Genomic DNA, 41635 nt, shown 5'->3' on the forward strand with positions numbered 1-41635 from the left:
TCCTCCCTGTGATCCAAAACCATCCGAACCGCGCGGGCGCGCACCTCGGGACTAAACGGCGGAGTTCTCTTCGTCATGGCTCCAGTCTCTCAAGAGTTGGAGCCTCCGACAAACTCGGGGCGGTTCAGAATGGGCGGAATTGCTGCGGTACGGCCCTGGCGGCACGGTCGAATTCGACCGTCCGGCCGAGCCATCCTTAGCGATCGACCCACCTTATACCGGACTCCTGTCGGGCACGCGGCCAGTCTATGGCTACACCGTCACGGATGCGACAGGGACGGTGCTGGATCGCTCCGACGCCAACGCTCCCGCCGGACGACCTGGACCAGCAGACCCGGAACCCGTTCTTTCAATAGGACCGACGCTCGACGGCACCGGACCCGTCATGATCGCCGAACTCTTTGTGCCGGAGTTTGAGGTATGGCTCCGGCTGGCGCGGTCGCGGTCGGATGTCACCGCTTTGACCAACACGTTCTTTGCCCAATCTCTCGAAGAGCTGGGGTGGGCGGCGCTGGCAATGCTCGTCGTCATGGTGCTCACTGCCGTGGGCATTGTTCGCTTCAGTCTGCTCGGACTCCGGCGAGTGGCGGCGCAGGCCGAACGGATCACCTTTGACAATCTGGGGCATCAGCGGCTTTCGGGCTCATCGGCACCTGCGGAGGTTCAGCCGTTGATTGCCGCCGTCAACCATGCCTTGGACAGCATAAGGACCGGTGCCGTTGCTCAACGCGATTTCTCCATCCATGCCGCCCATGAACTGAGGACGCCGCTTGCCGACCTCAAGCTACGGCTGGAAAGCCTTGCATCTGCTCCCGACCGGGACGCGGCAATGCAGGACATCGATGCAATGGCCCGTCTCATCGAGCAGTTGCTGCACATTGCCAGGTTGGATGGCAGTACGGTCTTCTCCCTACAATCGCTCCACCTCGGCGAGACAGTTGCCCAAGTCCTGCAGGAGGCGGCCCCGCGGCTGGTGTCCGCCGGATGGTTGATTGAGGCGGACGGCCTGAACTTACCCGTCCAAGTAATCGGCGACCCGACGCTGATCGCCATAATCATGCGAAATCTCGTGGATAATGTCCGTAAACATATACCGACTGGCAGCAGTATAAAGGTCTCCATTTCCGACGATGGCACGCTTCTGTTTGCCGATACGGGTCCGGGATTGCCACGAGGGTTTCCCTGTTCAAACTTTGCACGGTTTGTCCGGGGTAATGACGATGCTCGTTCCGGAAGCGGACTGGGACTTTCGATTTGTGAAACCGCCATGCGGCGCATGAGTGGAACCTTCAGCCGAGAACCCACGGTGAGCGGCGCAGCATTTCGAATGACCTTCAAGTTGGACCGACCGTCCTGAAATCGGACGAACATATTGAACCCATAGGCCAGACAGCCACCCACCCGATGGCGACGACGACTTCGTCGAGGGCTCGGGAAGGAACTGCCAAGCCACGCAGTTCACGTCAGGCAACCGAGTGAGAATGAACGCTCAAAACTATGGATCGGGCGACGACACGGCAGCGATGCGCGGCGGTGCATCGGCCATGACCGGGCGGTGGCCTCGACAGCACAGATAAACTTCGTCCTCGGTGGCGGCCTCGATCCGAAAGCCGGCACTGCGGAGCATCGCTTCCATGCCGGCCCGGTTGGGCACCCACCAATTGGTCGGATCAGCCGCGTAATTGTGCTCGATGAACGTCATCCGCGGGAACCCATCGTCCTCGAACGGCGCCGTGTCCTCGAATTCGTAATTCGCCTGGACGGGGCTGACCTGCCGCTTGCCGCGCAGCATCGATTGGAAGAGGAGGTCGCTCTCCGCCACGTGCTCGTAGATGAGGTCCAGCGCCAGCAGCGGATGTCGCAGGTGATAGAGGACACCCATGAAGATGACGAAATCGAACTTCTGGCCGAGTTGACCGACGTCGTAGACCGACAATTGCTCGAACTCGATAGTCAGACCGGCAATGTCCGCTGCCAGCCGCGCCTGCGCCAGATACCGGGGATCGGAGTCGATGCCGACGACGAGGTCGGCGCCGCGACGTTTCATTTCGAGTGAATAGAAACCGGCATTGCAGCCGATATCGAGGACCCTGCGTCCGCGCATGTCCAACGGAACGAGATGGCGAAAACCATTCCACTTGAAGGTCGGATAGTCTCCCAGGAAATGCTCGGGAGCCGTCTTGATGCCATCCAGTTCCATGTTGTGGAACCACGGCGCCAGCGCCTGGATCCGGCTTTCGACGTTGTCTTGCACCATGTCTCTGCTCATGCCGATAGCTTTTTGAAGCCGCTTTGGCGCGGGCCGTCGCCGCTTCGGTAACTCAAGTGAGGTTCGTCTCTGCGAAGGAGTAGGCGGTCCTGCTGCTCGGACGAGTCCCGCTCCGTTCGTGGTTGTCGTTGCGCTGCGCGTTGGCGAACCACGCGATCGTCGGCTCCAGTCCCTCGACGAGGGTGACGTTCGGTTCCCAGCCCAGCAGCGACCGCGCCAGCGAAATGTCCGGCCGGCGACGCTGGGGATCGTCCTGCGGCAGAGGGAGATGGACAATCGGCGATCGGGAACCGGTCAGCCTGACGACCACGTCCGCCAGTTCCCTGATGGTGAACTCGCCCGGATTGCCGAGATTGACCGGCTGCGCCGGATTGGGCGCCACTTCCATCAGCGCGACGATGCCGGCGATGAGGTCCGACACATAGCAGAAGGAGCGCGTCTGTTCGCCCGTTCCGTAGAGCGTCAGCGCCTCGCCTGCCAAGGCCTGGCAGATGAGATTGGAGACGATGCGCCCGTCGTCCGGCTGCATGCGCGGGCCATAGGTGTTGAAGATCCGGACCACGCGGGCGTCCACCCGCCCGGCACGGAGGTAGTCGAAGGTCAGCGTCTCGGCGGCGCGCTTGCCCTCGTCGTAGCAGGCACGCGGGCCGGTCGGGTTGACGTTGCCCCAATAGGCCTCGGTCTGCGGGTGCTGCAGCGGATCCCCATAGACCTCACTGGTGGATGCTTGGACAAGCCGTGCGCCGCAGCGCTCGGCGATTTCCAGGATATTGTTCGTGCCGACCACGCAGGTCATCATCGTATGAACGGGATCGGCCTGATATCGCGGCGGCGATGCCGCGCATGCCAGGTTGTAGATCTCGTCCACCTCCAGCGACGCCGGCAGCGCTTCGCATATGTCCCGTTCGATGAAGGTGAAACGGTTGCTGGCGCCGAAGCGCGAAAGATTGGCCGTCGATCCCGTCTGCAAGTTGTCCACACAGGTGACGCGGTGCCCGCGGCCGAGCAACAGTTCACACAGATGCGAACCGAGGAACCCGGCACCCCCGGTGACTAGAACGCGCTTCAGGTCGCTGCGCGGCGAGCCCGGAAACTGCTTTCCACCCCGGGGTTCGCTTTCCGCCTGCCGTGCCTGGATGCTGGTGCTATCCAATTCCACCTCCGTCATGCCGCGCCCGCTCGGGCCGTGGATCGTGAGGGGGCCGCCAGTCCATCGAGGGCGGCGAGCAGTTCCGCCGCTCGTGCCGTCCCCGTATGCTTCTCCAGAACGATCTTCCGCGCCGCCTGTGCCATTTCGCCGGCGCGCTTCTCGTCCGCGTCGGCCAGAAGCGCGACCACGTCCTCTGGACTGCGGGCGATCACGATCGCCTTGCCGTTCGGAAGAAGCTCGGTGAGGCCCTGCCAGTCATCACTGACGATCGGCGTTCCGACAGCCGCCGCCTCGAACAGGCGCACGCTCGGCGACCAGCCCGCGGCGATCATGTCGGCCCGCGTGACGTTCAGCGTGAATCGCTGCCGGGAATAGAAATCCGCATGGTCCGCAGGGGGCAGATGGTCGATCCGCTCGACATTGCCGGGCCACACGATGGCGGACGGATACTGCGGGCCCGCGACGACGAAACGCTTGTGCGGAAGACGGCGCGCCGGCTCGATCAGCAGCCGCTCGAGGGTCGGCTGGCGGTCGGGGCTGTAAGTGCCGAGATAGCCAAGGTCCCAGCTCGTCGCCGCACCCGTGTTGCGGTAGCGCTCCGGCTCCACCGAGCAGTACAGCGCGAGCGCACGGGCGGCGCCGAACTGGTTTTCCAGCCGCGACAGGGTCGGTCCGCCGGTGAAGGAGAAATAGGTATGGAAGCCGGGTATCTGCGCGGCGGCGAGATATTCCTCGTCTCCCTGTTCCAGCCTGGCGAGCGTCACGGGGGTGTCGATGTCGTAGAAGCTGACGCGGCCGGGCGCGATCTGGAACAGCGTGTCTATGACTGCCACGCCGTCCGGGACATAGGAGCCGACCAGCACCGCGCCGGCGCGGGCGAGGTCGTCGCCGTAACGGGCGGCGAGTTCCTCGACCTCGTCGTAGAATTCCAGCGTGCAGAAATCCGGGTCCGGCAGATCGCGGTGAGACGCGTACCAGGGTTTTTCCCGCTCCAGAAAGAGGACGCGGCTCCCGAGCGCGTCGAGACCCTTCAGGAGAGAGCGAAAGGTTGTGGCATGGCCGTTGCCCCAGGAAGAGGAGAGGGTGAGGCCCACCACGACGATGTCGAAGGGCGGCCTCACGCGCTTGCCCTTTCGCGTTTGGCCCCCGCATGACGATGCAGCAGCGCGTCCACGAGGACGGCGCGCTGCTCGTAGGTGTGGTCTTTCAGGACGTGGGCGAGCGCGGCCCGGCCGATGCGTGCCGCCCGCTCATCGTCGAGCCCGGCCATCAGGTCGACCACATCGCGGCCGTCCCGCGCGACCAGCACTTCTTCGCCCGGCTTCAGGAAAAGGTCGATGCCCGGCCATTCGTCGGTGATCAGGCAGGCTCCTGCACCGGCCGCCTCGAAGACGCGTGTCGGCGGCGAAAAGCCGGTCTCCGCCATGGAGGCGCGGTTGATGTTGAGGACCGCCTTCGGCGTGACGTTGAAGGCATTGTGGTCGCGCGTTCCGACGTGGCCGATATGGCGGACGTTTTCCGGCAGGGGCCGGTCGCCCCAGCCCGAACCGCCCAGAAGGAACGTGGCGTCAGGCAGGCGCGCCGCCGGCTCGAGGAAGAACTGCTCGACGCGGGCCTCCCGGTCAGGCAGGCGATTGCCGAGGAAGCCGAGCGCCGCCGCGAAGCGCTGGTCGGCCGCGACGGGATGGTGGGTGGACGGATCGAGCGCGTTGTAGATCGGGACACATTCGGCCGCACCGAGACGGCGGTAGGCTTCCGCCACCGGGTCGCCGCCGCCATAGGTCAGCACCGCGTCCAGCCGAAGCAGCGCCGCGTGGCCGGGATGGCCGGGATCGGCGTGCAACTCGGCCAGCGTCGCGGGCGCGTCGACGTCCCAGAAGATCTTCACCGCCTGCGGTTGCGCCGCGTCGAGGACAGCGCCGAGCAGCCAGTCATCGGCGTAGCCGACGCCGCTCGCCTTCACCACCACGTCCGCGTCGGCGGCTTCGGCGACCGCAGCGCCTGCGGCTTGCGGCGTCGCCGCGTAGACGACGACCCTGCACCAGTCCGGCGGATCGATATCGCGGTTCTCTTGCCGGCCATAGGCGTCAGGCTCGTAGAAGGTGATGTCGTGGCCATGCGCCGCCAGAGCCCGCAGCAGCCCGCGGTAGTAGGTGGCGGCGCCGTTCCAGTAGGATGACAGAATGCTGGAACCGTAAAACGCGATCTTCACTGCGCGGCCTCCCTTGCGATGTCCTGCGTCCCGTCGAGGCTGGAGAGGATTGCGAAAAATTCGTCCACCCGGTGCCGGCAGGTATGCCGCGCGCGGATGGTCTCGAGGCCGGAAGCGACAAGCGAGGCGGCCAAATCGGGATCGTTCAGCACGTCGCGGATTCGCGACTTCATCTCGGCGCCGTCGGCTGCCACGAGATAGTCGCTGCCGGTGCGGAAGAGATCCTCCTCGTCGCGCCACGGCGCCGAGATCAGCGGGATGCCGCAGGCCAGCGCCTCGAAGACGCGGATCGTCGGGATGCCCGGCAGCGCCTCGACATAGGGCCGGCGCGGAATGTGCATGGTGAAGCGATGGCTGGCGAAGGCCGCCGGAACGTCGGCGTTGGCGATCCAGCCGCGATAGTCGAGCCCGGCTTCCCTCAGCGCCTCGATGCCCTCGGCGGGATACCGAACCCCATGGACGACGCCGGAAAGGCCGAGCGTGCGCGCCGGCTCGATCAGGAACTCGCCGATCTCCTTCGTCCGCTCGCCGTCGCCCCAGTTGCCGATCCAGACCAGGTCGCCGGTCGGCTCGGCCGGCAGCGGCCGGAACAGGCGATCGTCTGCCGCCTCGTGCCAGGTGAAGACGCGGCGGCCCCAGCCGTCGGCTTGATAGCGCCGTCGCAGCGTCTCGCCGAAGGCCAGGACGGCGTCGTAGTCCTCCAGCGCCATCCCCGCGATGGCTTGGTGGTCCGAAACCGCCCGGTGATGGGTGTCGTGGAAGAGCAGCGCGAAGCGGCCGCCATCGCGGCGCAGGCGCCCGATCTCGGCGACGAGCGCCGGGTCGGTCCATTCGTGCACCACCACGACATCGGCTTCGGCAAGCGCGGTCGCATGATCGAAGCCGGGCCCGTAGGTCCGACTGGTGAGCTCGGGAAAGTCGCGCCCGAAGCGTTCGACATTGGCCTCGCCCTGCTGCTCGGCGAGATTGGTGCGGCTCCAGCTGTCCTCCGGCTCGAGCGCCTCGGCGTCGTGCCCCCGCGCCACCAGTTCACGCATGATGCCCCGCAGGAAATGGGCGTTCCCATGGTTCCAGTCGGAGACGAGAGAGTGGGTGTAGAAAACGAAACGCATCGGTTCAGCTCGCATGCAACGGTTCGGCGGCGGCGTACGCCGGGCGAGGGGGCGATAGGCCGCCTGCAGCGCACGCATCTGCTGCTTCGGGGTGAACTGCGCCGCCCGGCCGCGCCCCGCCGTGGCGAGTGCGGTACGGCGCTCCTGGTCGGCGATCAGCGCTTCCACCGCGTCGGCGAATGCGGAGGGATCGCGGGGATCGGCAAAAAGCGCCGCGTCCCGCCAGAGTTCGCGATAGGTCGGAATATCGGCCATCACCAAAGCCGCCCCGGCCTCGGCGGCTTCCAGCGCGGCAAGCCCGAACGGTTCGTAGAGCGATGGCGAGACGAAGATGGCGGCGCGCGCCATCAGCCGCCGCACCTCGTCGCCGGGCAAGGGGCCTAGTTCCTCGGCGCGGGAAAAGCGGAAGCTCTGGCCGTTGCCGCCATGGCAGGCGCCGGCGGCGCGGACGGGCCATGAGACGCGCTCGGCGAACTGGTCGAGCACGACGGCATTCTTGCCCTCGTCCCACCAGCGCGCTGCCGCGAGCACGAAGGGCTCCCGCATTGCCTGCGGCTGCCCGCACAGGCCCTCGACGGCGTTGGGCACGATCGCCAGATTTCCGGCCGTGCCGTAGACGCGGGTCAACGCCTCGGCATGCGCCTGTGTCGGTGCGAGGACGCGGTCGGCCCGTCGTAGGCCCTCGCGATTCATGTCGAACAGCCAACGCCATTCGTCTGGTAACGCCTCGCGCCGCAGCGCGTCCCACCAGGTGGGGACACAGGAGTGCGACACGACCACGATCGGCAGATCGGTTCGTATCCCGCAGGCCTGGCTGGGCAGGTTCAGGTGGAGAAGATCCACCGCTTCCGCTTCGGCCAGCCGGCTCAGGCGGCGGGGGATGGCGGCGAGTTCGTCCCGCCGTTCCGCCATCCAGTCCAGCTTCTCGTCGAGGACGGTGAGCCGGGTCTGCTGAAGCGTAGCGACTTCGCGTCGTTGGGCATCGGAGGGTTCGGGGCCGACGTTCACGAGAAGCACACGGGTCCCGGCAGCGTTCAGCGCCCTCGCCAGATCCACCGAGTAGCGCCAGACTCCGCCGACGGAGTCTGTCGTCATCAGCACATGGCGCGGCTGACCCGCTCCGGCACCGCTCACGCCCACAGCCTCCGCCCATCCCGGCCGAGCGGTGCAGGCAATGGCTGCAAGGATGCCAGCCGGTCTTTTTCCAGCGGACCCTCTTCGCTGCTCAGCCAGGCATGGAGATCGCTCAGGCCTTCCTGCCAGCCGATCTTCGCCCGCCAGTCGACTGCCTCCGTCAGCTGCCTCGTATCGGCGACGAAATAGGTCTGGTCGCCCTGGCGTGTGTCGCTGTAACGGATGGCGAGATCGCCGCCGACCAGGTCCGAGATCACCGCCAGGACGGTCCTGAGACTGACCGCGTTGTCGGGGCCGCCGCCGAGATTGAAGGCGCGGCCCTGCACGGTATCGATGTTCGCCAGCAATGCCCGGTAGGCGGCCACGGCATCGGCCACATGCAGGATGTCGCGCACCTGCTTGCCGTCGCCATAGATGGTCAGCCCCTCGTCGCGCAGCGCCCGGATCAGGAAATGGGCGACCCATCCCTGGTCCTCCGTACCGAACTGCCGCGGACCGTAGATGCAACTCATGCGCAGCACTGCCGTCGGCAGGTCGTAGGATTTCGCGTAATCCAGCACGTACTGGTCGGCGACGCCCTTGGAGCAGCCATAGGGCGTGCAGAAATCGAGGCGTCTCGCCTCGCTCACGCCGTGCGCGGCGATGTCGTTGTCGGCCGGCGCGTAGCGGTCGGCCTCCTCCTTCATCGCGAGATCGGCGAGGTTGCCATAGACCTTGTTGGTGGAGGCGAAGATCACCGGGGTCTTGCGCCCGGAGCGCCGGACAGCCTCCAGCACGTTGAGCGTGCCGCGCGCGTTCACCTCGAAATCGGCCATGGGCTGTTCGAGACTGGTGGTGACGGCGACCTGGGCGGCGAGGTGAAACACCGCGCCGGCGTCCTGGAGCACGTCGCGCAGGCTACCCTCATCCCGCACGTCGCCCGGCTGCCAATGGACCCGTGTGCGATGGCGATCCCTCAGCCACGCCAGATTGCGCTCGACGCCCGGCCGGCTGAGATTGTCGACGACGACGACGTCACGACCCTCGGCCAGGAAGCTCTCGGCGATGTTGCAGCCGATGAACCCGGCGCCCCCCGTGACCACGATCGGCTCAGCGCCGCGCCGCAGGTGCGGTGCGGCGAGCGCCATCGTCTGGCGAACGGCCGCAACGCCGCCCTGCGACAGGAGGCGTCCCAGGAGCTTCGGCTGACCTGCCGCGTCGACGACGCCCATGTGATAGTGGCGGTCGTCGAAGCGAAGACCCTCCTGCACCGCCACATCGGGCTGGACGTCCTGCCAGCCATACCAGTAGAGGCGTTCCGCCGGAGCCCTCAACGCGGTGAGGAAGCTTTCCGCCTGCTTCGCCTCGTCGTGCCGCCACGTCGCGTAGCCCGCTTCGGTAATCCAGATTTCGGCTTCAGGGGCAAAATGTTCGAGGATGGCGCGCGTCTGTCCGACGAGATCGTCCCAGCCGCTCCAGGTGCTGTTCTCGCTGTCCCACGTGCCCGGAAAGCCGTGCAGGCCGACGACGTCCATCTTCGCCAGCAGTCCGCGCTCGCCTAGCAGATGCAGCAAGTTTGCGTCGAAGGGGCTGAGGCCCCCGAGCACCGTCTTGTAGCCCCGTTCCTGCGCCCAGTGGGCGGCGGCGCCGACCATCTCGCAGAACAGCGCCCAGTCGGGGTCCTGGCGCCAATCCCAGTCCAGAAGGTTGTTCGGCTCGTTCCACAACTCGACGGCGGTGAAATGCTCGCCGTACCGCGTCAGCACGTGGTCGACGAAGTCCGCGAAGTCCAGCAGGCGGTGAGGCGGGCCGGCGGAGGTGCCCGTTCGCGAGAGCGACGGGGGAGTGTAGTGGACACAAGGCAGAAGCTCGAAACGCTCTGCGATCTTCGGGATCAGCCAGTCGTACCACGCGGGCCCTTCCGGCTGATGATACTCCGCCCAGGAGAGGTGGGTCCGCACGTAACGCGCCCCCGCGCGCTCCATAGCGTCGAGGGCTTTCTGCGTACGCTCGTACTCGCCAGGGCGGAACCACTCGGCAAAGCCGTAGAACTTGTCCTGACCGGCGGGACCCTCCGTCATGCCACGAGGCCTCGTGCTTCGAGGTGCTTGCGCATTTCGTCGTTGCGATCGGTGACTTCCTGCTGCGCCACCCACTCCGCGAGTTCTCCGAGCGAATCCTCCAGCGTGTGGCGCGGCTCGAAACCGAGCAGCGCGCGCGCCTTGGTGATATCGGAGAAACAGTTGCGGATGTCGCCCGACCGCGCCTTCATCATGATTTCGGGTTCGACCGGGCTGTTCATCGCCTGCGCCACCATGCGGGCGACGTCGGTGACGGAGTAGGATCGGCCGCTGCCGATGTTGATCGTCTGGCCCTTCGCCTCGGGGCGCTCGAGCGCCAAACGGAACGCGCGCGCGACATCGCGCACATGCACGAAATCGCGGCGCTGAAGCCCGTCCTCGAAGATCGTCGGGGCCTGTCCGTTGGCGATGCGGGAGGAGAAATTCGCAAGGACGCCGGTATAGGGGTTGGACAGTGCCTGTCCGGGGCCGAACACGTTGAAAAGCCGCAACGCCACCGCGTCCACCTTGTAGGCGTTCGCGAAGATCAGGACCGACTGCTCCTGGAAGTACTTCGTCAGCGCGTAGATCGAGGCAAGATCCACCGGTTTCGTCTCGTCAGTGGCGACCGGGCGCAGCACGCCGCCGTCGGGACCGAGGACGTCCCAGCGCCCTGCGGCGATGGCCGCCGGATCGCGGCGCGCATTGTCCACCACCTTGCCGGCCTCGGTCTCGTAGCGTCCCTCGCCATAGACGCTCATGGACGAGGCGACGACGACGCGCCGGACAGGCTGCTCGATCAGTTCCTGGAGAAGCACCGCCGTGCCGACGTCGTTCGTGCTGACGTAGCGCTCGATCTCGTACATGCTCTGGCCGACGCCGACTTCGGCGGCCAGGTGGACGACGCCGTCCACGCCGGAGAGCACAGCCCGTACGGTCTGGGCATCGCGGATGTCACCCTTACGGATCTCCACGCCTTCCAGGTCCACCGGCTGCCCGGCTCCATGGACCTGGTCGATCAGGGAATCGAGAACCCGGACCTCGTGGCCGTGATCGAGAAGTTCCTTGCAGACCTGACGTCCGATGAAGCCGGCACCGCCGGTGACGAGAAAACGAGACAAACGCTACTCCTCTGATCTGTTGGCAACCCTGCGCGACGATCGATGGCGGATAGGCAAGGCAGGATCTGGTGCAGGCTTCCCTCCAGGAAACCTTTCGGACCGAATCGCCTCGTCAGCTCAATGCCACTCGGCTGTCCCCGACTGCTCGACGACGTTCCCGCCGGCCCGGAACGGTACGTTCCGGCTGCAGAGCGTGGTCGGGGGCGAGGGCGGGGGCGGAGCCGATCGGATGGTAGAGGAAGCCGGCCTTCGCCATCGCCTCGCGGGCATAGAGATTGCGAAAGTCGATGAAGGTCGCGCCCCTCATGCTGCGCCGCGCGGCCACGAGGTCGATCATGCGGAACTCGGCCCACTCCGTCAGCAGCACCACGGCATCGGCCCCTTCCAGAGCTGCGGCGAGCGAGGATGCCTGGCGCGCCAATTCCAGCTCCGCAACGCCATCGGCAGCAACCTGCGGATCATAGAAGCGGACTTCTGCACCAGCCGCGACAAGGGCCGGGATCAGGCGGAGAGCGGGCGCTTCGCGCAGATCGTCCGTGTCCGGTTTGAAGGCGACGCCGAGGACGGCGATCGTCTTGCCGGCGCACGAGCCCAGTGCGTCGGCCACGCGGGACGAAAGGCTCTCCTTGCGGTCTTCGTTGATCGCGACCACCGCCTCGACCAGGCGCTGAGGGCGGCCCAGCCTGCGGCCGATATCGACGAAGGCCCGCGTGTCCTTCGGGAAGCAGGAGCCACCAAAGCCCGGGCCCGGCTGGAGAAAACTCGGGCCGATCCGGGCGTCCAGGCCGATGCCGCACACGACGTCGCGGACGTCGCCGCCGGCTGCCTCGCACAGATCGGAGACCTCGTTGGCAAAGGCGACCTTCATGGCCAGAAAGGCATTGGCGGCGTACTTTATCAGTTCGGCGTTTTCCGGCGAGGTGAAGAGAACCGGCACGTCCTGTTCGACGAAACTCCGATAGATCCTCTCCATGCCAGCACGGCCGGCGTCGTCGTGGCAGCCGACGACGATCCGGTCCGGGCGCAAGAAATCCTCGACTGCCCGTCCTTCGCGCAGGAATTCCGGGTTCGAGATCACCGAGAACGCCAGTCCCGGGCGCTGGTCCGAGACGATCGTCCGGATGGCCTTGTTGGTCCCGGCAGGTACGGTCGACTTCACCACCAGGCAGGCACCCGGCCGCAATTGCGGGGCCACCATGCGGGTCGCCTCGAAGATCTGGGTAAGGTCGGCCTCGTCGCTCCCCGGCAGGGACGGGGTGCCGACAGCCAGAAAGACGAAGTCGGCTCGTGCGACGGCCGCCGGCCCGAACGTGTCGAAGCGCAGACGACCTTCGGCGATTTGCCGACCCATCAGCTCATCAAGGCCCGGCTCGTAGATCGGGCTCCTGCCGGCCTGCAAGGCGGCAATGCGCTTGGCATCGGTATCCAGGCAGAGAACGTCGAAGCCGAGCTTTGCCAGACACGTGCCGGTAACAAGGCCGACGTAACCGGCTCCAATCATGGTGATGCGATAGGCGGAGATGCTATTTCTGCTGGGATCGGGCGAGGTTGTATCTGCTTCGGCCTCCGGAAAGAGCAGATTCATCGCCGCTCACCACCAGCATGCACGAGGACGGGGTAATCGGATGAAGCAATGCGCATAGGGCTTCCCTGCTACTCACTCATTCATTGCTTGCGGCTTCGGCGCCTCGCTGATCGAGCGCTTCCCTGAACCATGCCACGACGACCAATCAGCTAGGCAGCGGCAGCAGCAGGGGAAGATGCTGCTTCCGAAAGGATTGGCAGCAGGCTACGGATCTTTTCCAGAGGCCGATCGGCGGTTGCCGCCCCCGCGCATCTGATGGGCCTGGGCCCGTCGTATCGACACGGGCGGCCTCGGTAGCGCTTCCGTAAAGCCCAGGCAGCGCCGGTCGGCCGCCGTCAGATCGTCACCAGCGCCTTCATGAAACCGTCCGGACGGTCGCGGGTCATGTTCAGCGCTTCATCGAGGCGTTGCAGCGGAAAACGGTGCGTGTAGAGCGAGCCCGGATCAAGGCGGCCGCTTGTGACCGCCTCGACCGCTGCCCCAATCCCGTCGACGTAAACCTTCGGGTCGCGCTCATGAGCGTTGATGACGTCGAGACCGCGCCAGTTCCATAGCTGCATGTTGACCTGGCGCGGACCGTCCTGATGATAGCCGGCGATGACGAGACGCCCCCGCTCGGCGGTGAGTTCGCCGGCAAGGTCGAGCGGCCACTGCTTGCCGACGGCCTCGATGACGCGCTCGCACATGGTCCCGCCGGTGAGTTCGCGAACTTGTTCGATGATCTGGTAGTGATCCAGCATTGGGATCGTCTCGGCCGCACCCATTCGGCGCGCCGTCTGCAGCGCATAATCACGCCGCGAGATCGCGATCACCCGCGCTCCCGCCTCGGCGGCGAGGCGGGTGAGGATCGCACCGAGAAATCCGATGCCGATGATGGCCACTGACTGACCCGCCCGGATGTCACTGCGGCGAAAGATGTTCATCGCGCAGCCGAGCGGTTCGCCGGGGAAGGCTTGCTGGCCCAGTTCCGGCGGCAGCCGCACCACCGAACTTGCGGGACCAACGTCGTAGCCGGCGTAGCTGTTGTAGAAGAGGGCCGAGACCCGTTCTCCGACCGCCACGTCGCCCACGTCCTTCCCGACCGCGTCGACGATGCCCCAGCCTTCGTGCCCCAGCCCGCCCGGGGCGGTCGGGAACTCCATCCACTCCGGCCCCGCCCAAGGCGTGAGATTGGACGCGCAAACCCCGCAGCCTTCCAGGCGCACCCGCACCTGATCAGGCGCCGGCAGCGGCAGCGGCACCGTTTGAATCTCCACACGCCCGGCACCGACAACCACGGCCGCCTGCATCGTCTCTCCGGTTTCCTTGGTGGTCAAATCGTCCTCGCTCGGCTTGCGGTTTCGGCGCCTCGGGCGGTCGCGGCAGTGCGCGGGCTTGCCAGGAACGACGCTGACTTTCAGCCGGCCTATCGTGCAGGCCCGTCGCGATCAACCGCGAGATGATCATCCGGCCAACGGTGCCGGCGCTGAGATATGCCCTCGTTGTGGAACCGGTTGCGCCACCTGCGACGTTCATCCTGTTCCATCGGAGGAGAAACATGTCGAATTCCGATCGAAATGGTCCCCAAGGCGGCAGCCCGGCGAGGAACTCTGCGCAAGGGCAGAAGAGCCGCGACGCGGCCCCGTCCCCCGGCATCGGTGAGGATCCCGCCCAAGACATCGATGAGACGTCGGCGGGCGGCCTTCACTTTCCCGACGACGATCAACCTGAGGAGCCATCGCCATGACCGTCGAAAGCATCATCCGTGAGGCCATTGTCGAAGAGCTCCGGCGTCAGGCCGAAAACAGCGGCTCGAAGCTCAGGGTCGAGGCGAGCGAGGACAAGATGACGATCAACGGTCCCGTCAATCTCGATGATCTCGTAATGGTCGTGATGGGGTCGGTGGCGGGAGGGCCGTAGCCTATGGAGCGACGCCATCGAGGAGGAACCCACCGGCGTTGGCCGGCGGGTATCTCCGGCGCCTCAAGGCGGCTGCGGCCGAGTCCATCCAGTCTCTGTGGCCCGACTCGTCGGCATAGGCCTTCTGGAAGAAAGTGTGCGCTTCCGGGGTCGCGACATCGTTCTTCGACGCGTGATCGCAAGCCATCTTGGTCTCGATCTCGTTCGCCGACATCGCTTTGAGAATGGTCTTGTCCGACGATGGGAGCAGGAAATAGACGCGCCGGGCAGAAGCCGATCCGTCCGCAGCCTCGACACCAGCGGATACAGCCCTTCTCGCTGGCTTTGTTCCCAATGCTGGCCGCCGCGGCGCACGGCCGAACACACTCCAACGCCACACGGGAAAACTTCCCCCTCTCGGTGGCCATCTTTCCAGGAAATTTGATCATCCGCCTGAAGACACCGTCCTCTGGCGGGGATGGCGCGGCTCATCGACATCCAAATCGGACGTAATCTTCAGCACGGTAGGACTTGTCGGAAGCCGGCGGGGGAAAGAATTTTCGTTATCTGTTGCCGAGGCAGCACACGAGTTAACGGAATCAGAACCTTATCGGCTACTGTTGACCAAGCGGGCCGCCGTTCTTGGCAGTTTGCACGCTATTGCGGTTCAGTGAACTGCATGGCACTGTTGCGCGGCGTTTAATAAGGCCGTCATGTAACGATGTTAGATGACGCTAGCGTGTGGTTTTATAAGAGCTTCGGTTCGCTCTTGAAAAAATCATCGACGTTAGCGGAAGTCTCTTCACGAAAAGTGCTGGCGCTTCGATAGGCGACGATAGGGGTACGGGGATGAAATTCTTGAAGTTTGCGCTCATGACGAGCGCCACCGCGATGTTCGCGACAGCTGGTCTCGCACAGGAGCGCGCCCCGCAGCAGCTTGAATGCGGGTGCTCTTCGCAGCCGCTCGCTGCAAGTGCCGGTGCAACTCTGGGCGTCGTGACCTCGGCGACGAGCGACGTGCTGATGAGTCAGCCTGCGGGCCTCGCTGCAGCGAAGGCTGGTGCGCCGTTGTCTCTAGGTTCGCGCGTTGTGGCCGGACCAAAGGGCTCGGCGGCGCTTAGCCTTGGCAGTGATTGTCTCGTAAACGTCGCGGCGAATTCTGCTGTCACTGTCGCCGCATCCGAAGGTAAGCTTTGCGTCCGCACTGCGACCGTAACACAATTCGAGTCGACGACGCGCTTCGGTCAGCAGCAGGGCCCGGGTGATCAGCAGTCTCCGTCGGCGCCCATCGGCTTCCCAGAAGTTGCGGGCGGATTGATCGGCGTAGCCGCAGCCGCTTCAGTGATCACGGGGGTTTCGGACGACGACGACGACGAGAGCGTTTCCCTCGGCCGGTAACAAGCCGATATCCTAAAGAACGTCGTCGCGCTCGGTCTGAATACGTCGGGCGGACGACGATACATCGATTCTGGTATGCCTGATTGTCAAACGCATACCTTGCTGGCGTTGGGCCGGAAGTATTCTCTTTTGCGTCTCCATTTTCGATCTGCAGCTTCAGTTCACGATCCATTCGTGACCCGCTCTTGCACGGTCGAAGAGCAGTTTGAACAAGTGGCCGGTCTCATTCAGTTCGATGACGCTTCCAAGGGGCTTACGGTGACCTCGTATCTTGAAAGGACGTTATTTATCGACGCGGCGTGCGTAATTTCATGTTCGAACTAGCGAGGACTCTGTCGGAATCGCGTAGGCCGGTGCAGATACTAAAGCTGAAATGGGTGCAGTTGCTGGGAGGAATAGTCTTGGCGGTGTTAATTCCCGTTCTTGTGCGCTATGAGTTCGATCTTGAATTACCGACTCCGGGTAGTGCCTGGAATACGATCGCAGGAGTCACATTCGCACTAGTTCTCGGCTTTTACATCTTAACGCAGGTCACGCGATTTCCGGGCGTCCGAGCAAGTTCATACGTCGTGCCCTGCTTGACGGGGAGCTTCGGCCTTGTCCTGCTGGTATTTTTCTTTTTTCGACTTGAATATGCGCGGTCGCTGTTTGTGGCGAGCTTTACGATCGGTGTTATCTGGTTCTTTGTGGCAATGCTGCTGACGCGGATGCATATCAGGCCGACATTCGCGGTTATCCCTTTTGGCTCGGTCGAGCGTCTGCAATCCGTCACAACGGCCGATTTCAAGTTGCTCTTGTCGCCCCTCGTGCCGGCGCAAGTGCCAGACGCTCTGATTGCCGATTTTCGGTCGGATTTGCCGGCTGTTTGGGAGCACTTTATCGCCGATTGGGTTGTAGCCGGCCGACCCGCCTATCACGCAAAGCACGCGATGGAGACGCTGACAGGGCGTGTCGACATAGAGCATCTTTCGGAGAACAGCTTCGGTTCGCTCGAGCCCGCGTTGGGGTATCGCAAGATCAAACGAGTGCTCGACATAGTCGTAGCTCTCCTGCTGCTACCGGCATTCGTCCTTCTGACGCTCGTCGTCGGAATAGCAATTGCAATTGATTCTCCGGGACCGGTTTTCTTCCGCCAAGAACGTGTCGGCTATCGCGGTCGCATCTTCCGGATGATTAAGTTTCGTACGATGAAACACGGCCCGGCGGTCTCTAGTGGTCAACGTGAAGCGGCGATGACGCAGGCGCAGGATCCTCGCATTACCCGTCTCGGACGCTTTCTGCGGCGCACGCGGATCGACGAGATCCCGCAACTCTTGAACATCCTCAAGGGAGAAATGAGCTGGATCGGGCCGCGCCCGGAAGCGAAAGCGTTGTCCGGCTGGTACGAGGAAGAGCTGCCCTTCTATCGATACAGGCATATCGTGCGGCCCGGGATCACTGGCTGGGCGCAAGTCAATCAAGGGCACGTCGTCGAAATGCACGAGGTGCTCGGCAAGCTGCATTACGATTTCTACTACATCAAATATTTCTCGCCCTGGCTCGACGCCTTCGTCGCCATCCGCACGGTGTGGATCATGCTACGTGGGTTGGGTGCACGGTGAGGGGGGTCTTTCCGCGCCTTCGTCGTGGAAGGGATCCCTGGGTGGTCGGTTGCCTTGCCTTGCTGTTCTTCAGCGCGGCGGCGCTGGTTGCCTGGTTCGGGTTTTTTGACAACTATCAGTTGCCGGTGCCGCCGAGGGTCGCCGACGGCGACAAGGTCGGGCACGTGGCGGGTTTCGGGCTGTTGGCGCTCACCGCGGGACTGCTCTTCGGCACCGGCAGGCGAGCTGCCGTCCTCTTGAGCGTCGCGGCGGCCGCCCTGGAGGGCGTTCAGTTGTTCCTGCCGACGCGTCAGGCAAGCGTCACCGACTTGCTGGCGAGCCTTGCCGGCATCGGTCTCGGCTTTGCCGGCGCCTTTGCCTTGTCGGCGCTCGCCGGATGGGTCGGCAACGGCATGGCGCGGGGCGGCGATGGCGGGTCGCGGCGCGGCGAGGAACTGCCGTGAGGTTCGCGGCGGAGGCCGGCGCTCGGATGCGGGGCGATTGGCTCGGTGCGTGGCGTTATCGGGCGTTTGCGTGCAAAGGCGGGTTAGAAAGACATACAGGGATGACGGGGATCACCATCTGATATGAAAATCGTCATGGTAGGCGCCGGCTATGTCGGCCTGGTCTCCGGCGCGTGTTTTGCCGATTTCGGCCACGATGTCATTTGCGTCGACCGCGACGAGTCGAAGCTTGAGCTCCTGAAACTCGGCAAGATGCCAATCTACGAGCCGGGCCTCGAGGCGCTTGTCGAGCGGAACGTCTCCCAGGACCGACTTCGGTTTTCCAATGACCTTGCCAGCGCGGTTGCCGGGGCAGACGTCGTGTTCATTGCGGTCGGCACGCCGTCTCGGCGAGGGGACGGTCATGCCGACCTCTCATACGTGCACGGCGTCGCAGAAGAGGTTGGTCGCGCATTGAACGGCTTTACGGTCGTCGTCACGAAATCGACCGTGCCGGTCGGCACCGGAGACGCGGTCGAGCGCATCATCGCCGAGGCCAACCCGGAAGCGCAGTTCGCGGTCGTTTCAAACCCGGAGTTTCTGCGGGAGGGTTCGGCCATTGAGGACTTTAAACGACCCGATCGTGTGGTGATCGGCACGGAAGACGATCGGGCAAGGGCAGCGATGTCGGAACTCTACCGCCCGCTGTCGCTGAATGCGTCGCCGATCTTTTTCACCTCGCGCCGAACAGCCGAGCTGACGAAGTACGCAGCAAACGCGTTTCTGGCGATGAAGATCACCTTCATCAACGAGATCGCCGATCTCTGCGAACAGCTTGACGCCGATGTTCAAGATGTCGCCCGCGGGATCGGCATGGACGGGCGTATTGGTTCGAAGTTCCTGCACGCAGGCCCCGGCTACGGCGGATCGTGCTTTCCGAAGGATACGCTGGCGCTGGTGAAGACGGCACAGGATGCCGAATGCCCGGTTCGCCTGATCGAAACGACGGTGTCGATCAACGAGCAGCGCAAGCGCTCGATGGGTCGCAAGATCATCAAGGCTTGCGGCGGCTCCGTCCGCGGCAAAAAGATCGCGATCTTCGGGCTGACCTTCAAGCCGAACACCGACGACATGCGCGACGCACCCTCGATCTCGATCATCCAGGCGTTGCAGGATGCCGGTGCGCATATCGCGGCTTACGACCCCGTCGGCATGGAGTCGGCGGGGGGCTTGCTGACGGATGTCGCGTTCGCCGACGGAATTTACGAAGCCGCCGAAGACGCCGATGCGGTGGCGATCGTGACGGAGTGGGACGAGTTTCGATCGCTGGATTTGCAGCGGCTGAAATCGTTGATGAAAACGCCGATCATGGTCGATCTGCGAAACATCTATAACAGCGACGAAGTCATTCGAGGGGGCTTCAGCTATGTAGGCGTCGGCCGGGCAAAAACGCCCGAAGCAACTGCCCGCGTTCTGCAGCCTGAATTCGAGGCGACATGATAGGGGCAGCCCTGATGAACTTTGACCTCTTGCAGTGCCGCGGGGACCGTCGATGCTGACCGTTCGCTCGCTTGCTCTGCCAGAGGTGCGGGAGATCGTGCCGCAAAAATTCGGTGACGAACGCGGTTGGTTTGCCGAAGTTTACCAGATGCGGCGCTTCGCCGAAGCGGGAATTAGCTGCGAATGGGTGCAAGATAACCAGTCGTATTCCGCATCGGCATACACACTCCGCGGGCTGCACTATCAAGAGCCGCCCTTCGCTCAGGACAAGTTGGTTCGGGTCCTGAGGGGGAAAATCCTGGACGTCGCTGTCGACATCCGGCGCGGCTCACCGCGGTTTGGGAAGTGGGTCGCCCTCGAGCTCTCCGCGACCGCGTTCAATCAGATCTTCGTACCTGCAGGCTTCGCGCACGGCTTCCTGACCCTGGAACCCGAGACGGAGGTCTTATACAAGGTATCGGCTCCTTATTCGGCGGCGCACGATCGCAGCATTCGCTGGGACGACCCCGAAATCGGTGTCGCCTGGGGATTGGCCGACCTCGAACCGGCTTTGTCGACTAAGGACCGTGCAGCTCCTCTTTTGCGGGACGTCGAGCCAGGCTTCGAATTCAAGGCAGGTGACAAATGACGACGATCCTCGTGACCGGCGGCGCCGGGTTCATCGGCTCGGCCGTCTGCCGACATCTCATCGGCGAGACCGATCATCGAGTCATCAATCTCGACGCGCTGACCTATGCGGCCAATCTTTCTTCCCTCGATCCGATTGCAGACAATCCTCGCTATCGCTTTGTGAAAGGCGATATCGGCGACCGCGAAGCGGTGGCGGCCCTTCTGCAGGCGGAAGAGGTAGACATCGTCATGCACCTTGCCGCGGAGAGCCATGTCGATCGCTCGATCGATGGCCCTGCTGCATTCATCACGACGAACATCCTCGGGACGTATCAGCTTCTCGAAGCGTCCCGTGACTATTGGAAAGAGCTGCCGGAGGAGCGGCGCGGCCGCTTTCGCTTCCACCACGTCTCGACGGATGAAGTGTACGGCGAGCTACCTCTAGACGGGGGCCTGTTCACGGAGGCGACCGCCTACGCGCCGTCATCCCCCTACTCGGCATCAAAGGCGGCATCTGATCATCTGGTGATGGCCTGGCATCATACCTACGGCCTACCGGTCGTTCTCTCCAACTGCTCCAACAATTACGGACCCTACCACTTCCCCGAGAAGCTGATCCCGTTGATGATTTTGAACTGCCTCGAGGACAAGCCGCTGCCGGTTTATGGCCGCGGTGACAACGTTCGCGACTGGCTCTACGTCGAGGATCATGCACGGGCATTGGCTCTGGTCGCTCTCGAAGGGGAGGCGGGTCGCGGCTACAACATCGGCGGGCGGAACGAGCGGACAAATCTCCAGGTGGTCCATGCGATCTGCGACACGCTTGATAGGCTAAAACCCCGATCCGGCGCCGGTTCGCGTCGCGATCTCGTGGAATTTGTTTCAGATCGGCCTGGGCACGATCTGCGTTACGCGATCGACGCCACCCGGATCGAAACGGAACTCGGCTGGAAGGCGCGCGAGACGTTCGAGACGGGTCTGGAAAAGACGATCCGGTGGTTCATCGAAAACGAGCATTGGTGGAAGCCCATCCGCGAAGGCCGCCATAGCGGTGGTCGGCTCGGCGGGATCCTCGCGTGAGTAAATTGCGTGTCTTGGTGACAGGCCAAACTGGTCAGATCGCGCGATCGATGGGCGAGCTTCAGACGCCTCTGTTTGATTTCGTCAGCGTCGGGAGGCCGATCCTCGATCTGACCGACCGGGCATCTCTGGAAGCAGCGTTTGCGGATATTGAGCCGTTCGCTGTCGTCAACGCGGCAGCTTATACCGCCGTCGATAAGGCTGAGACGGAGGAGGCCGCAGCTTTTGCCGTCAACTGCGAAGGGGCAGGTGCCGTGGCAGCGGTCGCCCGAGGTCGCGGCATCCCGATTATCCATCTCTCGACGGACTATGTGTTCGCCGGCGACAAGGCGGGACCGTATGTCGAAGCCGACAAGCCGGATCCCCAGAGTGCCTATGGCCGATCGAAATTGGCGGGAGAGCAGGCGGTTGCTGCGGCGAACCCCGCACACGTCATCCTGCGCACGGCCTGGGTCTATAGCCCGTTCGGGAGCAATTTCCTGAAAACGATGCTGCGCCTTGCGGAGGATCGCGACGTCGTACGCGTCGTCGGCGACCAACAAGGGACGCCGACATACGCGCTAGACATTGCCGAGGGTATATCGGCCGTCTTGCGCCGGATTGCAGAAGATCCGGCCGGTTCTGAGTGGCGGGGCACGTACCACATGGTGGCCGAGGGTGAGGCGACTTGGGCCGAGTTTGCAGAGACAATCTTCGCCGAGGCTGAGAAGACAGGTCAAGCTGCGACGCGCGTGGAGGTGATCTCGACGGAGGAATATCCGACCCCGGCGAAGCGACCGGCGAATTCCCGTATGGCGACGAACGCTTTCCGCAAGCAGTTCGGGCATCAGCTGCCTGCGTGGCAAGCCGGAGTCGAGCGCTGTATCACAGCCATCAACTCGGGACTTGGCGTCATGGGGCGAACGTCATGAGAGGCCAGCGCAGTTCACGACGCAATGCCGGGTCAAGCTTGTGCCTGTCTAAGGCGTCACGGCAACATCATTGCGAGGGAGCCGCGTCGTGAAGGGCATCATTCTTGCAGGGGGCAGCGGAACACGGCTGCACCCGATGACGCTGACCGCTTCGAAGCAGTTGATGCCGGTCTACGACAAGCCGATGATCTATTACCCGCTTTCGACGCTGATGCTGGCAGGGATCCGGGATATCCTGATCATCTCGACGCCGGACGACCTGCCGCGTTTTCGTTCGCTGCTGGGTTCTGGCGATCGGTGGGGGGTGTGCTTCAGTTATGCGGAGCAGCCAAAGCCTGAGGGGTTGGCGCAAGCTTATATCATCGGGGAGGAATTCGTCGCTGGAGAGCCCTCGGCTCTTATCCTCGGAGACAATCTCTTTTATGGCCATGGCCTGCCGGAGCTCCTGACCCGGGCGGCGAGCCGCACCGATAGGGCGACCATTTTTGCGTATCATGTCGCTGATCCTGATCGATATGGGATCGTGACCTTTGATGGCGCAGGGCAGGCGATCTCGATCGAGGAAAAGCCGCGGCAGCCGAAATCGAGTTGGGCTGTGACGGGGCTCTACTTCTACGACGGCCAGGCGGCGACGATTGCCAAGAGCCTGAAGCCCTCCGCCCGGGGCGAACTGGAGATTACCGATCTCAACCGCGTCTACCTGGAACAGGGCAAGCTCGCAGTGGAGACAATGGGGCGGGGCTTCGCCTGGCTCGACACCGGCACCCCAGACTCCCTGCTTCAGGCCGCCGAGTTCGTGCGTACGCTCGAGCACAGGCAAGCTTTCAAGATCGCATGCCCGGAGGAAGTCGCCTTCGTTCAGGGCTATATCGACGCTGGAGCGCTCCGCGATCTGGGAGTTGCTCTCGGGAAAAGCGCGTATGGCCAATATCTCCAGCGCATCGCAGCCGAAGCACTGGATGGCGCGACGATCAAATGAGTGAAGCTATGAATGTGATTGCGCCTGTGGCTGCAGCGTTGGAAACCGGCCCGGCGTCGGCAGAAGCGAGAGAGCGCCTTAATTTTGATGGTCGCCCGATCGCCGTTGTGGGCTTAGGCTACGTCGGTTTGCCGCTGGCTGTCGAATTTGGCAAGAGCCGCCGGGTTATCGGTTTTGACATCAGGCGAGAACGCATCGAGGAATTGCAGCGCCGCGAAGACGAAACCCGGGAGGTCGACGCAGCCGGCCTGGGCGCTGCCGAGTTTGCAACGTTCAGCTTCGATGTAAATGAGATCGCCGAATGCGGCATTTTCATCGTGACGGTGCCGACCCCTATCGATCAGGCGAACCGCCCGGACCTAACACCGCTGATCCGCGCAACGGAGACGGTCGGAAAGGCAATGTCCGAGGGGGCGTTGGTCATTTATGAATCGACTGTCTATCCCGGCTGCACACGGGATGTCTGTGTTCCCATCCTGGAACGCCTGTCAGGCCTGAAGCTCAATGAGGGCTTCTTCGTCGGATATAGCCCGGAGCGGGCCAACCCCGGTGACAAGGAACACCGGGTGACGACGATCACCAAGGTAACCAGCGGGTCGACCCCGGAAGCTGCTGAAGCTGTTGACCAACTCTACGGGTCGATCGTTATCGCCGGGACGCATAAGGCGAGCTCGATCGAGGTCGCGGAAGCGGCGAAGGTGATCGAGAATACCCAGCGTGACCTCAATATCGCCCTCATGAACGAGCTGTCGATTATCTTCGACCGGCTGGGGATCGACACACTGGAAGTGCTGGAGGCGGCTGGGACCAAATGGAACTTCCTGCCTTTCCGGCCGGGCCTCGTTGGCGGGCACTGCATCGGCGTTGACCCGTATTACCTAACCCATCGGGCACAGGAGGCCGGTTATCACCCGGAGGTCATCCTGGCCGGCCGCCGGATCAACGACCGGATGGGCCACCATGTGGCGAACCAGATGGCGCGATTGATGATGAGCCGCCGCTTTCCAGTGGTCGGCAGTCGCATTCTCGTCATGGGCATCGCGTTCAAAGAGAACTGCCCGGATATTCGCAACTCGAAGGTCATCGACATCATTACCGAATTGAAGCAGTTCAACTCCAACGTTGACGTTTGGGACCCATGGGTAGCACCGGAAAACTGCCGGCGCGAGTTTGGGTTCGAATGCCTGACCGAGGCGCCGGAACTGAATAGCTATGATGGGATCGTCCTCGCTGTCGGACATCGCGAATTTGCTGCGATGGGAGCAGACGCCATCCGGGGGCTGGGCCGGGAGGGTGCAATATTCTACGACGTGAAGGGTGTCTTCACGAAAAGCGAGACGGACGGTCGACTCTGATGCGTATCCTGGTCACCGGCAACGCCGGCTTCATCGGCTATCATGTCGCCCGGCGCCTCCTCGAGCGCGGCGACAGCGTCATCGGCTTCGACGTCGTCAACGACTATTACGACCCGACCCTGAAGGAAGCCCGGCTGAAGCGCCTCGACGAGACGGCGGCGAGTTCGTCGGGAGAATATCACTTCGTCCGAGCCAATCTTGCCGACCGCGATGCCGTGGATGCCTGCTTCGCTACCCACCGGCCGGATCGGGTGATCCATCTCGCCGCGCAAGCGGGCGTGCGCTACTCGATCGAGAACCCGCACGCCTATGTGGAAAGCAACATCGTCGCATATACGAACATTCTGGAAGCCTGCCGGCATACCGAGGTTGAGCACCTTACCTATGCCAGCACATCCAGCGTCTACGGCGCCAACACCAACATGCCGTTCTCGGAGCACCGGCCGGCAGATCACCCGCTGCAATTCTACGCGGCGACGAAGCGCGCCAACGAATTGATGGCACACAGCTACAGCCATCTCTTCCGCCTGCCGACGACGGGCCTGCGCTTCTTCACGGTCTATGGCCCATGGGGACGTCCCGACATGGCGCTGTTCCTGTTCACCCGCAACATCTTGGCGGGAAAGCCGATAACCCTGTTCAACCATGGCAATCACACACGCGATTTTACCTTCGTCGAGGACATTGCCGAAGGCGTCATCCGCGCCAGCGACCAGCCGGCCGCGCCGAATGCAGAATGGGATTCCGCAAACCCGGATCCCGCGACGAGCAATGCGCCCTGGCGGCTGTTCAATATCGGCAACAACAACCCCGTCAAGCTGACCGCCTATGTGGAGGCACTGGAGGAAGCGCTTGGCCGGAAGGCGATCATCGAACGTCTGCCGCTTCAGCCAGGCGACGTGCCCGATACGTTCGCCGACACGACCGCATTGGAGACCGCCGTCGGCTACCGGCCGGCAACCACCGTGAAAGCCGGTGTTGGAGCCTTTGTGGACTGGTACCGCGAGTATTACGAGAGCGTGGCGTCGTAATGAATCTACATCTTAGCAAGCATTCACCCGCGTGGACGGCAGCGCTTTCCCTGCAAACCGATGGTCGAGCCTTTCCCGTTATGGGCGTCGCAACACTGAAGTACGAGTGACATAGCTGATGTCTATTCCCTCCCTCTCGAGAGTTGAAGGCATTCGCCTTTCACTACGTCTCATTCAACCTGATGACGCAGAATACCTTTATGAGCTGCGCACGAATCCTTCTTACAATCGCCATCTGTCGGAGGTTTCTGGAACCGTCGAGGACCAGAGGAAATGGATCCAAGGCTATAAATCCAAGGAAGTTTCTGGTGAACAGTACTACTTTATAATTGAACGCGGTGATGGGGTTCGCTGCGGCGTCGTTAGGCTTTATGATATCGGTGCCGAGAGTTTCACTTGGGGTAGCTGGATTCTCGATCACGAAAAGCCTTCCAAGGCCGCCCTGGAAAGTGCTCTCTTATCGTTTGGGGTGGGGTTTGATCTGTTGGGGAAGCGGTATGCCGATGTCGACGTCCGTATCGAGAACACACATGCGCTGGCCTTTTACCGTCGCCTAGGAATGACAGAAACCAGCTCGGATGAACTGAACATTTATCTCGTCTATACGCGCGACCGATTCAAAGCCGATCGCCCGGCCCACCTCATGGCGCTCCGAGCGGAGAAACAATAATGAGTTCGTCAGTGGTGAGAGCAAGAGGCGAAGTTCAGCTGATCAACCTGCCCCAGGTCCATGATCCAAGAGGCGATCTAACCTTTGTCGAAGGCGGCAATCACATCCCCTTTGACATAAAGCGCGTCTATTATCTCTACAACGTACCAGTCGATGCGGAGCGCGGTGGTCATGCTCACCGAGACCTCGAACAGATTGTGTTTGCACTCTCTGGCAGTTTCCGTCTGAAGATCGACGACGGGCGGCAGAAATCCGAGTATTGGTTGCGCGATCCGCGTAAAGGCCTTTACATCAGTCGTCTCATCTGGCGTGAAATGGACAGTTTCAGCCAAGGCGCTGTGTGCATGGTGCTTGCCTCTCATCCCTATGACGAAGGCGATTATTATCGCGATTACGACGGCTTCATCAGTGCCCTGAGGGACGACGTTTGATCCCCTTCCTCGATCTGAAAACGCCTCACATTGAGCTCCGCGCCGAGCTCGACGCGGCCATTGCTCGCGTTCTCGACAGTGGCTGGTACATCCTCGGTCCGGAGGTTGAAGCCTTCGAGACGGAATGGGCTGGCTACTGTGGGGCCAATCATGCGGTGGGTCTGGCGAACGGCCTCGATGCGCTGATCCTGGCACTGCGCGCGCTGGGGGTCAGTCCGGGGGATGAGGTCATCGTTCCGTCCAACACATATATCGCAACTTGGCTTGCGGTATCAGCCGTCGGGGCAAAGCCCGTGCCGGTCGAGCCCGATCCCGCGACGCATAACATCGACCCTGCGCGCATTGAAGCGGCGATCACTTCGCGCACGAAAGTCTTGTTGCCAGTCCACCTTTATGGCCAGCCAGCCGATCTCGACCCAATCCTGGCGATCGCGCGGCGGCATGGGCTCGCGGTCGTCGAGGACGCGGCCCAGGCACATGGCGCGCGCTACAAGGGCTGCCGCATCGGCGCACATGGTGACGTCGTCTGCTGGAGCTTCTATCCCGGGAAGAATCTTGGCGCGCTGGGGGACGGCGGGGCGGTCACTACGAACCGGGGCGACCTCGCCGAGAAGATCCAGGTGCTGCGCAACTACGGCAGCCGGGTGAAATACGTCAACGAGGTCCAGGGTGTTAATTCCCGCCTCGACCCGCTGCAGGCGGCGGTGCTTCGGGTCAAGCTGGCTCATCTCGATGCGTGGACAGAGCGCCGGAAGTCCATCGCCGCAATCTATGCTGAAGGGCTTGCCTCAATTGGCCTGATCCTGCCGCATGTTCCTGACGGGGTCGATCCGGCGTGGCATCTTTATGTCGTGCGCAGTACCGAGCGGGATGCGCTTCAGGCGCGCCTTACCGCAGCCGGTGTCGGGACGCTGATCCACTATCCGATCCCGCCTCACCGGCAGGAGGCGTATGCGGGGCTCGGACTGGCGCCCGACGCTCTGCCGATCGCGCGCAATCTGGCGGGCGAGGTGCTAAGCCTGCCAATGGGGCCGCATCTCTCCGAGTCACAAGCGCTCGACGCGCTCGATGCCATAAAAAGTTATGCCTTATGAGTGGGAAAATATTTCTTCATATCGGTCCTCCGAAAACAGCTTCCACGGCATTACAGATCGCACTAGAGAACTTAACCGCTCCGACCTACCGGTATCTAGGTGCATTGCAGCCGAGAAAACGTGATGGCGCCACAGTCGCCAATACTCTTCATAGGGCAGTCAATACCGGAGATCCAGATCTCATTCGCGATGTAAATTGCTCACTGAAAAATCTCGTCAGTCAAAACATGGTGTGTGCTTTGTCAGAGGAGATGCTTTCTTTGTATCAAAGAGGAATAACGACAGGAACGAAGATGCGCCGTTTGGGAGTAATACTGTCCGGACTGCCAGTAACTGTCGTTGTTACTATGCGTAATCCAGTTGATGCTATTCCATCATTGTATCAGGAAATTTTCGATGGTCTTGATCTTTCGTACAAGTTAAGCTTTAAAAGATTTTGTGAGAGCAATATAGTCGACTGTTACGATTACGAACTTATCGAGAAAGAATGTACAAATGCGGGGCTTCCGGAGATCCGCTGGCTGACATTTACTTCCATTGCCTCGAAGAAATTAAGCACAGAAGACGTATTCGGTACGGATGATCTTTGGGGTGCAGTGGATGTTGATTTTCAGGTCGTTAATGTAGGAAGCAAGTTGCCTGATGGTATTTCGCGCGAAATAAAACCGATTACGCTACGTTCGCTCGGCTCGCATTGGGCTGTGAAGAAAACCGTCGATGGACTTAGTTTAAGAGGTAGTAGAATATATTCCCTGGTCTCAAAATTATCTGGCTACGTCATCGTGCGTGATCGACGCTCGCGCGTTCTTACGGTTCCGAAGCTGATTGGTGAGCGCCTCACTAGAAACTACGAGCGACTTTGCACGGGTAATGGAAAGACGTTCGCCAACAGCAGTGATTTGAACAGTTAGGCGTTGGTGATGTCATCGCGCGGCATGATCAGATCGATGGCGATCATTGGCAGTGCGCAAGCGGCGAACGTGCTGATCTCGATCCTTCGCATCAAGGTCGTCGCACTGCTGCTCGGCCCGACCGGGATCGGCATCCTTAGCATCTACTCGAGTTTGCAGGGCACTGTCTCCACGGCGGCTGGCCTCGGCATGGGCTCGAGCGGCGTACGCCAGATCGCCAGCGTCAAGGGCGAGGAGCAGGCGTTGAGCCGGGTGCGCCGCGTGCTGTTCGCCGCACATCTGGTTCAAGGCGCGGTCGCCATGGTTATCGTGTGGCTGCTACGCGAGCAGCTTTCCGAGTGGCTGCTCGGCGATAGCGAACACGCGACCGAAGTGGGCCTCATCGGCGCCGCCATTCTGCTGACATTGCTGGGGACGGCGCAGACAGCGTTGCTGCAGGGCATGCGCCGGATCGGCGATCTTGGACGAGTGACGGTGCTCAGCGCCTTGGCCGGCACCATCGTGGGCTTGGCCTGCGTATGGCTCTATGGGACGCAGGGTCTGCTCGGGTTCGTGCTGGTCCAACCGCTCGCGACCATTGCGGTTGCCCTGCGCTACACGAAGCGCTTGCCAAAACCCAGTTCGGAACGCCCCGGTGCTGCTGAAATCTGGGAAATTTGGAAACCGATGGTCAAGCTCGGCTCCGCGTTCATGCTGGGCGGTTTGGCAACGGCCGCGACGCTTCTGCTGGTGCGCAGTCTAATCGCGCAGGATCTGGGTCTTGAGGCTGCTGGTCAATTTGCCGCTGCGTGGGGTATAACCATGACCTATGTCGGATTCCTCTTGGGCGCCATGGCGGCAGATTTTTATCCGCGGCTGACTGAGGTGATCCATGACCGAGAGGCGGCGAACCGGTTGATGAACGACCAGGCGCAATTGGGGCTGGCGATCGGCGGGCCTGTCCTGCTGCTCCTGATCGGCTTGGCTCCCTGGCTGATCGCGCTGCTCTATTCATCGGAGTTTGCCCCCGCGGCGAGCTTGCTACAGTGGCAGACGGTCGGCAATGTTTTCAAGCTCGCGAGTTGGGCGCTTGGTTTCTCCTTTGCCGCCGCTGCACGAGGCGGAATATTCCTATTGCTCCAGCTGAACTTCAACGGCCTGTTCCTGCTGATGCTCTGGCTGGGCCTAGCGCCTTTCGGGCTGATAGCGGCAGGGCCGGCCTTCATGCTGGCTTATATTATGCATTTTGCTGTTCTGAACGTGCTGATGCATCTCTTGCACGGGTTCCGGTGGCAGCGACTGTCCCTGCTGCTGCTGGCGCTTCACGCAACCCTAGCGCTGGGACTTCTCGTTCTGGCTCAAACGGCGCCTCTCTCGGCCGCCGTCGCGTCACCGATACTGGCATTGGCTACCGGAGTGATTGGACTTCGGATCGTGCTCATCAAAGTCGGTCCCGAAGGCCGCCTGGCCTTACTCTTGACCCGTGTTTATGCGGCCTTGGGCTGGCCACTTGTGAGGAATGTATGACCGCCACTGATCTGCATAATCGACCGCTAGTTACTTTCGCGGTCTTCGCTTATAATCAGGAACGATACATACGTGAAGCTGTCGAAGGGGCGTTCGCTCAGACGTACGAGCCGCTGGAGATCATCCTTTCAGACGATTGTTCGAGGGACCGCACATTCAACATTATGCAAGACATGGCTGCCAACTATAAGGGGCCGCACGTCGTTAGGGTCCGCCGGAACGCAAATAACATTGCAACCTTCGGTCACTTAATGAGTGTATGCAGAGAATCTGCAGGCGAGTATATAGTTGTTGCTGCCGGAGACGACATATCCCACGCGGAAAGAACAACCAAAATTGTATCGTTTATGTTGAGAAATCGTCTTTCGGCGGCAAGTTCAATAGCCGAGCGGTTTGCTGGAGAGGGCGGCAACAACAGATCGCTGGGCTTAACTACACCGATCTACACACGGTACGACAGGATTTTTTCAGATCGTTCTGTTGTAAGGATACATGGGGCAACAGCTGCGTATCGAAAATCGGCACTTCCATTGGACATTCCAGTGACGCAACGCCTCCTGACTGAGGATACAGTGCTAGAGACATATTTTGCTTGGGCGGCGGAAAGAGTAGAATTTTTACACGAAAATTTGATTTATTATCGGGTCCACGCAGACAATACTTCACACAGAATGGCGGCGGACTCATCTTCTGAGATTGCGAACTCGGAGATACGTCTCTGCCGAATGAAGGGCGAAGCAGCAAAATCCATAGAGTTTCTGATGGAATGCATCATTCGAGAAGATGCGGAACTTCATAACGAAACGAATCGTGAAATACTGCTAAGAGCATCACGTAAGTTGAGTTATCTTCGCAAAAGAATGGAGTGGTACGATCTTTCGCTATTTCAGAGAATCAGAATATTCAGAGAGTTCAATTATTACGACGGATTCTTCGGAGGGCTGTCGAGACTAATGGGTATGAAAGCATATGTTACCACTAAGAAAACGATAAATCTAATCAAGCAGAGCGGGAATTAGAGAATCTAATGTTGATGGATAAATCCGGAGTGATGGCACAGATCTCACAGGCTACGCCTGCGAGGCTTGAAATTGGCGTCGGTCATAAGAAGCGCGATCCAATGGCCGTTGGTATAGATATTATTGACACAGCAGCCGCCGATATCGTCGGGGATGCACTAGAGGTCTTAAGAAATCTTCCTTCCTTGAGCATAACATCTATCCAGTCCTTTCATGTCTTTGAGCATCTTGACGACATTCCGGGGGTCATGCACGAGGTCGAGCGAATCCTCGTTACTGGTGGGGAGATGACTGTAGTAGTTCCACACTTTTCAAATCCATTCTACTACAGCGACCCGACGCATCGGAACTTTTTCGGTTTATATACGTTCTCATATTATTGTCATGATCAGCTATTTCGTCGCACTGTACCCACTTATTCTCGACAAAAAGGCTTATCGCTAGTCCATGTTCGCCTTGTATTCAAAAGCTTTCCGCCCAGATACATAGCGTTCCTAATACGAAAGGGGTTTGAAGTCGTCTTCAACGCCTGTAACTGGGCCAAGGAAATATATGAAGACTCATTTTCTAACGTTATATCTTGCTATGAGATAAAGTATGTTATTAGGAAGGTGAACGGGAACGAGAACGGATCACGTTCATGAGTGAGCGTCGATCAGATGGAGTAAAATCTGGAAGCCACGATTTTCGAGATGTACTAGACTTGGCTTCCCGGCTTGCTCCATTGAAATATTCCGATGAGGTTGTTTACTCCGTATTATTTGGTGAATACGACAGTCCGCCTAGGTTAAGTGGTAGCACGAAGGCGGATTGTTTTATGTTCACAGATCGACCGGATAAAATATGTTTACCGTGGCGCGCGGTCTATGTAGATCCTTCGTCTTTTGGATTCCGGCGAACAGGACGTTATTTGAAGTGCCTCTCGCACATTATTTTTCCAGATGCACGAGTGAGCGTTTATTTTGACGCATCGTTCTTGATGCTCCGATCTTTAGATGACATTCTGTCCGACCACGAAGATACGAATTTCGCGCTATTCCGTCACCCGCAGAGAGATGACATAGAGACCGAGGCGGTTGCTTGCAAAAGAGCGCTAAAAGACGATAACACTACAATCGACGCCCAAGTCTTTAGGTATCGTTCAAAGGGGCTGCCGACGCCTTCTTCATGCTATGCAACCGGAGTGCTGGTTAGGAACCATAAAAACGAGAGCGTCCGTCGCGTGAACATGGCTTGGTGCTTTGAGATATATACGGGAAGTGTTCGTGATCAGATCAGCCTTCCGTATGTACTCTGGTCAGAGAACCTGACTCCAGACGAAATAAAAGGAAATATATATTATAATCGTTACCTTGTTCCGGGATCCCATGCCGGCGATAGTTGGTGGGCGCGCCTGCGACGACAGGCCGGTATACTTGTGTTTCGTTTGTTTGGATCTCGGACAGAAAAATAATAGCGGGTCATTATATGATGTTTTCTTAAATCAGAAGCATCGTTCGGCACTGTCGGAGCTGCGTGAGAGAGCGCCTATAATTAGCAGGCATCTAAAGAAGCCGGCAAAGTGTGGGGATCGACATTTGATTTTGATTGCTGATGTGGGCTGAGCGGGGATTTCCTGGATGAAGCGGCCACCCTTTACAGCGCCGGCGGCTACACTCGTCGCTTGATAAATTCGCCTCGCCGACAGGTCATCCTGCCTTGATACCAGGGGCGGGGTGACGGCATAAGAGCATTTCGTCGCTCGGCTTTTTGTCTCCAAGCCCGGTGTTCGAGGAGAGTCGTGTCGCCGGCGATGAAAAGGGGGCGTCATCGGCGCTTTTTCGAGGGTCCGCTCGGCGTGAAGACCATAAAAAATTGTGCCCTAACAGGACCGGTTTTTTGGGGAAAAAATGGGTTCTAGGGTACCAAGCACGCCAATTTGCTAAGGCGTGCCCCGTCTCGCTAATAGCTAAGTGGTGAACATGCAGACGATTCTCGGAGAAACCACTGCCAGTCTGGTACTTTGCAGTTTATGCGGAGACGGGCGTCGCCAAGCAATCGGGAACCTCCTGACATTTGTCGTTCATCCGGGCATCCCGGCAGGTTCTATCAGGAGGGGACAAGGGAATTACTCGTTTGCCAGTGGGGAGCTGTGGTATCTGAGGGATGTACCGACGGCTGGTCGCATGAAATGAGGATTCTCGCCCTGACCCGCTATGACGATCTGGGTGCTAGCAGCCGATTGCGTACCTATCAGTATCAACCCTTTCTGCAGCGGGAGGGGATCGAGCTAGACATCCAGCCATTCTTCGATCGCGGGTACCTCGAATCGTTGTACGGCGGAGTCCGCCGGCGTGCTGCTTGGCTGGATGGTGTCCGGCGGCGGACGATCGCACTGCGCGGTGTCCGACACGATGCCGTATGGATCGAGAAGGAGGCATTGCCGTGGGTGCCGTGGGCAATCGAGGCGCGCCTCTGGCCGCAAGACCTGCCAGTGATCGTAGACTATGACGATGCGATCTTTCACCGTTATGACGAACATAGGTCGCCTTTGGTACGCAGAGTGTTCGGGACCAAAATTGACAAGATCATGCGGCGCGCCGACCTCGTCGTAGCAGGAAGCCGATACTTGGCCGATCGTGCCAGCAGTGCGGGGTGCCGGCACATCGAATTGATACCGACAGTGATCGACCTCGACCGGTATCCGGAAGCGTCGAGTCATCAGCCTGAAGCGGGGCCAGTTCGCATCGGATGGATAGGCTCGCCGAGCACCGCGCACTACCTGCGGCCCATCGGGGAACTTCTCCGGCAGATGTCACACGAAACGCCAATCGATTGCGTCGCGATCGGTGCGCGTCCGGATCAGCTGGCCGGCGGTCCGTTTCACGCGGAGCGGTGGACAGAACACAGTGAAGTATCAGCGCTACGCGGGTTGGATATCGGGATCATGCCCCTGCCCGACGAGCCGTGGGAGCGCGGCAAGTGCGGTTACAAACTGATCCAGTATATGGCTTGCGGCCTTCCGGTCATAGCCTCTCCGGTCGGGGCCAACCGTGAAATCGTGCAACATGGGGAAAACGGTTATCTTGCCGAGGGGCTGGATGAGTGGCGCAATGCCATTGCTAAGCTGGTCGGCAGTACCCTGATACGAAGAAGCTTAGGCAGCGCTGGAAGACGAGGCGTTGAAGCCCGATTCACGCTCCAGGTACAATCACCGCAGCTCGTTTCGCTCCTCCGGTCGCTTGTTTTGCCGAGATGATCCAAGTCAAGAAGGCATACAATCGATAATGCTTCCGTATTGGTTACTCTTTGCCATCCCCGCTTTCGCTGCTACTGCTGAACGTGCACGTCGTGGCAACGTACGTCCGTGTGGATCTCTCTGGGTAATGTTCTTCATAATTATCGCGTTATTCATTGGCCTGCGTCATGAGGTTGGTGCAGACTGGTATAGTTATATCGGTCATTTGGAGCGTGCGTCATATATCTCCTTTACAGAAATACTTTTCGACGGAGATCCCGGCTATGTCTTCCTAAATTGGTTTGCCGGGCGGCTCGGACTTGGCGTATGGGCAGTCAATCTCGGCTGTGGGGTCATCTTTGCGTTCGGCTTGATCGCCTTCGCACTGCAGCAGCCACGTCCTTGGCTCTGCATCGTCGTGGCGATCCCTTACCTCGTCATCGTGGTGGCCATGGGATACAGCCGCCAAGGCGTGGCGATAGGCGTAGCTCTGCTAGGGCTGGTTGCGCTGTCCAAAGGGTCTGTTTTCAGATTTGTCCTTTGGGTGGCGTTGGCCGCAACATTTCACAAAACTGCAATCGCGATCGTACCTATTGCGATGCTCGCTGGCACCGAGAATCGGGTTTGGACAACGGTCTGGGTGGCAGCGTCTGGTCTCGTGCTTTATTTTGTCTTCCTGATCGATAATGTCGATACGCTATATACGCGATATTTCGAAGGTAATTATGAGTCAGACGGCGCATTGATCCGTGTTTCCATGAATGCAGTGCCTGCCATGATCTATATATTATTTCGGAAGCGATTTCAGGGCCAGGCTACGGAAAGAAAGCTTTGGTTTTATTTCTCCATAGCCGCCATATGCTTTATACCGATCCTGATGGTCTCTCCGTCTACGACGGCGGTGGATCGAATTGCGTTATATTTGATCCCGGTTCAGCTATTCGTATTCTCGCGTCTGCCTGACGCGCTTGGTCGCCAAAACGCGCATGTGTTCGTTGTGGGGGTGGTCCTGTATTCGGCGCTGGTGCAGTTCGTCTGGCTGCATTTTTCCAACCATTCGTCGGCGTGGATCCCATACAGCGTGGACATCTAGAAAAGCGCATTGCCAGTGCGGTGAGGCGCGAGAAATGAGGGGGACGCGGTGGACATCAGAACCGAAGATGAGACGATGGTTGGCCCAAGGCGCATCCTGATTGCCATCAACACGTCGTGGAACATTCATAACTTTCGCAGCGGCTTGATCCGAGCGCTCGTGGCCCAGGGCTACGAAGTGGTCGCTGCGGCACCCCGAGACGACTATTCGGAGCGTCTTGCGGAAACTGGATGTCGTTACGTTTCGCTGCCGATGGACAACAAGGGCACGTCGCCGCTGAACGACCTTCTATTGACGCTACGATTTTGGCGGCTGCTGCATGAGGAGAAGCCCGACATTTTCCTAGGCTATACGATAAAGCCAAATATCTACGGATCAATCGCTGCCCGCGTGCACCGTATTCCTGCGATCAACAACATCGCTGGCCTCGGCGTGGCCTTCGGAGGCGTCAACTGGTTGAATCGCCTCGTCAAGAAACTCTACCGGATCGGACTTGGTAGCGCCTCGAAGGTGTTTTTCCAGAATGACGACGACCGTCGCCTGTTCATCGATGAGAAGATCGTAAGGCCGGATGTGACGGCTCTGCTTCCGGGCTCGGGGATCGATTTGGCCCGCTTTTGCCCCACGGAGACGGCTGACAGATCGACGGGGGCCGATTTCACGTTCCTGTTGGTGGCGCGGCTCCTTTGGGACAAAGGCATTGCCGAATATGTCGAAGCTGCGCGTCTTGTACGATCACGCATCCCGGACGCGAGGTTTCAAATTCTTGGGTTTCTAGACGTGGAGAGCCGCGGTGTCGTGCCCAGAGACACGATGAATGCGTGGATTGCCGAAGGGATCATCGAGTATCTGGGGGTCACTGACGATGTTCGGCCTCCCTTGTCCGGTGCTGACTGCGTAGTGCTGCCGTCCTACTACCGTGAAGGAACGCCTCGAAGTCTCCTGGAAGCAGCCGCAATGGGCCGACCCATCATCACGACCAACTGGGTGGGCTGCCGAGACGTCGTCGATGACGGGATCAATGGCTATCTCTGCCGTCCACGCGATGCTTCGGATCTGGCAGCGAAGATGCTGGCGATGGCCGAACTCGACGACCAGGCGCGGACAACGATGGGACGCGCCGGCCGCGCCAAGATGGAGCGCGAGTTCGACGAGTCGATCGTCGTGTCGCGTTATCTCGAAGCCATCCAGAAGATCCTTGGGCGCGACAATGCTCTTCATCGCCTGCCATCACCGATAGCACCGGCAGCTGACGGCTAGGCGCGAATTACAGCCTGCCTGGAGGAGACCATTGAGATAGGGAACGGATGCTGGAATTCTTGAAGCGGGGGATCGTCGACACGACGAGCCTGTCGCGGGACGCGCTGCACATTCACATTGGGCTGCTGATCATGGTGCTCGGCTTCGTGTTCCTCGGCAGTTTCCGGCGCTTGGCCCTGCTTTGGAGCGCGGTCTTGGCGGCGGCAGTCGTGAACGAGCTTTTCGATCTACACGCCTGGTATGGGTGGACCGGCGGCTTCAACTGGGCGGACAGCATCCACGATCTTATCAACACGATGCTCTGGCCGACGGCCTTCCTGATCACAGCCCGAATCCGAAAGTGGCGCTGAGGTGCAAGGTGATGTTAGCAACAGCCATAGTGTAGAGCAGCGGACCTTGCGCCCCAAAGAATCGATCGCTCTGCGTTTGAGTTTTCTATTGTCTGGTTCGTGCCGGAATCGATTCCATGTGGGCGAGGTGGAGGGAAAGGTCCGTCACAGGTCAAATGCATTCACTGTGGTTGAGGAAGCGAATGGTTTGATCTAAACGATGACCTGATCCTGAACCCTCCGAGCGGGACTCGACGATGCGTACGGCCTCACACCTCCATCGGCTTGAAGCCGAGTCGATCCATATCATGCGGGAGGTGGCAGCCAGCTTTTCGGAGCCGGTCATGCTCTACTCCATAGGCAAGGATTCCGCGGTCATGCTGCACCTTGCCATGAAGGCCTTCTACCCCGGCAAGCCGCCATTTCCGCTGCTTCATGTCGACACGACCTGGAAGTTCCGCGAGATGATCGCGTTCCGCGACCGGATGGTCTCCGAATTGGGATTAGATCTGCTGGTGCACACGAACGAGGAGGGGGTGAAAGATGGCATCGGACCGTTCACGCACGGCTCCAATACGCACACCCACGTCATGAAAACGGTGGCACTGCGTCAAGCGCTCGATAAATACGGCTTCAATGCAGCCTTCGGCGGAGCAAGGAGGGATGAGGAAAAGAGCCGGGCAAAAGAACGAATATTTTCGTTTCGCGATGCGCGGCACGGCTGGGATCCGAAGAACCAGCGGCCCGAGATGTGGAAGATCTATAACACCCGCGTTGCGCAAACAGAGTCGATACGGGCGTTTCCGCTCTCCAATTGGACGGAACTCGACATCTGGCAGTACATCCTTCAGGACAACATCCCCATCGTTCCCCTATATTTCGCCAAGCAGCGGCCGGTCGTGGAGCGCGACGGCATGCTGATGATGGTCGACGACGACCGCATGAAGCTCTTGCCGGGGGAGGTTGTGCAGAACCGCAAGGTCCGGTTCCGTACGCTCGGCTGTTATCCGCTGACCGGTGCAATCGATTCCGGCGCCGAGACGTTGGAAGAGATCGTCGAGGAAATGTTGATCGCTCGTACCTCCGAACGGCAGGGTCGGATGATCGACCGCGACGAAGCCGGTTCAATGGAGAAGAAAAAGCGTGAAGGGTATTTCTGATGGATACCGACGCCGCGAATACCCTCTTCAAGCCTTCCCGTGACTTGCAAAGCAATTTGGCCCATCAGGAGCAGAAGTCGCTTCTGCGTTTCCTTACCTGCGGCTCCGTGGATGACGGCAAATCTACGCTCATCGGACGGTTGCTTTACGACACCAAGCTCATCTTTGAGGACCAGCTCGCCGCTTTGGAGACCGACTCGCGAAAACACGGAACGACCGGGGATGACATCGACTTTGCGCTGCTCGTCGATGGTCTTGAAGCCGAGCGCGAGCAAGGCATCACCATTGATGTCGCCTACCGCTTTTTCGCTACGGCGAAGCGCAAGTTCATTGTCGCCGATACGCCGGGGCACGAGCAGTATACGCGCAATATGGCCACCGGCGCCTCGACCGCCGACCTGGCAATCGTCCTGGTCGACGCCCGCAGCGGCATTTTGCGCCAGACGCGCCGCCACACATTCATTGCCTCGCTGCTCGGTATTAGCCAGATCGTGCTGGCGATAAACAAAATCGATCTGGTCGACTACGATCAGGCGGTATTTGACCGCATTGCAGCCGAATATTTGGACTTTGCTAAGGATTTAGACTTCGCGGCGATATCCCCTATACCGGTTTCGGCGCGCTACGGCGACAACGTCACGGCGCACTCGCATAACATCCCGTGGTATGGCGGTCCCGCCCTGCTGGACCATTTGGAAAATGTTCCTGTCGGGCAAACAGAGGCGGAAAGACCCTTCCGTTTTCCAGTTCAGTACGTCAACCGGCCAAATCTCGACTTCAGGGGATTCAGCGGAACGATCGCCTCCGGCAGGGTCGCGCCGGGCGATCACGTCGTCGTCGCCAAATCGGGAAAATCCTCCAGGGTCGCGCGGATCGTGACGCATGGCGGGGACCGTGAGACGGCAGTCGCCGGCGACGCGGTCACTATCGTGCTCGAGGATGAGATCGAAGTCTCCCGCGGAAATATGCTTGTGAGCCCTGGCGCCCGACCGGATGTGGCGGATCAGTTCGCAGCGGACATCGTCTGGTTCGACGATCAGCCGCTTTTGCCGGGCCGTACCTACATCTTGCGTACGGAGACCGACCAGACCTCAGCTTCGATTACATCGCTGAAGTATCGAATAAACATAAACAGTTTCGCGCACGAGGCGGTGAAGTCCCTCGGTTTGAACGAGATAGGCTCGTGTAATATATCCACCCAACAGCCGATCGCCTTCGACGCCTATGCAGACAACCGTTCTACCGGCGCTTTCATCCTGATCGACCGAATTTCCAACCGGACAGTCGGTGCCGGCCTGATCCGACACGCGCTGCGGCGCGCCGCTAACGTGCATTTGCAGGCGCTCGACATCGATAAGGCCGCTCGTGCCGAAATGAAGCACCAGAAGCCAGTCGTGCTATGGTTCACCGGGCTTTCCGGGTCAGGCAAGTCGACGGTCGCGAACCTCCTGGAAAAGAAGCTGCACTTCCAAGGGCGTCACACCTACATTCTCGACGGCGACAACGTCCGGCATGGACTGAACCGCGACCTCGGCTTCACCGAGGAAGATCGCGTAGAGAACATCCGCCGCGTTGCCGAGACGGCGAAGTTGATGGTGGATGCCGGTCTGATCGTGCTGGTCTCCTTCATCTCGCCCTTTCGGGCCGAGCGTCGAATGGCGCGCGAAATGATGGGCGAAGGCGAGTTCGTGGAGATCTTTATCGACACGCCGTTCGAAGAATGCGCCGGGCGCGACCCCAAAGGGCTTTACGCAAAGGCCGCGAGAGGCGAAATCAAGAATTTCACGGGTGTCGACTCTCCTTACGAGCAGCCGGAGAATGCCGATATCCATCTCCGGACACTCGAGAATCAGCCAGAAGATCTCGTGGACGAGATCGAAGCGTGGCTGAACGACCGCGGAATAGCCTGACAAGATGATCAACACGAACCTTAGCGACGTTGCGATCCTCGCACTTTTTGAGGATTTAGCCTTGGAGGCCGGCCGGGCGATCATGGACGTCTACAGGTCGGACTTCGCGACTGCTAAAAAATCCGACTGTTCCCCTGTGACTGAGGCTGATAACGCGGCCGAAAAGGTCATCCTCACAGGTCTTCGTGAAAAGCTGGACGGGCTCGTTTGTATCGCAGAGGAGGAGATATCCAGCGGAATGGTGCCCGCCGGACTGGGAGAGGAGTTTATCCTGATTGATCCGCTGGACGGGACGAAAGAATTCATAGGCCGCAAGGCGGATTTCACGGTCAACATCGCCCTGATACGCGGCGGTGTGCCGGCCATTGGCGTCGTCTTCGCGCCGGCCCGCGGCGAGATATTTTCCGGTGGTTCGGGAGAGGCTACCCGGGCGATGGTTGCTGCAGAGTATCGGCTAGAGAGGCGGACGGTGGTTCGGGTAAGGGCTCGTAGCTCGCCGCCTCGAATTGTCGCCAGCCGTTCACACCGCACGCCCGAGACGGATGCTTTCATCGCGACTTTCCCTGGCGCGGAGACGGTGGCGGTCGGCTCGTCCTTGAAGTTTTGCCTGCTGGCAAGCGGTGAAGCGGACGTCTACCCACGCTTTGGCCGTACGATGGAGTGGGATACGGCAGCAGGAGATGCAGTTCTGCGCGCCGCCGGTGGATCGACCCGCTTGGTCAACGGCGGCGACCTCATATACGGCAAACGCAACCAAGTCGGCGATGTCGACTTCGCTAACCCGTGGTTTATCGCGACGGGAACTGCAACTGATGGAGACGAAAGGGAGGTTAAAAGGCTGCAGGTCTAAGGCGCAGGCGAACGAGTCCCGGAATCTCGCTACGCCCACACATTATGCTCAGCGGATTCGAGATATCGGGTCAGAACCGCAAGGGATTTCCAGCCGCCGGCGCGCATGATGGCTGCCGTGTCATGCCCCGCAATAAGAAGATCCTGAGCTGCCCCGACGCGCATCGAATGTCCGCTGAACATCAAGATCTCTGCCGGGTCGACACCGGCCAGTGCCGCTCCCGATTTGATGAGGCGCTTAACGCTGGTAGCGCTCAGGCTGCGGTCGATTGGCTTGCCTCTATAGATAGGGCAAAAAAGGTATTGGCCTCCTCCGCGCCACTCGAGCCAATCGTTGAGAAGTTGGCTGGTTGACGGCGAGGTGAATGCCAGTCGGCCATTCCCAAACGGATCGGCCTTGCTTCGAGGAATCAAAACCTGATGTGTGCCATCGGGCCTGAATTCGACATCGCTCTGTTTAAGGGCGACCAGTTCAGAGCGGCGTGCCAGGATCTCATACCCGAGGGCCAGCATCGATTTGTTTCGGACCCCCCATGGCGTCGCAGGCTGGGCAGTGATGAAACGATCGAGGTATGACTTGTTCAGCCCTTTTGCCTGACGGGGACGCACCGCTTTCGCACGGCGAACTCGCCGAATGGCGAGCTGAACCTCCTCATCGAGCGTGGGATCCTCTAGCTGGCCACCCGCAAGAACCTCGCCTGGCGGGTGATTTCGTGATTCACTTGGCCTGTCATGATTTGGAGGCAGGTCGATGGAGCAACGGTCGCTTTTCGGTCTCTCGGAGCATCTGGAGCGCCTGA

Annotated in this window: 37 protein-coding genes and 1 pseudogene; 27 read left to right on the plus strand and 11 right to left on the minus strand. The window is 60.5% G+C overall.

The features are described from left to right. Positions 1-385: 385 nt before the first annotated feature. A complete protein-coding gene (locus tag GTW51_RS20260) occupies positions 386-1357 on the plus strand; it encodes a sensor histidine kinase (RefSeq protein ID WP_163045867.1) in 972 nt (323 codons plus the stop codon). A gap of 138 nt (positions 1358-1495) precedes the next feature. Here GTW51_RS20260 and GTW51_RS20265 read toward each other — a convergent pair whose 3' ends face one another. The 10 genes and pseudogenes from GTW51_RS20265 to GTW51_RS20305 all read right to left on the minus strand — a co-directional run bounded on the left by GTW51_RS20265 (position 1496) and on the right by GTW51_RS20305 (position 13911). Further along, entirely contained in the window at positions 1496-2269 is a 774-nt protein-coding gene (locus GTW51_RS20265) for a TIGR04290 family methyltransferase (protein ID WP_163045868.1), read from the minus strand. A gap of 52 nt (positions 2270-2321) precedes the next feature. After that, complete coding sequence (locus tag GTW51_RS20270; RefSeq protein WP_246233304.1) at positions 2322-3338, minus strand: UDP-glucuronic acid decarboxylase family protein; 1017 nt, start codon at positions 3336-3338, stop codon at positions 2322-2324. Positions 3339-3433: 95 nt separating this feature from the next. After that, complete coding sequence (locus GTW51_RS20275; RefSeq protein ID WP_163045870.1) at positions 3434-4540, minus strand: glycosyltransferase family protein; 1107 nt, start codon at positions 4538-4540, stop codon at positions 3434-3436. Next, positions 4537-5631 (minus strand): glycosyltransferase family protein, encoded by a 1095-nt coding sequence (locus tag GTW51_RS20280; RefSeq protein WP_163045871.1) that lies wholly within the window; start codon positions 5629-5631, stop codon positions 4537-4539. Before GTW51_RS20280 ends, GTW51_RS20275 begins: the two co-directional genes overlap by 4 nt. Beyond that, positions 5628-6743 carry a CgeB family protein gene (locus GTW51_RS23650; protein ID WP_203566210.1) on the minus strand — a complete coding sequence of 372 codons (1116 nt, stop codon included), beginning with the start codon at positions 6741-6743 and terminating at the stop codon, positions 5628-5630. Before GTW51_RS23650 ends, GTW51_RS20280 begins: the two co-directional genes overlap by 4 nt. Before the next feature lie 75 nt (positions 6744-6818). Next, positions 6819-7838 (minus strand): annotated as a pseudogene (locus GTW51_RS23655) (glycosyltransferase family 4 protein); the annotation flags it as partial. A 35-nt stretch (positions 7839-7873) separates the two neighbouring features. Further along, on the minus strand, positions 7874-9937 hold the full coding sequence (locus tag GTW51_RS20290; protein ID WP_163045873.1) for an NAD-dependent epimerase/dehydratase family protein: 2064 nt from the start codon (positions 9935-9937) through the stop codon (positions 7874-7876). Continuing rightward, entirely contained in the window at positions 9934-11037 is a 1104-nt protein-coding gene (locus tag GTW51_RS20295) for an NAD-dependent epimerase/dehydratase family protein (RefSeq protein ID WP_163045874.1), read from the minus strand. Before GTW51_RS20295 ends, GTW51_RS20290 begins: the two co-directional genes overlap by 4 nt. 112 nt (positions 11038-11149) lie before the next feature. Then, the gene (locus GTW51_RS20300) at positions 11150-12622 is read right to left on the minus strand and encodes a UDP-glucose dehydrogenase family protein (RefSeq protein ID WP_163045875.1); all 1473 of its coding nucleotides are present in this window, start codon (positions 12620-12622) and stop codon (positions 11150-11152) included. A gap of 335 nt (positions 12623-12957) precedes the next feature. Further along, complete coding sequence (locus tag GTW51_RS20305; RefSeq protein WP_163045898.1) at positions 12958-13911, minus strand: MDR/zinc-dependent alcohol dehydrogenase-like family protein; 954 nt, start codon at positions 13909-13911, stop codon at positions 12958-12960. Positions 13912-14344: 433 nt separating this feature from the next. Here GTW51_RS20305 and GTW51_RS23660 point away from each other — a divergent pair, with 433 nt between their 5' ends. The 26 genes from GTW51_RS23660 (at position 14345) to cysQ (ending at position 40836) form a co-directional block, all read left to right on the plus strand. After that, positions 14345-14521 carry a hypothetical protein gene (locus GTW51_RS23660; protein WP_203566205.1) on the plus strand — a complete coding sequence of 59 codons (177 nt, stop codon included), beginning with the start codon at positions 14345-14347 and terminating at the stop codon, positions 14519-14521. A gap of 828 nt (positions 14522-15349) precedes the next feature. Then, positions 15350-15898: a hypothetical protein gene (locus tag GTW51_RS20310; protein WP_163045876.1), complete on the plus strand. Its 549-nt coding sequence runs from the start codon at positions 15350-15352 to the stop codon at positions 15896-15898. 407 nt (positions 15899-16305) lie between these two features. Continuing rightward, the gene (locus GTW51_RS20315; protein ID WP_343034079.1) at positions 16306-17499 is read left to right on the plus strand and encodes a sugar transferase; all 1194 of its coding nucleotides are present in this window, start codon (positions 16306-16308) and stop codon (positions 17497-17499) included. Positions 17500-17558: 59 nt separating this feature from the next. Further along, positions 17559-17942, plus strand: a complete 384-nt coding sequence (locus GTW51_RS20320; protein WP_203566206.1) for a VanZ family protein — start codon at positions 17559-17561, stop codon at positions 17940-17942. A gap of 123 nt (positions 17943-18065) precedes the next feature. Further along, the gene (locus GTW51_RS20325; protein ID WP_163045878.1) at positions 18066-19421 is read left to right on the plus strand and encodes a UDP-glucose dehydrogenase family protein; all 1356 of its coding nucleotides are present in this window, start codon (positions 18066-18068) and stop codon (positions 19419-19421) included. A gap of 52 nt (positions 19422-19473) precedes the next feature. Beyond that, the gene (rfbC, locus tag GTW51_RS20330) at positions 19474-20049 is read left to right on the plus strand and encodes a dTDP-4-dehydrorhamnose 3,5-epimerase (protein ID WP_163045879.1); all 576 of its coding nucleotides are present in this window, start codon (positions 19474-19476) and stop codon (positions 20047-20049) included. Beyond that, on the plus strand, positions 20046-21110 hold the full coding sequence (gene rfbB / locus GTW51_RS20335) for a dTDP-glucose 4,6-dehydratase (RefSeq protein WP_163045880.1): 1065 nt from the start codon (positions 20046-20048) through the stop codon (positions 21108-21110). The genes rfbC and rfbB overlap by 4 nt, the downstream gene beginning before the upstream one ends. Positions 21111-21115: 5 nt before the next feature. Further along, a complete protein-coding gene (gene rfbD, locus GTW51_RS20340) occupies positions 21116-22021 on the plus strand; it encodes a dTDP-4-dehydrorhamnose reductase (RefSeq protein WP_163045900.1) in 906 nt (301 codons plus the stop codon). A gap of 88 nt (positions 22022-22109) precedes the next feature. Beyond that, the gene (rfbA, locus tag GTW51_RS20345; RefSeq protein ID WP_163045881.1) at positions 22110-23000 is read left to right on the plus strand and encodes a glucose-1-phosphate thymidylyltransferase RfbA; all 891 of its coding nucleotides are present in this window, start codon (positions 22110-22112) and stop codon (positions 22998-23000) included. After that, positions 22997-24355 carry a nucleotide sugar dehydrogenase gene (locus GTW51_RS20350; protein WP_246233303.1) on the plus strand — a complete coding sequence of 453 codons (1359 nt, stop codon included), beginning with the start codon at positions 22997-22999 and terminating at the stop codon, positions 24353-24355. The genes rfbA and GTW51_RS20350 overlap by 4 nt, the downstream gene beginning before the upstream one ends. Further along, positions 24355-25386, plus strand: coding sequence for an NAD-dependent epimerase (locus GTW51_RS20355; RefSeq protein WP_163045882.1), 1032 nt, complete (start codon positions 24355-24357; stop codon positions 25384-25386). Before GTW51_RS20350 ends, GTW51_RS20355 begins: the two co-directional genes overlap by 1 nt. Positions 25387-25504: 118 nt before the next feature. Further along, the gene (locus GTW51_RS20360) at positions 25505-26056 is read left to right on the plus strand and encodes a GNAT family N-acetyltransferase (protein WP_163045883.1); all 552 of its coding nucleotides are present in this window, start codon (positions 25505-25507) and stop codon (positions 26054-26056) included. Next, a complete protein-coding gene (locus GTW51_RS20365) occupies positions 26056-26487 on the plus strand; it encodes a sugar 3,4-ketoisomerase (protein ID WP_163045884.1) in 432 nt (143 codons plus the stop codon). The genes GTW51_RS20360 and GTW51_RS20365 overlap by 1 nt, the downstream gene beginning before the upstream one ends. After that, entirely contained in the window at positions 26484-27581 is a 1098-nt protein-coding gene (locus GTW51_RS20370) for a DegT/DnrJ/EryC1/StrS family aminotransferase (protein WP_163045885.1), read from the plus strand. The genes GTW51_RS20365 and GTW51_RS20370 overlap by 4 nt, the downstream gene beginning before the upstream one ends. Beyond that, positions 27578-28492: a hypothetical protein gene (locus GTW51_RS20375; protein ID WP_163045886.1), complete on the plus strand. Its 915-nt coding sequence runs from the start codon at positions 27578-27580 to the stop codon at positions 28490-28492. The genes GTW51_RS20370 and GTW51_RS20375 overlap by 4 nt, the downstream gene beginning before the upstream one ends. Before the next feature lie 36 nt (positions 28493-28528). Then, positions 28529-29998 carry an O-antigen translocase gene (locus tag GTW51_RS20380; RefSeq protein WP_203566207.1) on the plus strand — a complete coding sequence of 490 codons (1470 nt, stop codon included), beginning with the start codon at positions 28529-28531 and terminating at the stop codon, positions 29996-29998. Then, on the plus strand, positions 29995-31017 hold the full coding sequence (locus GTW51_RS20385; protein WP_163045888.1) for a glycosyltransferase: 1023 nt from the start codon (positions 29995-29997) through the stop codon (positions 31015-31017). Before GTW51_RS20380 ends, GTW51_RS20385 begins: the two co-directional genes overlap by 4 nt. A 32-nt stretch (positions 31018-31049) precedes the next feature. Next, on the plus strand, positions 31050-31661 hold the full coding sequence (locus tag GTW51_RS20390) for a class I SAM-dependent methyltransferase (protein WP_163045889.1): 612 nt from the start codon (positions 31050-31052) through the stop codon (positions 31659-31661). Positions 31662-31834: 173 nt separating this feature from the next. After that, positions 31835-32470 (plus strand): glycosyltransferase domain-containing protein, encoded by a 636-nt coding sequence (locus GTW51_RS24660; protein ID WP_425483295.1) that lies wholly within the window; start codon positions 31835-31837, stop codon positions 32468-32470. A gap of 717 nt (positions 32471-33187) precedes the next feature. Then, positions 33188-34255 carry a glycosyltransferase family 4 protein gene (locus GTW51_RS20400; protein ID WP_163045891.1) on the plus strand — a complete coding sequence of 356 codons (1068 nt, stop codon included), beginning with the start codon at positions 33188-33190 and terminating at the stop codon, positions 34253-34255. A 127-nt stretch (positions 34256-34382) separates the two neighbouring features. Then, a complete protein-coding gene (locus GTW51_RS20405) occupies positions 34383-35327 on the plus strand; it encodes an EpsG family protein (RefSeq protein ID WP_163045892.1) in 945 nt (314 codons plus the stop codon). A gap of 48 nt (positions 35328-35375) precedes the next feature. Next, a complete protein-coding gene (locus GTW51_RS20410; RefSeq protein ID WP_343034078.1) occupies positions 35376-36587 on the plus strand; it encodes a glycosyltransferase family 4 protein in 1212 nt (403 codons plus the stop codon). A 59-nt stretch (positions 36588-36646) separates the two neighbouring features. Continuing rightward, a complete protein-coding gene (locus tag GTW51_RS20415) occupies positions 36647-36937 on the plus strand; it encodes a hypothetical protein (RefSeq protein WP_163045893.1) in 291 nt (96 codons plus the stop codon). A gap of 236 nt (positions 36938-37173) precedes the next feature. Next, positions 37174-38076 (plus strand): sulfate adenylyltransferase subunit CysD, encoded by a 903-nt coding sequence (gene cysD / locus GTW51_RS20420; protein ID WP_163045894.1) that lies wholly within the window; start codon positions 37174-37176, stop codon positions 38074-38076. Further along, complete coding sequence (gene cysN / locus GTW51_RS20425; RefSeq protein WP_163045895.1) at positions 38076-39986, plus strand: sulfate adenylyltransferase subunit CysN; 1911 nt, start codon at positions 38076-38078, stop codon at positions 39984-39986. The genes cysD and cysN overlap by 1 nt, the downstream gene beginning before the upstream one ends. A 4-nt stretch (positions 39987-39990) precedes the next feature. Beyond that, positions 39991-40836, plus strand: coding sequence for a 3'(2'),5'-bisphosphate nucleotidase CysQ (gene cysQ, locus GTW51_RS20430; RefSeq protein WP_163045896.1), 846 nt, complete (start codon positions 39991-39993; stop codon positions 40834-40836). 29 nt (positions 40837-40865) lie between these two features. Here cysQ and GTW51_RS20435 read toward each other — a convergent pair. Further along, the coding region (locus GTW51_RS20435; protein ID WP_163045897.1) for a tyrosine-type recombinase/integrase at positions 40866-41635 on the minus strand (770 nt) is incomplete at its 5' end.

Origin of the sequence: Aurantimonas aggregata (genome assembly GCF_010500835.1) — a bacterium.
In the GTDB taxonomy this organism is placed as follows: Bacteria; Pseudomonadota; Alphaproteobacteria; order Rhizobiales; family Rhizobiaceae; genus Aurantimonas; species Aurantimonas aggregata.

Bases quoted from the DNA above. Each gene is read 5' to 3' on its own strand.
- GTW51_RS23660 (WP_203566205.1), top strand. From the start codon at position 14,345: ATGACCGTCGAAAGCATCATCCGTGAGGCCATTGTCGAAGAGCTCCGG.
- GTW51_RS20260 (WP_163045867.1), top strand. From the start codon at position 386: ATGATCGCCGAACTCTTTGTGCCGGAGTTTGAGGTATGGCTCCGGCTG.
- rfbC (WP_163045879.1), top strand. From the start codon at position 19,474: ATGCTGACCGTTCGCTCGCTTGCTCTGCCAGAGGTGCGGGAGATCGTG.
- cysD (WP_163045894.1), top strand. From the start codon at position 37,174: ATGCGTACGGCCTCACACCTCCATCGGCTTGAAGCCGAGTCGATCCAT.
- GTW51_RS23650 (WP_203566210.1), bottom strand. From the start codon at position 6,743: ATGCGTTTCGTTTTCTACACCCACTCTCTCGTCTCCGACTGGAACCAT.
- GTW51_RS20385 (WP_163045888.1), top strand. From the start codon at position 29,995: ATGACCGCCACTGATCTGCATAATCGACCGCTAGTTACTTTCGCGGTC.
- GTW51_RS20400 (WP_163045891.1), top strand. From the start codon at position 33,188: ATGAGGATTCTCGCCCTGACCCGCTATGACGATCTGGGTGCTAGCAGC.
- GTW51_RS20365 (WP_163045884.1), top strand. From the start codon at position 26,056: ATGAGTTCGTCAGTGGTGAGAGCAAGAGGCGAAGTTCAGCTGATCAAC.
- GTW51_RS20350 (WP_246233303.1), top strand. From the start codon at position 22,997: ATGAGTGAAGCTATGAATGTGATTGCGCCTGTGGCTGCAGCGTTGGAA.
- GTW51_RS20305 (WP_163045898.1), bottom strand. From the start codon at position 13,911: ATGCAGGCGGCCGTGGTTGTCGGTGCCGGGCGTGTGGAGATTCAAACG.
- cysN (WP_163045895.1), top strand. From the start codon at position 38,076: ATGGATACCGACGCCGCGAATACCCTCTTCAAGCCTTCCCGTGACTTG.
- GTW51_RS20290 (WP_163045873.1), bottom strand. From the start codon at position 9,937: ATGACGGAGGGTCCCGCCGGTCAGGACAAGTTCTACGGCTTTGCCGAG.
- GTW51_RS20405 (WP_163045892.1), top strand. From the start codon at position 34,383: ATGTTCTTCATAATTATCGCGTTATTCATTGGCCTGCGTCATGAGGTT.
- GTW51_RS20310 (WP_163045876.1), top strand. From the start codon at position 15,350: ATGAAATTCTTGAAGTTTGCGCTCATGACGAGCGCCACCGCGATGTTC.
- rfbB (WP_163045880.1), top strand. From the start codon at position 20,046: ATGACGACGATCCTCGTGACCGGCGGCGCCGGGTTCATCGGCTCGGCC.
- GTW51_RS20380 (WP_203566207.1), top strand. From the start codon at position 28,529: ATGGCGATCATTGGCAGTGCGCAAGCGGCGAACGTGCTGATCTCGATC.
- GTW51_RS20325 (WP_163045878.1), top strand. From the start codon at position 18,066: ATGAAAATCGTCATGGTAGGCGCCGGCTATGTCGGCCTGGTCTCCGGC.
- GTW51_RS24660 (WP_425483295.1), top strand. From the start codon at position 31,835: ATGTTCACAGATCGACCGGATAAAATATGTTTACCGTGGCGCGCGGTC.
- GTW51_RS20390 (WP_163045889.1), top strand. From the start codon at position 31,050: ATGGCACAGATCTCACAGGCTACGCCTGCGAGGCTTGAAATTGGCGTC.
- cysQ (WP_163045896.1), top strand. From the start codon at position 39,991: ATGATCAACACGAACCTTAGCGACGTTGCGATCCTCGCACTTTTTGAG.
- GTW51_RS20355 (WP_163045882.1), top strand. From the start codon at position 24,355: ATGCGTATCCTGGTCACCGGCAACGCCGGCTTCATCGGCTATCATGTC.
- GTW51_RS20300 (WP_163045875.1), bottom strand. From the start codon at position 12,622: ATGAATCTGCTCTTTCCGGAGGCCGAAGCAGATACAACCTCGCCCGAT.
- GTW51_RS20360 (WP_163045883.1), top strand. From the start codon at position 25,505: ATGTCTATTCCCTCCCTCTCGAGAGTTGAAGGCATTCGCCTTTCACTA.
- GTW51_RS20265 (WP_163045868.1), bottom strand. From the start codon at position 2,269: ATGAGCAGAGACATGGTGCAAGACAACGTCGAAAGCCGGATCCAGGCG.
- GTW51_RS20375 (WP_163045886.1), top strand. From the start codon at position 27,578: ATGAGTGGGAAAATATTTCTTCATATCGGTCCTCCGAAAACAGCTTCC.